General features: G+C 70.8%; 52 protein-coding genes and 1 tRNA gene (1 of these 53 running past the window's edge). 14 read left to right on the top strand and 39 right to left on the bottom strand.

The genetic code is table 11. From position 1 onward, the window contains the following. Positions 1-162: 162 nt before the first annotated feature. From ACZ32T_RS18865 to ACZ32T_RS18985, 25 genes are all read right to left on the bottom strand, one after another. The gene (locus ACZ32T_RS18865; protein ID WP_014154045.1) at positions 163-609 is read right to left on the bottom strand and encodes a DUF2550 domain-containing protein; all 447 of its coding nucleotides are present in this window, start codon (positions 607-609) and stop codon (positions 163-165) included. A 142-nt stretch (positions 610-751) separates the two neighbouring features. Further along, positions 752-1,126, bottom strand: a complete 375-nt coding sequence (locus ACZ32T_RS18870; RefSeq protein WP_104789137.1) for a F0F1 ATP synthase subunit epsilon — start codon at positions 1,124-1,126, stop codon at positions 752-754. Positions 1,127-1,235: 109 nt separating this feature from the next. Next, complete coding sequence (atpD, locus tag ACZ32T_RS18875; RefSeq protein WP_356711599.1) at positions 1,236-2,678, bottom strand: F0F1 ATP synthase subunit beta; 1,443 nt, start codon at positions 2,676-2,678, stop codon at positions 1,236-1,238. After that, a complete protein-coding gene (locus ACZ32T_RS18880) occupies positions 2,678-3,595 on the bottom strand; it encodes a F0F1 ATP synthase subunit gamma (RefSeq protein ID WP_467266054.1) in 918 nt (305 codons plus the stop codon). Before ACZ32T_RS18880 ends, atpD begins: the two co-directional genes overlap by 1 nt. A 3-nt stretch (positions 3,596-3,598) precedes the next feature. Further along, positions 3,599-5,170, bottom strand: a complete 1,572-nt coding sequence (atpA, locus tag ACZ32T_RS18885; protein ID WP_359472771.1) for a F0F1 ATP synthase subunit alpha — start codon at positions 5,168-5,170, stop codon at positions 3,599-3,601. A 143-nt stretch (positions 5,171-5,313) separates the two neighbouring features. Then, positions 5,314-6,129 carry a F0F1 ATP synthase subunit delta gene (locus tag ACZ32T_RS18890; RefSeq protein ID WP_467266057.1) on the bottom strand — a complete coding sequence of 272 codons (816 nt, stop codon included), beginning with the start codon at positions 6,127-6,129 and terminating at the stop codon, positions 5,314-5,316. Further along, positions 6,126-6,671 carry a F0F1 ATP synthase subunit B gene (locus ACZ32T_RS18895; protein WP_356711606.1) on the bottom strand — a complete coding sequence of 182 codons (546 nt, stop codon included), beginning with the start codon at positions 6,669-6,671 and terminating at the stop codon, positions 6,126-6,128. Before ACZ32T_RS18895 ends, ACZ32T_RS18890 begins: the two co-directional genes overlap by 4 nt. Positions 6,672-6,713: 42 nt before the next feature. Next, on the bottom strand, positions 6,714-6,959 hold the full coding sequence (gene atpE, locus ACZ32T_RS18900; protein ID WP_014048348.1) for an ATP synthase F0 subunit C: 246 nt from the start codon (positions 6,957-6,959) through the stop codon (positions 6,714-6,716). Between the two features lie 74 nt (positions 6,960-7,033). Beyond that, positions 7,034-7,849: a F0F1 ATP synthase subunit A gene (gene atpB, locus ACZ32T_RS18905; RefSeq protein WP_104789126.1), complete on the bottom strand. Its 816-nt coding sequence runs from the start codon at positions 7,847-7,849 to the stop codon at positions 7,034-7,036. Positions 7,850-8,071: 222 nt separating this feature from the next. Further along, entirely contained in the window at positions 8,072-8,509 is a 438-nt protein-coding gene (locus ACZ32T_RS18910; protein ID WP_467266060.1) for a hypothetical protein, read from the bottom strand. Between the two features lie 263 nt (positions 8,510-8,772). Next, positions 8,773-10,134, bottom strand: a complete 1,362-nt coding sequence (locus ACZ32T_RS18915) for an MraY family glycosyltransferase (RefSeq protein ID WP_467266255.1) — start codon at positions 10,132-10,134, stop codon at positions 8,773-8,775. Positions 10,135-10,228: 94 nt separating this feature from the next. Next, positions 10,229-11,509 (bottom strand): serine hydroxymethyltransferase, encoded by a 1,281-nt coding sequence (locus tag ACZ32T_RS18920; protein ID WP_467367861.1) that lies wholly within the window; start codon positions 11,507-11,509, stop codon positions 10,229-10,231. Between the two features lie 137 nt (positions 11,510-11,646). Then, positions 11,647-12,288, bottom strand: coding sequence for an arsenate reductase/protein-tyrosine-phosphatase family protein (locus tag ACZ32T_RS18925; protein ID WP_104789118.1), 642 nt, complete (start codon positions 12,286-12,288; stop codon positions 11,647-11,649). Next, positions 12,285-12,932: an L-threonylcarbamoyladenylate synthase gene (locus tag ACZ32T_RS18930; protein ID WP_467367863.1), complete on the bottom strand. Its 648-nt coding sequence runs from the start codon at positions 12,930-12,932 to the stop codon at positions 12,285-12,287. The genes ACZ32T_RS18925 and ACZ32T_RS18930 overlap by 4 nt, the downstream gene beginning before the upstream one ends. 67 nt (positions 12,933-12,999) lie before the next feature. Beyond that, positions 13,000-13,845, bottom strand: coding sequence for a peptide chain release factor N(5)-glutamine methyltransferase (gene prmC / locus ACZ32T_RS18935; protein WP_056794331.1), 846 nt, complete (start codon positions 13,843-13,845; stop codon positions 13,000-13,002). A 52-nt stretch (positions 13,846-13,897) separates the two neighbouring features. Beyond that, positions 13,898-14,974 carry a peptide chain release factor 1 gene (gene prfA / locus ACZ32T_RS18940; protein WP_467367865.1) on the bottom strand — a complete coding sequence of 359 codons (1,077 nt, stop codon included), beginning with the start codon at positions 14,972-14,974 and terminating at the stop codon, positions 13,898-13,900. A gap of 155 nt (positions 14,975-15,129) precedes the next feature. Then, positions 15,130-15,354 (bottom strand): 50S ribosomal protein L31, encoded by a 225-nt coding sequence (rpmE, locus tag ACZ32T_RS18945; RefSeq protein ID WP_099174467.1) that lies wholly within the window; start codon positions 15,352-15,354, stop codon positions 15,130-15,132. A 177-nt stretch (positions 15,355-15,531) separates the two neighbouring features. After that, a complete protein-coding gene (locus ACZ32T_RS18950) occupies positions 15,532-16,635 on the bottom strand; it encodes an LCP family protein (RefSeq protein ID WP_467367867.1) in 1,104 nt (367 codons plus the stop codon). 456 nt (positions 16,636-17,091) lie between these two features. Continuing rightward, positions 17,092-19,158, bottom strand: coding sequence for a transcription termination factor Rho (gene rho, locus ACZ32T_RS18955; protein ID WP_467367869.1), 2,067 nt, complete (start codon positions 19,156-19,158; stop codon positions 17,092-17,094). A 388-nt stretch (positions 19,159-19,546) separates the two neighbouring features. Continuing rightward, positions 19,547-20,464, bottom strand: coding sequence for a homoserine kinase (thrB, locus tag ACZ32T_RS18960; RefSeq protein WP_467266072.1), 918 nt, complete (start codon positions 20,462-20,464; stop codon positions 19,547-19,549). A gap of 264 nt (positions 20,465-20,728) precedes the next feature. After that, entirely contained in the window at positions 20,729-21,799 is a 1,071-nt protein-coding gene (gene thrC / locus ACZ32T_RS18965) for a threonine synthase (RefSeq protein ID WP_467266074.1), read from the bottom strand. Between the two features lie 6 nt (positions 21,800-21,805). Further along, positions 21,806-23,116, bottom strand: coding sequence for a homoserine dehydrogenase (locus ACZ32T_RS18970; protein ID WP_467266076.1), 1,311 nt, complete (start codon positions 23,114-23,116; stop codon positions 21,806-21,808). A gap of 95 nt (positions 23,117-23,211) precedes the next feature. Further along, complete coding sequence (gene lysA / locus ACZ32T_RS18975; RefSeq protein ID WP_467266078.1) at positions 23,212-24,603, bottom strand: diaminopimelate decarboxylase; 1,392 nt, start codon at positions 24,601-24,603, stop codon at positions 23,212-23,214. Between the two features lie 27 nt (positions 24,604-24,630). Beyond that, the gene (nrtL, locus tag ACZ32T_RS18980) at positions 24,631-25,692 is read right to left on the bottom strand and encodes an ArgS-related anticodon-binding protein NrtL (protein ID WP_467367871.1); all 1,062 of its coding nucleotides are present in this window, start codon (positions 25,690-25,692) and stop codon (positions 24,631-24,633) included. A gap of 79 nt (positions 25,693-25,771) precedes the next feature. Further along, positions 25,772-26,185, bottom strand: a complete 414-nt coding sequence (locus ACZ32T_RS18985; RefSeq protein WP_467266082.1) for a response regulator — start codon at positions 26,183-26,185, stop codon at positions 25,772-25,774. A 196-nt stretch (positions 26,186-26,381) separates the two neighbouring features. On the opposite strand from ACZ32T_RS18985, the gene ACZ32T_RS18990 reads away from it, so the two are divergent. Both ACZ32T_RS18990 and ACZ32T_RS18995 read left to right on the top strand, forming a co-directional pair. Next, positions 26,382-26,453: transfer RNA gene (locus ACZ32T_RS18990), tRNA-Arg, on the top strand. A gap of 500 nt (positions 26,454-26,953) precedes the next feature. Next, positions 26,954-28,762 carry an ABC transporter permease/substrate binding protein gene (locus tag ACZ32T_RS18995; protein ID WP_467367873.1) on the top strand — a complete coding sequence of 603 codons (1,809 nt, stop codon included), beginning with the start codon at positions 26,954-26,956 and terminating at the stop codon, positions 28,760-28,762. Between the two features lie 80 nt (positions 28,763-28,842). Here the strand turns inward: ACZ32T_RS18995 and ACZ32T_RS19000 are convergent, their stop codons facing one another. The 10 genes from ACZ32T_RS19000 to ACZ32T_RS19045 form a co-directional block, all read right to left on the bottom strand. Then, positions 28,843-29,718 carry a TauD/TfdA dioxygenase family protein gene (locus ACZ32T_RS19000; protein WP_467266257.1) on the bottom strand — a complete coding sequence of 292 codons (876 nt, stop codon included), beginning with the start codon at positions 29,716-29,718 and terminating at the stop codon, positions 28,843-28,845. Positions 29,719-30,072: 354 nt separating this feature from the next. Continuing rightward, on the bottom strand, positions 30,073-30,213 hold the full coding sequence (locus ACZ32T_RS19005; protein ID WP_467367875.1) for a hypothetical protein: 141 nt from the start codon (positions 30,211-30,213) through the stop codon (positions 30,073-30,075). Positions 30,214-30,668: 455 nt separating this feature from the next. Next, positions 30,669-32,525 carry a GmrSD restriction endonuclease domain-containing protein gene (locus ACZ32T_RS19010; protein WP_467266088.1) on the bottom strand — a complete coding sequence of 619 codons (1,857 nt, stop codon included), beginning with the start codon at positions 32,523-32,525 and terminating at the stop codon, positions 30,669-30,671. A gap of 202 nt (positions 32,526-32,727) precedes the next feature. After that, the gene (locus tag ACZ32T_RS19015; protein WP_467266090.1) at positions 32,728-33,150 is read right to left on the bottom strand and encodes a 3'-5' exonuclease; all 423 of its coding nucleotides are present in this window, start codon (positions 33,148-33,150) and stop codon (positions 32,728-32,730) included. A gap of 937 nt (positions 33,151-34,087) precedes the next feature. Then, positions 34,088-34,819 carry a DUF7873 family protein gene (locus ACZ32T_RS19020; protein ID WP_467367877.1) on the bottom strand — a complete coding sequence of 244 codons (732 nt, stop codon included), beginning with the start codon at positions 34,817-34,819 and terminating at the stop codon, positions 34,088-34,090. Between the two features lie 75 nt (positions 34,820-34,894). Beyond that, entirely contained in the window at positions 34,895-35,437 is a 543-nt protein-coding gene (locus ACZ32T_RS19025) for a DUF488 domain-containing protein (RefSeq protein WP_467367879.1), read from the bottom strand. Between the two features lie 53 nt (positions 35,438-35,490). Continuing rightward, complete coding sequence (locus ACZ32T_RS19030; RefSeq protein ID WP_467368047.1) at positions 35,491-36,138, bottom strand: formylglycine-generating enzyme family protein; 648 nt, start codon at positions 36,136-36,138, stop codon at positions 35,491-35,493. A gap of 51 nt (positions 36,139-36,189) precedes the next feature. After that, the gene (locus ACZ32T_RS19035) at positions 36,190-37,149 is read right to left on the bottom strand and encodes a D-2-hydroxyacid dehydrogenase family protein (protein ID WP_467367881.1); all 960 of its coding nucleotides are present in this window, start codon (positions 37,147-37,149) and stop codon (positions 36,190-36,192) included. Positions 37,150-37,223: 74 nt separating this feature from the next. Beyond that, positions 37,224-38,381 (bottom strand): nuclease-related domain-containing protein, encoded by a 1,158-nt coding sequence (locus tag ACZ32T_RS19040; RefSeq protein ID WP_467367884.1) that lies wholly within the window; start codon positions 38,379-38,381, stop codon positions 37,224-37,226. Between the two features lie 157 nt (positions 38,382-38,538). After that, on the bottom strand, positions 38,539-39,834 hold the full coding sequence (locus tag ACZ32T_RS19045) for a serine hydroxymethyltransferase (RefSeq protein WP_467367886.1): 1,296 nt from the start codon (positions 39,832-39,834) through the stop codon (positions 38,539-38,541). Positions 39,835-40,172: 338 nt separating this feature from the next. Between ACZ32T_RS19045 and ACZ32T_RS19050 the strand changes: the two genes are divergently transcribed. Then, the gene (locus ACZ32T_RS19050) at positions 40,173-41,813 is read left to right on the top strand and encodes a tetratricopeptide repeat protein (RefSeq protein ID WP_467367887.1); all 1,641 of its coding nucleotides are present in this window, start codon (positions 40,173-40,175) and stop codon (positions 41,811-41,813) included. A 32-nt stretch (positions 41,814-41,845) separates the two neighbouring features. Here ACZ32T_RS19050 and ku read toward each other — a convergent pair whose 3' ends face one another. Further along, entirely contained in the window at positions 41,846-42,898 is a 1,053-nt protein-coding gene (ku, locus tag ACZ32T_RS19055; protein ID WP_467367889.1) for a non-homologous end joining protein Ku, read from the bottom strand. Between the two features lie 59 nt (positions 42,899-42,957). Between ku and ligD the strand changes: the two genes are divergently transcribed. The 6 genes from ligD (at position 42,958) to ACZ32T_RS19085 (ending at position 50,450) form a co-directional block, all read left to right on the top strand. After that, a complete protein-coding gene (gene ligD / locus ACZ32T_RS19060) occupies positions 42,958-43,851 on the top strand; it encodes a non-homologous end-joining DNA ligase (RefSeq protein WP_467266106.1) in 894 nt (297 codons plus the stop codon). Between the two features lie 175 nt (positions 43,852-44,026). Further along, positions 44,027-46,147, top strand: a complete 2,121-nt coding sequence (locus ACZ32T_RS19065; RefSeq protein WP_467266108.1) for a PBS lyase — start codon at positions 44,027-44,029, stop codon at positions 46,145-46,147. Then, positions 46,144-46,464 carry a zinc ribbon domain-containing protein gene (locus tag ACZ32T_RS19070; RefSeq protein WP_467266110.1) on the top strand — a complete coding sequence of 107 codons (321 nt, stop codon included), beginning with the start codon at positions 46,144-46,146 and terminating at the stop codon, positions 46,462-46,464. Before ACZ32T_RS19065 ends, ACZ32T_RS19070 begins: the two co-directional genes overlap by 4 nt. Before the next feature lie 79 nt (positions 46,465-46,543). Beyond that, on the top strand, positions 46,544-47,908 hold the full coding sequence (locus tag ACZ32T_RS19075; RefSeq protein ID WP_467266112.1) for an FtsW/RodA/SpoVE family cell cycle protein: 1,365 nt from the start codon (positions 46,544-46,546) through the stop codon (positions 47,906-47,908). Continuing rightward, complete coding sequence (locus ACZ32T_RS19080) at positions 47,905-49,377, top strand: penicillin-binding transpeptidase domain-containing protein (RefSeq protein ID WP_467266114.1); 1,473 nt, start codon at positions 47,905-47,907, stop codon at positions 49,375-49,377. Before ACZ32T_RS19075 ends, ACZ32T_RS19080 begins: the two co-directional genes overlap by 4 nt. Further along, positions 49,374-50,450 (top strand): amidase family protein, encoded by a 1,077-nt coding sequence (locus ACZ32T_RS19085; RefSeq protein WP_467266116.1) that lies wholly within the window; start codon positions 49,374-49,376, stop codon positions 50,448-50,450. The genes ACZ32T_RS19080 and ACZ32T_RS19085 overlap by 4 nt, the downstream gene beginning before the upstream one ends. Before the next feature lie 4 nt (positions 50,451-50,454). On the opposite strand, the gene ACZ32T_RS19090 is transcribed toward ACZ32T_RS19085, so the two are convergent. Continuing rightward, positions 50,455-51,345, bottom strand: coding sequence for an ADP-ribosylglycohydrolase family protein (locus ACZ32T_RS19090; RefSeq protein WP_467367891.1), 891 nt, complete (start codon positions 51,343-51,345; stop codon positions 50,455-50,457). Between the two features lie 122 nt (positions 51,346-51,467). Here ACZ32T_RS19090 and ACZ32T_RS19095 point away from each other — a divergent pair, with 122 nt between their 5' ends. Next, a complete protein-coding gene (locus ACZ32T_RS19095; RefSeq protein ID WP_467266120.1) occupies positions 51,468-51,770 on the top strand; it encodes an SCO0607 family lipoprotein in 303 nt (100 codons plus the stop codon). A gap of 20 nt (positions 51,771-51,790) precedes the next feature. Here ACZ32T_RS19095 and ACZ32T_RS19100 read toward each other — a convergent pair whose 3' ends face one another. Continuing rightward, entirely contained in the window at positions 51,791-52,900 is a 1,110-nt protein-coding gene (locus ACZ32T_RS19100; protein ID WP_467266122.1) for a ferritin-like domain-containing protein, read from the bottom strand. A 189-nt stretch (positions 52,901-53,089) separates the two neighbouring features. On the opposite strand from ACZ32T_RS19100, the gene ACZ32T_RS19105 reads away from it, so the two are divergent. Genes ACZ32T_RS19105 through ACZ32T_RS19115 form a run of 3 tightly spaced genes read left to right on the top strand, consistent with a single transcriptional unit; the run spans position 53,090 to position 56,113 of the window. Beyond that, positions 53,090-54,025, top strand: a complete 936-nt coding sequence (locus ACZ32T_RS19105; RefSeq protein ID WP_467367893.1) for an AurF N-oxygenase family protein — start codon at positions 53,090-53,092, stop codon at positions 54,023-54,025. A 41-nt stretch (positions 54,026-54,066) separates the two neighbouring features. Further along, the gene (locus tag ACZ32T_RS19110; RefSeq protein WP_467266126.1) at positions 54,067-54,858 is read left to right on the top strand and encodes a TetR/AcrR family transcriptional regulator; all 792 of its coding nucleotides are present in this window, start codon (positions 54,067-54,069) and stop codon (positions 54,856-54,858) included. A gap of 43 nt (positions 54,859-54,901) precedes the next feature. Then, positions 54,902-56,113 carry a hypothetical protein gene (locus ACZ32T_RS19115; protein ID WP_467367896.1) on the top strand — a complete coding sequence of 404 codons (1,212 nt, stop codon included), beginning with the start codon at positions 54,902-54,904 and terminating at the stop codon, positions 56,111-56,113. A 34-nt stretch (positions 56,114-56,147) separates the two neighbouring features. Here the strand turns inward: ACZ32T_RS19115 and ACZ32T_RS19120 are convergent, their stop codons facing one another. Further along, entirely contained in the window at positions 56,148-57,176 is a 1,029-nt protein-coding gene (locus ACZ32T_RS19120) for a hypothetical protein (RefSeq protein ID WP_467367897.1), read from the bottom strand. A 114-nt stretch (positions 57,177-57,290) separates the two neighbouring features. Here ACZ32T_RS19120 and ACZ32T_RS19125 point away from each other — a divergent pair, with 114 nt between their 5' ends. Then, positions 57,291-57,529, top strand: partial view of a hypothetical protein gene (locus ACZ32T_RS19125; RefSeq protein WP_467266132.1) — the 5' portion only. Its footprint extends 37 nt past the window's final position; the window shows 239 of its 276 coding nt (coding positions 1-239); its start codon is at positions 57,291-57,293; its stop codon lies off the right edge, out of view.

The raw sequence follows: 57,529 nt of genomic DNA on the forward strand, positions 1-57,529 counted from the left end.
GGGGACCCCCAACCAGCGAGAGCCTTCTATCCAAGCCACATTGACTCTCCCCCAGACTCCGTCCGGGGGGACCCCCAACCAGCGAGAGCCTTCTATCCAAGCCACATTGACTCTCCCCCAGACTCCGTCCGGGGGGACCCCCAACCAGCGAGAGCCTTCTATCTAAGCCACATTGACTCGCTGGCCGGGCGGGGCCGCTTCCAGCCAGGCGAGGAAGCCCGTCAGGGCGTCCTCGCTCATCGCCAGCTCCAGGCGCGTCCCCCGGTGGAGACAGCCGAGCACGACGGAATCGGACAGGAGCGCCAGCTCCTCCTCGCCCTCGGGCAGCCGGCGCGCGACCACCTCGATGGCGGAGCGCTCAAGACCGCGGCGCGGACGGGGCGAGTAGGAGAAGACCCGGAACCAGTCGACACGGTCACCGCTGTAGCGGGCGACCCCGTACACCCAGCCCTTGCCGGACGGATCCGGCTCCTCGGACACGTCCCAGCGCAGGCTGCAGTCGAAGGTTCCGCCGGAGCGCTGGATCAGCCGCCTGCGGAGGCCGAAGACGAACAGACCCACCGCGACCAGTACGACGACCAGACCGCCAACCCACAGAGCGAGGACCATCTCCACCGACCTCCTCGCATCGTCGAGTAACGGATACCGAAACCGGCCGAACCGGACTGCACCTGCATCGCCTCAGCCGCGACACGGTCTGGATCTCTCCAGCTCGGGCCGCGGCTGAGTCAAAAACTCCTCGTGGGGACGCTCAGTGCGCCGCCACCGCACGCAGTCGCACGTCCGCGCGGCGCTCGGCACCGGCGTCCGTCTCCGACTTCGCGCGCTCCAGCGCACGCTCGGCGCGCTGGACGTCGATCTCGTCAGCAAGCTCGGCGATCTCCGCCAGCAACGAGAGCTTGTTGTCCGCGAACGAGATGAAACCGCCGTGCACAGCGGCGACCACAGTCGCGCCGTCGCTCGTACGGATCGTCACGGGGCCCGATTCCAGCACACCCAGGAGCGGCTGGTGACCGGGCATGACGCCGATGTCGCCGGACGTGGTACGTGCGACAACGAGGGTGGCCTCGCCGGACCAGACACTGCGGTCCGCGGCGACCAGCTCGACATGCAGCTCAGCAGCCAAGGGTGGCTCCTCGGGTCACCACCCGGCGGTCGTGCCGGGTGTCGGTTCAATTCTACGGGGCGTGGTGAGGGGGGCGGGACACACCCACCCCCCTCGGTGAGCCGGAGGCTCAGGAGACGCCGAGCTCCTTGGCGTTGGCCTTGAGGTCCTCGATGCCACCGCACATGAAGAACGCCTGCTCGGGGAAGTGGTCGTACTCCCCGTCACAGATCGCGTTGAACGCGGCGATCGACTCGTCGAGCGGCACGTCCGAACCGTCCAGGCCGGTGAACTGCTTGGCGGCGTGGGTGTTCTGCGACAGGAAGCGCTCGACGCGACGGGCACGGTGGACAACGAGCTTGTCCTCCTCGCCCAGCTCGTCGATACCGAGGATCGCGATGATGTCCTGGAGGTCCTTGTACTTCTGCAGGATCCCCTTGACGCGGCTGGCCGTGTCGTAGTGGTCCTGCGCGATGTAGCGCGGGTCCAGGATGCGGGACGTGGAGTCCAGCGGGTCCACGGCCGGGTAGATGCCCTTCTCGGAGATCGGACGGGAGAGAACCGTCGTCGCGTCGAGGTGGGCGAACGTGGTGGCCGGGGCCGGGTCGGTCAGGTCGTCCGCGGGGACGTAGATCGCCTGCATCGAGGTGATCGAGTGACCACGCGTCGAGGTGATGCGCTCCTGGAGCACACCCATCTCGTCGGCCAGGGTCGGCTGGTAACCCACCGCGGACGGCATGCGGCCGAGCAGCGTGGAGACCTCGGAGCCGGCCTGCGTGAAGCGGAAGATGTTGTCGATGAAGAGCAGCACGTCCTGCTTCTGCACATCGCGGAAGTACTCCGCCATGGTCAGGGCGGACAGCGCGACCCGCAGACGGGTGCCCGGCGGCTCGTCCATCTGGCCGAAGACCAGCGCGGTCTTCTCCAGGACGCCCGAGTCGGTCATCTCGTCGATGAGGTCGTTGCCCTCACGGGTGCGCTCGCCGACGCCGGCGAACACCGACACACCGTCGTGCAGCTTCGCCACACGCATGATCATTTCCTGGATGAGGACCGTCTTGCCGACGCCCGCACCACCGAACAGACCGATCTTGCCGCCCTTGACGTACGGGGTCAGCAGGTCGACGACCTTCAGGCCGGTCTCGAACATCTCGGTCTTGGACTCGAGCTGGTCGAAGGCCGGGGCCTTGCGGTGGATCGGCCAGCGCTCGGTGATCTGCGCCTCGGCCTCCGGCTCGTTCAGGATCTGACCGAGGGTGTTGAACACCTTGCCCTTGGTGATGTCACCGACGGGGACGGTGATGCCCTCGCCCGTGTCGGTCACCGGCGCCTGGCGGACCACACCGTCGGTGGGCTGCATCGAGATCGCGCGGACCATGCCGTCACCCAGGTGCTGGGCGACTTCCAGGGTCAGCGTCTTACGAGCGCCGGCCTCGGCCGGGTCGTCGACGTCGATGTGCAGGGCGTTGTAGATCTCCGGCATCGCGTCGACGGGGAACTCCACGTCGACGACCGGGCCGATGACCCGGGCGACGCGGCCCGTGGCAGCGGCCGTCTCAACTGTCGTCGTCATTACTTGTCACTCCCCGCGGACGCGTCGGCCAGCGCACCTGCACCGCCGACGATCTCGCTGATTTCCTGGGTGATTTCGGCCTGGCGGGCCGCGTTGGCAAGCCGGGAGAGGCTCTTGATCAGATCCCCGGCGTTGTCGGTCGCCGACTTCATCGCACGGCGTCGGGCGGCGTGCTCGGAAGCGGCGGCCTGCAGCAGTGCGTTGTAGATACGGCTCTCGACGTAGCGCGGCAGAAGGGCGTCGAGGACGTCCTCCGCCGACGGCTCGAAGTCGAACAGCGGCAGGATCTCGCCCTTACCGGTGCTCTCCTCCGCGACCTCGTCGAGCGAGAGCGGCAGCATCCGGCCGTCGACCGCGTTCTGCGTCATCATCGACACGAACTCCGTGAAGACGATGTGCAGCTCGTCGACGCCACCCTCGGCCGTGTCCTTGGTGATGGACTCGATGAGGGGCTCGGCGATCTTCTTGGCGTCCGAGTACTCGGGGCTGTCGGTGAAGCCGGTCCACGATTCCGCGACCTTGCGCTCACGGAAGCCGTAGTACGCGACACCCTTGCGGCCGACGATGTACGTGTCGACCTCCTTGCCCTCGGCCGCCAGCCGCTCCCGCAGCCGCTCCGCCGCCTTGATGGCGTTGGAGGAGTAGCCGCCGGCCAGACCGCGGTCGCTCGTCAGGAGCAGGACCGCCGCCCGGGCCGGAGCCTCGGCCTCGGTGGTGAGCGGATGGTTGGTGTTCGAGCCGGTCGCCACCGCGGTCACCGCACGGGTGAGCTCGGTCGCGTACGGCATCGACGCCGCCACCTTGCGCTGCGCCTTGACGATGCGCGAGGCGGCGATCATCTCCATCGCCTTGGTGATCTTCTTGGTCGCGGTGACGGCTTGGATGCGGCGCTTGTAAACGCGAAGCTGAGCGCCCATCGATCAGCCCTCGCCCAGGAGCTTGCCGTCCGAGGTCTCGAACTGCTGCTTGAAGGAGGCGATCGCGTCGGCGATCGACTGCAGCGTGTCGTCGGACATCTTGCCGCCCTCGGCGATGCTGGTCAGGAGGTCCTTGCGCTCGCGGCGCAGGAACTCCAGCAGCTCGCTCTCGAAACGGCGGATGTCCTCGACCGGGACGTCGTCCATCTTGCCCGTGGTGCCGGCCCAGACGGAGACGACCTGCTCCTCCATCGGGAACGGGGCGTACTGCGGCTGCTTCAGCAGCTCGACCATGCGCTTACCGCGCTCCAGCGACGCCTTGGAGGCCGCGTCCAGGTCGGAACCGAAGGCGGCGAACGCCTCCAGCTCACGGAACTGGGCGAGGTCCACACGAAGACGGCCGGAGACCTGCTTCATGGCCTTGTGCTGGGCGGAGCCACCGACTCGGGAGACCGAGATACCGACGTTGAGCGCCGGACGCTGACCCGCGTTGAACAGGTCGGACTCCAGGAAGCACTGGCCGTCGGTGATGGAGATGACGTTGGTCGGGATGAACGCCGACACGTCGTTCGCCTTGGTCTCGACGATCGGGAGACCCGTCATCGAACCGGCGCCCATGTCGTCGGAGAGCTTGGCGCAACGCTCCAGCAGACGCGAGTGCAGGTAGAAGACGTCGCCCGGGTAGGCCTCACGGCCCGGCGGACGGCGCAGCAGAAGCGACACGGCGCGGTAGGCGTCGGCCTGCTTCGACAGGTCGTCGAAGATGATGAGGACGTGCTTGCCGTCGTACATCCAGTGCTGGCCGATGGCCGAGCCGGTGTACGGCGCCAGGTACTTGAAGCCGGCCGGGTCGGACGCCGGGGCGGCGACGATGGTCGTGTACTCCAGGGCGCCGGCCTCTTCGAGGGCACCGCGCACGGAGGCGATGGTGGAGCCCTTCTGACCGATGGCGACGTAGATGCAGCGCACCTGCTTGTTCACGTCGCCCGAGCGCCAGTTGTCGCGCTGGTTGATGATCGTGTCGACGGCCAGAGCGGTCTTACCCGTCTGACGGTCGCCGATGATCAGCTGACGCTGGCCACGGCCGATCGGCACCATGGCGTCGACGGCCTTGTAGCCGGTCTGCATCGGCTCGTGCACCGACTTGCGGACCATGACGCCAGGGGCCTGCAGCTCGAGGGCGCGACGTCCTTCGGTCGCGATCTCGCCGAGACCGTCGATCGGGTTGCCGAGCGGGTCGACGACGCGGCCGAGGTAGCCCTCGCCGACGCCGACGGAGAGCACCTCACCGGTGCGCTGCACCGGCTGGCCCTCCTCGATTCCGCTGAACTCGCCGAGGACGATCGCACCGATCTCGCGCTCCTCGAGGTTGAGGGCGAGACCGAGGGTGCCGTCCTCGAACTTCAGCAGCTCGTTCGCCATGGCGGAGGGCAGGCCCTCCACCTTCGCGATGCCGTCGCCGGCAACGCTGACCGTCCCGACCTCCTCGCGCGAGGCCGCGTCCGGCTGGTACGACTGGACAAAGTTATCCAGTGCGTCCCGGATCTCCTCCGGCCGGATCGTAAGCTCCGCCATCTGGGGTTCCCTGCTCTCCTTGTTGGGCCCGAAGTTTCTCAAAGGGGTCTGGGGGCGACCCCCAGGAATCTTCTGCAATTTCTGCACGGCCCAACCGGGCCGCAATTCTTGCTCGTTCAGTTGGTGCGTGGCGCTGCGCGCTGTCAGCCGGCCATCCTGCGGGTGACCTCTTCGAGGCGCTCCGCGATCGTGCCGTTGATGACCTCGTCACCGACGCGCACCGAGATCCCGCCGAGGACCTCGGGGTCCACGTCCAGGTTCAGGTGCATCTGCCGGCCGTAGATCTTCGCCAGGGCGGCGCCGAGGCGCTGCTTCTGGCGATCGGACAGCGGCACCGCCGAGGTGACGACGGCGACCATGCGGTCCCGGCGCTCCGCGGCGAGCCTGGACAGGGACTCGAGTCCCGCTTCCAGGCTACGTCCTCGGGGCTGCGTCACGAGGCGCGTGATCACGCGCTCGGTGACGGGCTGGGCCTTGCCGCCGAGCAGGCTGCGGAGCAGCTCGCTCTTGGCGGAGGCCGTCGCCTTCCGGTCGGTCAGCGCGGAGCGCAGCGCGACGTCGGAGCCGACGATCCGGCCGAACCGGAAGAGCTCGTCCTCGACGTCGTCGAGCGCGCCGGCGCGCTGGGCCGCGGTGAGGTCCGCGGTGTTCGCCAGTTCCTCGACCGAGTCCACCAGGTCACGCGACTGCGACCAGCGGGAGCGGACCATGCCGGAGACCAGGTCCACGGCTTCGCCGCCCACCTGACCGCGCAGCAGTCGTCCGGCCAGCTCGGCCTTGGCCTCGCCGCCCTGCGACGGGTCGGTGAGGACCCGGCGCAGCGATACCTCGCGGTGGAGCAGCGCGGTGACGGCTGCCAGCTCCTCACCGAGCTTCGCCGCGTCGACCGACGTGGAGTCGGTCAGTGCGTCGAGACGCTCACGTGCGGAGGCCAGCGCCTCGCGGCTCGCTCCGTTCATCGGACGGCCTCGGCCTTCGCCTCGAGCTCGTCGAGGAAACGGTCGACGGTGCCGCTCTGCCGGGCGTGGTCCTCGAGGGACTCGCCGACGAGCTTGCCGGCCAGGGCGGTGGCGAGGGTGCCCACGTCCTGACGCAGCGCGGACGCCGCGGACTTGCGGTCGGCCTCGATCTGGGCGTGGCCGGCCGCGATGATCTCCTCGCGCTGCCGCTGACCCTCCGCCCTCATCTCCTGGATGATGACGGCACCCTGCTCCTGCGCCTCCTGGCGCAGACGGGCGGCCTCGTGGCGGGCCTCGGCGAGCTGAGCCTTGTACTGCTCAAGAACGCTCTGGGCCTCGGTCTGGGCCGCGTCGGCCTTCTCGATCCCGCCTTCGATCGCCTCGCGGCGCTCTTCCAGAACCTTCTCGATGTTCGGGAGGAGCTTCTTGGCGAGGAAACCGAAGACGATGACAAAGGCGATCAGGCCGATGACGATCTCGGGGATCGCCGGGAGCAGCGGGTTCTGGATCTCTTCCTCGGCCGCCAGCTGTAGGGCGTTCACATCAATGCCTTTCGTCGCATCGGGCAGTCGGAATGCCGCGACTTAGTCGACCGGGTAGACGAAGGGCATGACGAGACCGATCAGGGCGAGCGCCTCACAGAGGACGAAGCCGAGGATCTGGTTCGAACGGATCAGGCCGGCAGCTTCGGGCTGGCGGGCCAGCGCCTGGGTGCCGTTACCGAAGATGATGCCGACGCCGACGCCGGGGCCGATCGCGGCGAGGCCGTAGCCGATGGAACCGAGGTTGCCCGTGATGTTGACGGCGGCGAGGGTCTCAAGAGCGGACATGCCGTTTCTTCCTTCTCTTTCAGAACCGGTGGGGGTTGGCCACCGGACGACTATCGGGGGTGGTGCTGGACTGCTCAGTGCTCCTTGGCGAGAGCACCCTGAATGTAGTTGCAGGCCAGAAGGACGAACACGTAGGCCTGCAGCGCCTGGATGAACAGCTCGAAGGCGGTCATCAGGATGGTCATCACGAACGACACACCGGCGTAAGCGATGCCGATGCCGTTCAGCAGGTACCAGCTGGCGATGGTGAAGATCAGCAGCAGCACGTGGCCGGCGAACATGTTGGCGAACAGTCGCACCGCGTGCGTGAACGGCCGGATCAGCAGGTTCGACATGATCTCGATGAGCATGACGAAGGGAAGAGCCGGGCCGATCGACGGGTCGTAGCCGGAGATGTTCTTCCAGCCGCCGACGAAGCCGTGCCGCTTGAAGGTCAGGCTGACCCACAGGATGTAGACGATCGCGGCCAGCGCCACCGGGAACCCGATGACCGAGACCACCGGGAACTGGGCGAGGGGAATGATCGCCCAGAGGTTCATGATCCAGATGAAGAAGAACAGCGAGACCATGAGGGGCACGTACTTCTTGCCCTCGCGCTTGCCGAGCGTCTCGTACACCACACCGGTGCGGATGAAGTCGTAACCCGCCTCGGCGACCATCTGGAGCTTTCCGGGCACCAGCTTCGGCTTGTTGAAAGCCGCCCAGAAGAAGCCGACGACGACAACGGTGCTCAGGACCGCCAGCAGCATCGGCTTGTTGATCTCGATGCCGCCAACGGTGAACATCGGCTCGAAAACAAAGGAGTGCAGGCCAGGAGCCGGGAAGCCGCATCCGTCGAAGATGTGGCAGTCGGTCTCGAAGGCGAGCACCGTCGTCGGGTCAGCACTCACCGCGGGCTCCTTCAGCGTGGCGCATAGGTACGGCAACCTCGTTGTGTCGGCGCGGCAAGCAGCCGCTGGTCGGCACTGGACTGGTGTTACGGATGGGGGGCGGCTCAGGCATTACGCCTCGCGATGGAGCAGGCGCCGATTTTGATGCCCGCGCCCGCAGTGCCGCAGTTGGCACCGGACGATAGCAGGGTCTCGAACGCGCGCTTATCCCGGCCCTACCCCTCACGTCGAAGACCCCATGTTCTCGGGCGTCTTGCCCGCGGACGAGTCCGGCTCGACGTAAAGGATCTTGGTCTTCATGTGCACACGGATCTGCGCCGCGACCCACACGAGCGTCGCGGCCATCAGCGAGGCCGCGAAAGCCCTCGGGTTGAACAGCGTCGTGTTCTGGAAGGCGGCGACGAAGACGAAGAGCAGCAGCAGTTCGACCGTGTAGAGCACCAGCCCCATGGCCTGGAACAGATGCGGCATGGACTTCGCCGTGCGCTGCAGGACACCGAGTCCGATCCCCATGAAGAGGATCACCACCAGCGTCCCGACCGCAGCGCCGATCGCTCCCTTGCCGCCGGCGAGCACAGCGCTGACGGCGACGGCGACGACACCGGCGGCAGCAGTGGGCACGGCGGTGTGGAGGAGAGTCCGGGCGTCGTTGGACGGCATGGCGGTTACTCCGCGTTGCAGGGGGTGGTCAGTGGTCGTCAGGGACGAGCGTAGGCCCGGTCCGAGTCGATGCTTCGGGACGAAGGACCGTGCTACTCAGGTCCTTCGGCCTCCTCACCGGGCTTCGTGAACGGTATCACAAACTATTTGATGAGGTCTTTACTCAGAAAGTGTGCCAGCTGTCACACATGAGGGTTACTTCGCGCGTGTGTGCAGAACATCACGGCGCATTGTCTGGTATAGGGGTTTCTGCGTCGGCGGTGTCAACGCGGTGCGTCGGCTCGGTCCCGATCCGTGAAGCGCGAACGGGGGCCGATCGCGGTCGCTCCGTTGACGCCGGAGACACCCACGGACACCGAGGCCCGCTCCTGCTCCGGGGAGGCCATGTGTGAGCTCTCCGCCTCGTGTTGGGCACCGGGGGCGTCCTCGGCCTCGCCGTCGTGCCGGCGGCGCCGGTAGCGCGGCGGCACGAAGGATTCGGCCCAGTGCGGTGCGCGCGGGGTGAAGCGCGGCATGAGCAGCAGGACCAGGCCGACCGCGCTGAGGCCCACGATGACCAGGACGATCCAGAGAGAGGTGGAGTGCACGGAGTAGCCGACCGCGCCGAAGGCGATCAGCGCCGACCAGAAGTACATGATCAGCACGGACCGGCTGTGCGAGTGCCCGATCTCCAGCAGCCGGTGGTGCAGGTGGCCCCGGTCGGCCGCGAACGGCGACTGGCCGTTCCAGGTGCGGCGCACGATCGCGAGGATCAGGTCCGCCGCCGGGATCGCGATGATCGTGAGCGGCAGCAGCAGCGGGATGAAGACCGGCAGCATCGCGTGGGTCGCCTGCCGCTCGCTGCCCTCGAAGAGCTTCATCGCGTCGGGGTCGACCTGGCCGGTGACCGAGATCGCGCCGGAGGCCAGCACGAGTCCGATCAGCATCGATCCTGAGTCACCCATGAAGATCCGGGCGGGGTGCATGTTGTGCGGCAGGAAGCCGAGGCACATGCCCATGAGGATCGCGGCGAAGAGCGTCGCGGGGGCGGCCGCCTCGATCCCGTACCCGTACCAGAGGCGGTAGGTGTAGAGGAAGAACGCCGCGGACGCGATGCAGACCATGCCGGCCGCGAGGCCGTCCAGACCGTCGACGAAGTTGACCGCGTTGATCGTGATCACGACCAGGGCGACCGTGAGCAGGGTGCCCTGCCACTGGGTGAGCGCGACGGTGCCGACTCCGGGGATGGGCAGCCACAGGATCGTCAGACCCTGGATGACCATGACCGCGGCGGCGATCATCTGTCCGCCGAGCTTGATCAGTGCGTCGAGCTCGAACTTGTCGTCCAGGACGCCGATCAGCCAGATCAGGGCGGCTCCGGAGAGCAGCGCCCTGGGTTCGTTGGAGAGTTCGAAGACACCGTTCAGGTTGAACAGGTGGTCCGCGACGATCAGCCCCGCGCACAGTCCGCCGAACATGGCGATACCACCGAGCCGAGGTGTCGGTTCCCGGTGTACGTCACGCGCCCGGATCGCGGGCATCGCCCCGATCGCGATGGCGAACTTCCGCACCGGCCCGGTCAGCAGATAGGTAACCGCTGCCGTGACACAGAGCGTCAGCAGGTAATCACGCACGGGCTGCCCCAGAAAATTCGCCGGCCATCTCAGCCCCACACCCTAGTCTCCCGGGCAAGGACGCCGAGCCACGGGTTGTCGGTTGCACATACGTGGTTCACACCGCCTACCCCGGATACGGCGGATTGCGCTCGGCGAGCCCGCGGACCTCGGCCCGCAGCAGCCCCGGGTCGCTCTCCTCGCGCACGGCCGCGCCGAACAGCTCGGCGATCCGCGCCATGTCGTCCTCGTCCATGCCCTGGGTGGTGACGGCCGCGGTGCCGAGCCGGATCCCGCGTGCATCCCCGTACGGCAGGGCGCAGGTGTCCAGGACCATCCCGGCGGCCACGAGCCGCTCGCGGGCGGTGCGGCCGTCGACGCCCAGCGGGCCGGGGTCCGCGACGACGATGTGGGTGTCCGTGCCGCCCGTGGTGATCTCGAAGCCCTCGGACTCCAGGGCGGCCGCCAGGACGCGGGCGTGGGCGACGACCCGGTGGGCGTACACCGCGTACGCCGGGGTGGCCGCCTCTCCGAAGGCGACGGCCTTCGCCGCGACCGTGTGCATCTGGGCGCCGCCCTGGGTGAAGGGGAACACCGCGCGGTCGATCCGCTCCGAGAGCTCGACGCCGCACAGGATCATGCCGCCGCGCGGGCCGCGCAGCACCTTGTGCGTCGTCGCGCACACCACGTCCGCGTAGGGCACCGGGCTGGGCGCCGCTCCCCCGGCGATCAGTCCCATCGGGTGGGCGGCGTCCGCGATCAGGTAGGCGCCCACCTCGTCGGCGATGTCCCGGAACTGCTCGTAGTCGGGGTGCCGGGGGTAGGAGATCGACCCGCAGACGATCGCCTTGGGGCGCCGGGCCCGGGCGAGGGCCCGCACCTGCGCGTAGTCGATGAGCCCCGAGTCCGGGTCGACGCCGTAACCGGCGAACTCGAACCAGCGTCCGGAGAAGTTGCCCGGAGCGCCGTGGGTGAGATGGCCGCCGTACGGGAGGCCCATGGCCAGCACCGTGTCGCCGGGGCGCAGCAGCGCGGCGTAGGCGGCGAGGACGGCCGACGATCCGGAGTGCGGCTGGACGTTGGCGTGCTCGGCGCCGAACAGCTCCGTCGCCCGCCGGACGGCGACGCGTTCCGCGGCGTCGGCCTGCTCGCAGCCGCCGTGGTGACGGGCCCCGGGGTAGCCCTCGGCGTACTTGTTGGCGAGCGGGGAGCCGAGGGCGGCGAGGACCGCGGGCGAGGTGAAGTTCTCGGCGGCGATGAGCTGGAGGGTGCTCGCCTGCCGCCCCGCCTCGGCCAGCAGGACCGAGCCGATCTCCGGGTCCTGGCGGAGCAGGGCGCCGAAGTCCTGCGGCATGGCGGTGTCCGGCGAGGGCGCGGCCGCGCGTGCGGCGGGAGTGGTGACCGGCATCGGGGGCTCCGGGCCTGGAGGAGGGGGTGCGTGGCGTCAGATCCAATGTAGGCCCGCCCCGGGCCGCCTGCCCGCTGCCGGGCGCCCCTCTACGCCGGTCGGCGCACCCCGTGCGGGGCGCGCGGGCCGGCGGTGGGTCAGTGCGGGGCGCGCACCCCGGTGAGGGCGGTCATGACGGGGTCGAGGGCCTGGCTGATCTCGTCACCGATGGAACGGAAGAACGTGATGGGGGCGCCGTACGGGTCGTAGACCTCGTCGGCCTCCGCCGTGGGTGCCAGCAGCCAGCCACGCAGCGCCGCCGCGGCGCGCACCAGCGCGCGGGCGCGCTCGACGACGCCCTCCTCACGGGCGTCCGGCAGCGTCGCGGGGTCTATGGCCCGCACCAGCCGGGTGAACTCCTTGAGGGTGAAGGTCCGCAGGCCCGCCGAGTGGCCCATGGAGATCACCTGGGCGCGGTGGTCGCGGGTGGCGGTCAGCACCAGGTCGGCGCGGATCACGTGCTCGTCGAGGAGCTCGCGGCCGACGAAGCCGGTGGCGTCGGCGCCGAAGTCGGCGAGGACGACCTCGGCGTTGGCCTCCATGGGCGCGCCCTCGTGCCCCCAGGTGCCGGCGCTCTCCACGATGAGGCCGCCGCTGAGCGGGTCACCGAGGCGGTCCACGAGGGCATGCCGGGTCAGCCGCTCGGTGATGGGCGAGCGGCAGACGTTGCCGGTGCTGACGTGGAGGATGCGGAAGGTGTCGTGCCGCCCCGTTATGCCACGCCCCTCAGGGGCGGTCAATTGGCCACCTCGAGGTCGGGTACCACCTTGCGGAGTTCCTCGACCGAGAGCGCGCCGGCCCGCAGCAGCACGGGGATCTTGCCGGTGACGTCGACGATCGAGGACGGGGCGATCCCGGGGGTGGGGCCGCCGTCGAGGTACACGGAGACGCTGTCGCCGAGCATCCCCTGGGCTGCGTCGCAGTCCTCGGGCGAGGGGTGTCCGGTGAGGTTGGCGCTGGAGACGGCCATCGGGCCGACCTCCGTGAGGAGCTCGATGGCGACCGGGTGCAGGGGCATCCGGACGGCGACGGTGCCGCGGGTGTCGCCGAGGTCCCACTGGAGGGACGGCTGGTGCTTGGCGACGAGGGTGAGGGCGCCGGGCCAGAACGCGTCGACGAGCTCCCACGCCTGCTCGGAGAAGTCGGTGACCAGGCCGTGCAGGGTGTTCGGGGAGCCGATCAGGACAGGGGTCGGCATGTTGCGGCCGCGGCCCTTGGCGTCGAGCAGGTCGGCGACGCCCTCCGAGCTGAAGGCGTCCGCACCGATCCCGTACACGGTGTCGGTGGGCAGCACGACCAGTTCGCCGCGGCGGACGGCGGACGCGGCCTCACGCAGGCCGGTCGTACGGTCGGTCGCGTCGTTGCAGTCGTATCGCCGTGCCATCAGCCGGCCTCCTCGGACATGTACGGGTCTGTCGGTTGGGGTTCGTGCGGTGCCGGTGTCCCGGTGGTCACGGCATGGCCTTGCGGGCCGTGGCGAACCGGGGCCGGTTGTTCAGGTCGGGGTGGTCGGCCGCGTCGGCCCAGCCCCGCTCCTCGGTGAAGATCCACGGCACCTGGCCGCCCTGGGTGTCGGCGTGCTCGATGACGACGAGCCCGCCGGGGCGGAGCAGCCGGTGCGCGGTGCGCTCGATGCCGCGGATGGTGTCGAGGCCGTCCTCGCCGGAGAACAGCGCCATCTGCGGGTCGTGGTCGCGGGCCTCCGGTGCCACGTACTCCCACTCGGTGAGCGGGATGTACGGAGGGTTGGAGATGACCAGGTCGACCTGTCCGTCGAGCTCGGGAAGGGCGCTCAGGGCGTCTCCCCGGTGGACGGTGACCCTGGACCCCTCGGCGTTCTTCCGGGTCCACCTCAGGGCGTCCTCGGACAGCTCCACACCGTGCACCCGCGAGCGCGGCACCTCCTGCGCCATGGCGAGCGCGATCGCGCCCGATCCGGTGCAGAGGTCGACGATCAGCGGTTCGACGACGTCCATCGCGCGGACCGCGTCTATCGCCCAGCCGACCACCGACTCGGTCTCCGGGCGCGGGACGAAGACTCCGGGGCCGACCTGGAGTTCCAGGTAGCGGAAGAAGGCGCGGCCGGTGATGTGCTGGAGGGGCTCGCGGGCCTCGCGGCGGGCGATCGTCTCCCAGTAGCGGGCGTCGAAGTCGGCGTCCGGCACATGGTGCAGCTCGCCCCGCTTGACGCCGTGCACGAACGCGGCGAGTTCCTCGGCGTCGAATCGCGGTGAGGGGACACCGGCGTCGGCCAGCCGCTGGGTGGCCTGGGCCACCTCGGCGAGCAGCAGGTTCATCGCGGTTCTCCGTACGGGTTCACGAGCGGGGCGGGGCGGTGGTGCTCACTGCCTACGCGGCGGCGAGCTTGGCGGCGGAGTCGGCGTCGACGCACGCCTGGACGACCGCGTCGAGGTCGCCGTCGAGCACCTGGTCCAAGTTGTACGCCTTGAAGCCGACGCGGTGGTCCGAGATCCGGTTTTCCGGGAAGTTGTACGTCCGGATCTTCTCCGAGCGGTCCACGGTGCGCACCTGGCTGCGGCGTACGTCGGAGGCTTCCTGCTCGGCGGCCTCCTGGGCGGCGGCCAGCAGCCGGGACCGCAGGATGCGCATGGCCTGCTCCTTGTTCTGGAGCTGGCTCTTCTCGTTCTGGCAGGAGGCGACGACACCGGTGGGCAGGTGCGTGATGCGGACGGCGGAGTCCGTGGTGTTGACGGACTGGCCGCCGGGGCCCGAGGAGCGGTAGACGTCGATGCGGAGGTCGTTGGCGTGGATCTCGACGTCGACCTCCTCCGCCTCGGGCGTGACGAGCACGCCGGCGGCGGAGGTGTGGATGCGGCCCTGGGACTCGGTCGAGGGCACGCGCTGCACGCGGTGCACGCCGCCCTCGTACTTCATCCGGGCCCAGACGCCCTGGCCGGGCTCGGTGGCGCCGTTGCCGCCCTTGGTCTTCACGGCGACCTGGACGTCCTTGTAGCCGCCGAGTTCGGACTCGGTGGAGTCGATGATCTCGGTCTTCCAGCCGATGCGCTCGGCGTAGCGCAGGTACATGCGCAGCAGATCGCCGGCGAAGAGGGCGGACTCGTCGCCGCCCGCGCCCGCCTTGATCTCCAGGAGCACGTCCTTGTCGTCGCTGGGGTCGCGCGGGACCAGGAGGAGGCGGAGCTTCTCGGTGATCTCCTCGCGCTGCTTCTCCAGGACCTTGACCTCGGCGGCGAAGTCGGGGTCGTCGGCGGCGAATTCGCGGGCGGTCTCGATGTCGTCGCCGGTCTGCTTCCAGGACCGGTACGTGGAGACGATCGGGGTCAGCTCCGCGTAGCGCTTGCTGAGCTTGCGCGCGTTGGCCTGGTCGGCGTGGACCGACGGGTCGGCGAGCTTCTTCTCGAGATCGGCGTGCTCGCCGATCAGTTCCTCGACCGCCTCGAACATCTTCGGGCTCCTGGTTTCTGCGTCATACGTCTGCTGCCTGCTGGACGGTGTGCCGCCGGGGAGCGCGCCCGGGAGGCACGCCCGGCCGCACAGCCGGAAAAAACGCCGGTCCCGGCGCCCTGGTGGAGGGCGTCGGGAACCGGCGCAGTGGCTCGCTACTTGCTGGCGGAGCCGGCAGCCTTGCCGAAGCGGGCCTCGAAGCGGGCCACGCGGCCGCCGGTGTCGAGGATCTTCTGCTTGCCCGTGTAGAACGGGTGGCACTCGGAGCAGACGTCGGCACGGATCGCGCCGCCCTCAAGGGTGCTCCGGGTGGTGAACGACGCACCGCAGGTGCAGCTGACCTGCGTCTCGACGTACTCGGGGTGAATGTCGCGCTTCAAGGTGTCTCCTAGATTCGGGAGGGCTCCGGGTCGTTCGCGCGGATTGCGCGTCCGTGAACCGGGGCCGACGTACCAGTCTGCCAGGACCGGCCGTATCTCCCAAAACGAGGGTACGGCCGTGTGTATTCCCGTGCGTACGGGGAACATTCCGCGACCGGATGGTGACGGAAGGTGCCGTTACCGTACGACTTTCCCGGCCCCGCCCTTGTCGCCGGCGGACGTCGCCGTGGCGGACGCGGGGATCGGCTCGTCCTGCTTGAGGGCCGCCCACACCTGCCGGTCGGCCTTCTCCTGGGGCAGCACCCGGTTCGGGTCCTCGGGGTCGTACTCCACGGGCAGGGTGACCATGTCGATGTTCTTCGAGCCGAGGCCCTTGAGCCCGTTCGCGAAGCCGGTGAGCTTCTTGACGGAGGCGAGCTGGGAGTCGGTGGTGACGGCCTTGGTCGCGGTGTCGGCGAGCCCGAAGAGCGTCTTCGGGTTCGAGAACACCCCGACGCTCTTCGCCTGGTCCATCAGCGCCTTGACGAAGGCCTGCTGGAGCTGGATGCGGCCCAGGTCGCTGCCGTCACCGACGCTGTGGCGCGTACGGACGAGGCCGAGCGACTGCTCGCCGCTCAGGGTGTGGCGGCCGGGCTTCAGCGAGAGGTGGCTGTCGGGGTCGTCGATCGCCTGCGAGGTGGTGATGTCGACGCCGCCCAGCTCGTCGACGAGCTTCTTGAACCCGGTGAAGTCGACCTCGACGTAGTGGTCCATACGGATGCCCGACATCGACTCGACGGTCTTCACCGCGCAGGCGGGTCCGCCGACCTGGTAGGCGGAGTTGAACATCGTCCCGTGCTCCGCGCCGACCTGTTCCCCGGTCGTGTCGCTCGTGCAGGCGGGACGGTCGACGATGGTGTCCCGCGGGACCGAGACCACGCTCGCGGAGGTGTGCCCCTCGTTGACGTGGACGATCATCGCGGTGTCCGCGCGCGCGGAGCCCTCGTCGGCGCCGTATTCGGCATTGGCGCCCGAGCGGGAGTCCGATCCCAGCACCAGGATGTCCTGCGACCCGTTGTCCACGTCGTCGGGACGCTCGGCCCCCAGGGCGGCGTCGATGTCGACGCCCTTCAGATTCCCGTTGAGCGTGTAGTAGGCGTAACCGAGTCCGGATCCTCCGACGACCACCAGGGCGGCGACGCCCCACAGCGCGACCCTCTTCACCCGGCGGCCCGGGGACGGCTTCCTCCGGCGGCTGCCGGTGCCGCGTATTCGGCCGGCGCTCCTGCTCTGCTCGCTCATGCGGGTCCCTCTTTCGCTGCTCGCTCTTACCCCCTGCCGTGGTGCACGGGCGTGGTCCGGCGTCGCTCGGTGGGACGACGGAGCAGCCAGCAGCCTCGCACAGCGAGCTGAGGCCCCCGTCGGGCGACGGGGGCCTCGGAGGAAGCGGGTGCGCGGACCTGGAACCCGGCGCTCACCTGGGATTTCGGCCGAACGGGGCACGGCCGCTCCAGCCGGTGACGAACCCGGCGCATGTGGCGAAGATCGCACCCTGGCGTCCCGTCGCCATGACGGCCGCCGACGCGGTGCGGGGTGGCACGCGCCCGCTCGCGTGGCGGTGGACGCCGAGCGCGGCGGGGGCCGCGCTCCCCCCTCGGCCCGCACGGCGGAATCCGTCAACCGGCGGGTGCGGAAACGCAACAGATGCCCCGTCACGAGGTGACGGGGCATCTGTTGCGGAGCTGCGGCGCGGCGACGTCAGTCGTTGCTGTTGCCGTTGCCCGGTGTCGTCTTCTGGATCTGGAGCAGGAACTCCGCGTTGGACTGCGTCTTCTTCATGCGGTCCAGCAGAAGCTCGATCGCCTGCTGCTGGTCGAGCGCGTGAAGCACCCGGCGCAGCTTCCAGACGACGGCCAGCTCATCGGTGCCGAGCAGGATCTCTTCCTTACGGGTGCTGGACGCGTCGACGTCCACCGCCGGGAAGATGCGCTTGTCCGAAAGCTTCCGGTCGAGCTTGAGCTCCATGTTGCCGGTGCCCTTGAACTCCTCGAAGATCACCTCGTCCATGCGCGAGCCGGTCTCGACGAGCGCGGTGGCCAGGATGGTCAGCGAGCCGCCGTCCTCGATGTTGCGCGCGGCACCGAAGAAGCGCTTCGGCGGGTAGAGCGCGGTCGAGTCGACACCACCGGAGAGGATGCGGCCGGAGGCCGGTGCCGCCAGGTTGTACGCACGGCCCAGACGGGTGATCGAGTCCAGCAGGACCACCACGTCGTGGCCGAGCTCCACGAGGCGCTTCGCACGCTCGATGGCGAGCTCGGCGACCGTGGTGTGGTCCTCGGCGGGGCGGTCGAAGGTCGAGGAGATGACCTCGCCCTTCACCGACCGCTGCATGTCGGTGACCTCTTCCGGACGCTCGTCGACCAGGACGACCATCAGGTGGCACTCGGGGCTGTTGACCGTGATCGCGTTGGCGATGGCCTGGAGGATCATGGTCTTACCGGTCTTCGGCGGGGCCACGATCAGGCCTCGCTGGCCCTTGCCGATCGGGGCGACCAGGTCGATGATCCGGGTGGTCAGGACGTTGGAGTCGGTCTCCAGGCGGAGCCGGTCCTGCGGGTACAGCGGGGTCAGCTTCTGGAACTCCGGACGGCCGCGGCCGCTCTCGGGCGCCATGCCGTTGACGGAGTCCAGACGGACCAGCGCGTTGAACTTCTCGCGGCGCTCGCCGTCCTTGGGCTGGCGCACCGCACCGGTGACGTGGTCACCCTTGCGCAGGCCGTTCTTGCGGACCTGGGCGAGTGAGACGTACACGTCGTTCGGTCCCGGCAGGTAGCCGGAGGTCCGGATGAACGCGTAGTTGTCGAGGATGTCGAGGATGCCCGCGACGGGGATCAGGACGTCGTCGTCGGCGACCTGCACGTCGGTCGCGAAGTCGTCGCGGCCACGACGGCCACGGCGGTCGCGGTAGCGGCCCCGGCGGCCGCGCCGGCCGCCCTCGTCGTCGTAACCGTCGTCCTGCTGGCCGCCGCCGCCCTGCTGCTGCTGGCCCTGGTTCTGGCCGCCGCCCTGCTGGCCCTGACGGCGTCCGCCGCCCTGCTGGCCCTGGTCGTCGCCCTTGCCCCGGCGGTCGCGCTGGCGGTCGCGGCGGTCACCGCGGTCCTGGCGGTCGCCGCGGTCACGCCGGCCGTCCTGGCGGTCGCCGCGACGGCCCTCGGCCGTGTCGGCGGCGGACTCGGCCTTGGCCTCGCCCTTCGCCTCGGCGCGCTCGTCGCCGCGGTCCTGGCGGCTCTCGGCCTTCGGCTCGGCCTGGGCCTTGGACTCGGCCCTCGGCTCCGCCTTGGACTCGGTCTTGGTGTCGGGGCTGCCCGCCTGCGCGGTCGCCCGGCGACGGCGGCGCTCGCCGGCCGGCGGTTCGTCGTTGGCCGGCTGGCCCGGGATGTCGATCTGCTGCTGGGCGTCGGCCTTGTCGGCGGCCGGGGCGGCAGCGTTCTCGTCACCGGTGCGGGTCTTGGACGTGGCACGCCGCTTCGGCTTGCTCCCGGCGTCCGTACCGGCGGACGCGGCGGCCTTGGGGGCGGGCGCGGAGGATCCTCCGGCCTGCGCCTCCTTGATGACCTCGATCAGCTGGCTCTTACGCATCCGCGCAGTTCCCCTGATGCCGAGGCCGGACGCGACCTGCTGCAGCTCGGCCAGGACCATGCCCTCGAGGCCGGTGCCGGAGCGGCGGCGCCGTGCGGTGGTGCCAGTGGCAGCACCTTCGGCGGGCACGGAGCTGTCGACGCTCTTGTCGGCAGTCACGCCCATCAGATCGGTGGTGTCGCTCACGAAGGGTCCTTCCCTGGAGCGGACGTCGGCCTTCTGGCTCGGCGACCGGTTGTGCTGTCCGACTGCGGTCTGTTGATCGTGTCGATCGCGGACCTTGCCGGGGCGGTGGTCCGCCGGGTACGGCGGAGAGATGAATGTGCGGGGTTCCGGCGCGAGATCCCCCTGCTCGGCCCACTCCTGGACGAGCAAGAGGGTGTCGTGCCGGTTCCGGAGCGTGCTCGAAAGCTCAGGCGGGCTGCTCAGGCAGTCGGGGAGGCTCCCGGAAGAGTGGTGGTCCCGGAGGGGGACACGAAGCAACGCGCCACGAAGACGTCGATTGCTGACTTGAGGTTAACACTACCGGCTCCAACAAACATTCCCCCTCTCATGCACCGGCAATCACATGCGGTTACGCGGCGAGCGGCAGGACGCTCGCACCCGTGGCGTCGAGAGCGAGCCGGTTCGCGGCCCATCCCTCGCCCGCCAGCCGGGCGACCTTGTCGGCGGAACCCTCGTCCGCCAGCGCGAGCACCGTGGGTCCCGCGCCGGAGATGACGGCGGGGACGCCGTCGGCACGCAGCCGGTTCACCAGGTCGACGGTCTGCGGCATCGCGGGGCCCCGGTACTCCTGGTGGATCCGGTCCTCCGTCGCCGCGAGGAGCAGTTCGGGGCGCCTGGTCAGGGCCTCGACGAGCAGGGCCGCGCGACCGGCGTTGGCCGCGGCGTCCACATGGGGGACGGTGCGCGGCAGCAGACCACGGGCGGTCTCGGTGAGCACCGGAGTGGCCGGCACGAAGACCACCGGTACGACGGCGGCGGAGGGGTCCATCCGGATCGCCCTGGCGGCTCCGCCGTCCATCCAGGCGAGCGTGAAGCCGCCGAGGAGACAGGCCGCGACGTTGTCGGGGTGCCCCTCGATCTCGGTGGCCAGCTCCAGCAGCGCGGCGTCGTCGAGACGGGCTTCGCCGCCCGTCGTCACGGCGCGGGCGGCGACGATCCCGGCGCAGATGGCGGCGGACGAGGAACCGAGTCCGCGGCCGTGCGGGATGCGGTTGGCGCAGACGATCTCCAGGCCGCGGGGCTGTCCGCCGAGCAGGTCGAAGGCCGTCCGCAGGGAGCGTACGAGCAGGTGGCTCTCGTCACGGGGGAGCGTCTCGGCGCCCTCGCCCGCGATGTCGATGTGCAGCCCGGAATCGGCGACCCGGACGACGACGTCGTCGTAGAGCCCCAGCGAGAGGCCGAGGGCGTCGAAACCCGGGCCCAGATTGGCGCTGGTTGCGGGGACGCGCACCCGGACGGCGGCGGCTCGGAACGCGGGACCGGCCATCGGTTGGACGACTCTTCCTGTACGGCGGCGGGGATGTTGAGCAGGGTACTTCGACGTGCGTGGGGTGCCGTTGCGCGGGGTGACGGGGGGCCCGGCAGTCACGACGGCTGCTGCACCGCGGCGGCTGCGGCGGGGCGGGGACAGCTTATCGAAGGAAGGTTCTGCGGCGACATAGGGCGCACAGGAGGCGCACGATGCGTGTCGCACACCTCCTATGCGCTCTCGGCCCCCCTGGGAGGGCGGTTGAGCTGCGGCGAGGGCCGGTTACGCGAGGCCCAGCTTCTCGGCCGCGGCCACGGCGTCGACCGGGACGGTGACGGGCTGCGGAGCGCCCGCGACGGCCCAGTCGGGGTCCTTGAGGCCGTTGCCGGTGACGGTGCAGACGATCTTCTGGCCGGGGTCGACCTTGCCCTCCTCGGCGGCCTTGAGCAGACCGGCCACGGACGCCGCCGAGGCGGGCTCGACGAAGACACCCTCCTGGGAGGCCAGCAGGCGGTAGGCCGACAGGATCTGACGGTCGGTCACCTCGTCGATGAAGCCGCCCGACTCGTCCCGCGCGTCCAGCGCGAACTGCCAGGACGCCGGGTTGCCGATGCGGATCGCGGTGGCGATGGTCGCCGGGTCCTTGACGATCTCGCCGCGCACGATCGGCGCGGAACCGGACGCCTGGAAGCCCCACATGCGCGGGGTGCGCGTGGAGACGGCGTCCCCCGCGTACTCCTTGTAGCCCTTCCAGTAGGCCGTGATGTTGCCCGCGTTGCCCACCGGCAGGACGTGGATGTCGGGAGCGTCGCCGAGCGCGTCGACGATCTCGAACGCGGCGGTCTTCTGGCCCTCGATCCGGACCGGGTTGACCGAATTGACCAGTGCCACCGGGTAGTTGTCGGAGAGGCTGCGGGCCAGGGTCAGACAGTCGTCGAAGTTGCCGTCGACCTGGAGGATCTTCGCTCCGTGGACGAGCGCCTGCCCCATCTTGCCGAGCGCGATCTTGCCCTGCGGCACGAGGACGGCGCAGACCATGCCCGCGCGCACCGCGTAGGCGGCGGCGGAGGCGGAGGTGTTGCCGGTGGAGGCGCAGATGACGGCCTGCGCGCCCTCCTCCTTGGCCCGGGTGATCGCCATGGTCATACCGCGGTCCTTGAACGACCCGGTGGGGTTGGCGCCCTCGACCTTGAGGTGCACCTCGCAGCCCGTGCGCTCGGAGAGGACCTGCGCCGGAACGAGGGGCGTACCGCCCTCACGGAGCGTGACGACCGGCGTCGAGCTCGTGACCGGGAGCCGGTCCCGGTACTCCTCGATGATGCCGCGCCACTGGTGGGTGCCCTTGCTGGTCATGGGTCCTTACTCCCCTTCAACACGCATGATGCTGGCGACACCGCGCACGGTGTCCAGCTTGCGCAGCGCTTCGACGGTCCCGGAGAGGGCGGCGTCGGGCGCGCGGTGGGTGACGACGACGAGGGAGGCCTCGCCGCCGGTTTCCTGACTGTCCGGCCGGCTCTGCTGGCGGACCGTATCGATGGATACGCCCTGTTCGGCGAAGACCGTCGCGACCTGGGCGAGTACGCCAGGCTTGTCGGCCACGTCGAGACTGATGTGGTAACGCGTGACGACGTCGCCCATGGGGCTGACCGGCAGACGCGTGTACGCGGACTCACCGGGACCGGTGGTCTCCCCGATGATGTTGCGGCAGACGGCGACGAGGTCGCCCAGGACCGCGGACGCGGTCGGGGCGCCGCCGGCGCCGGGGCCGTAGAACATCAGCTGTCCGGCCGCCTCGGCCTCGACGAAGACCGCGTTGTACGCCTCGCGGACGGAGGCCAGCGGGTGGCTGAGCGGGATCATCGCGGGGTGCACGCGGGCGGTGACGGAATTGCCGTCGGCGGCGCGCTCGCAGATGGCGAGGAGCTTGACGGTGCAGCCCATGCGCCGGGCGGAGGCGATGTCGGCGGCGGTCACCTCGGTGATGCCCTCGCGGTGCACCTCGCCGATCCGCACCCGGGTGTGGAAGGCGATCCCTGCGAGGATCGCGGCCTTCGCGGCGGCGTCGAAGCCCTCCACGTCGGCGGTCGGGTCGGCCTCGGCGTACCCGAGTGCGGTGGCCTCGTCGAGCGCCTCGGAGTAACCGGCGCCGCTCGTGTCCATCCGGTCGAGGATGAAGTTGGTCGTGCCGTTGACGATGCCGAGCACCCGGTTGACCTTGTCCCCCGCGAGGGACTCCCGCAGCGGCCGTACGAGCGGGATGGCGCCGGCCACGGCCGCCTCGTAGTAGAGGTCCCGGCCGTTCTTCTCGGCGGCCGCGTGGAGCGCCGAGCCGTCCTCGGCGAGCAGCGCCTTGTTGGCGGAGACGACGCCCGCGCCGTGCTCGAAGGCGGTCGTGATGAGCGTACGGGCGGGCTCGATGCCCCCGATGACCTCGATGACGACGTCGATGTCGCCCCGTTTGACCAGGGCGGTCGCATCGGTGGTGATCAGCGCGGGGTCGATGCCCTCCCGCACCTTGGAGGGCCGGCGGACGGCGACGCCGGCGAGCTCGACCGGCGCGCCGATGCGCGCGGCGAGGTCGTCGGCGTGCGTCGTCATGATGCGCGCCACCTCTGAGCCGACCACTCCACAGCCCAGCAGCGCCACCTTCAGCGGACGCGTACGCATCATCCGACCTCGTTTCTCATACTTCAGATGTGTTGACCAGTCTCACTCACCGGACGGGGGATTCTGCCACCCGTCCGGATTTTGAGATGTGAATTTCATCAGCCGACATCGAGACGCAGAAGATCTTCCTCCGTCTCGCGCCGGACGACGACCCTGGCCTGTCCGTCGCGCACGGCGACGACGGGCGGGCGCAGGGCGTGGTTGTAGTTGCTCGCCATGGAGCGGCAGTACGCCCCGGTGGCCGGCACCGCGATGAGGTCACCCGGGGCCAGGTCGGACGGCAGGAAGGCGTCCTTGACCACGATGTCACCACTCTCGCAGTGCTTGCCGACGACGCGTACGAGCATGGGTTCGGCCTCGGAGCTGCGGGACACCAGCGCGACGCTGTACTCGGCGTCGTACAGCGCGGTGCGGATGTTGTCCGACATCCCGCCGTCGACGCTCACGTACGTCCGCAGGCCTTCCAGGGGCTTGATGGTGCCGACCTCGTACAGGGTGAACGCGGTGGGGCCGACGATCGCGCGGCCCGGCTCGACGGAGATGCGCGGGGTCCGCAGACCCGCGGACTCGCACTCCCGGGTCACGATGTCGCTGAGCGACTTGGCGATCTCGTGCGGCTCACGGGGATCGTCCTCGGAGGTGTACGCGATCCCGAGGCCGCCGCCGAGGTCGATCTCGGGGAGCTCGACACCGTGCTCGTCGCGGATCTCGGCGAGCAGCTGCACGACGCGCCGCGCGGAGACCTCGAAGCCTGCCATGTCGAAGATCTGCGAACCGATGTGCGAGTGGATGCCGATGAGCTCCAGGCCGTCCAGGGTGAGCGCCCTGCGGACCGCCTCGGCCGCCTGTCCGCCGGCCAGCGCGATGCCGAACTTCTGGTCCTCGTGCGCGGTGGCGATGAACTCGTGGGTGTGGGCCTCGACGCCGACCGTGACGCGGATCTGGACGCGCTGGCGGACGCCGAGCCGCTGGGCGATGTGCGAGACGCGGACGATCTCCTGGAAGGAGTCGAGCACGATCCGTCCGACGCCCGCCTCGACGGCCCGCTCGATCTCGGTGACGGTCTTGTTGTTGCCGTGGAAGGCGATGCGCTCGGCGGGCATCCCGGCGTCCAGCGCGGTGGCCAGCTCGCCGCCGGAGCACACGTCGAGGTTCAGCCCTTCCTCCTGGAGCCACCGCACCACGGCGCGCGAGAGGAAGGCCTTGCCGGCGTAGAAGACGTCGGCGTCCGCCCCGAAGGCGTCGGCCCAGGCGCGGCAGCGCGCCCGGAAGTCGGACTCGTCCAGGAAGTACGCGGGCGTGCCGAACTCCTCGGCGAGCCGGGCGACCTCGATCCCGCCGACGGTGAGCGCACCGTCCGCGTCACGGGTGACGGTGCGGGACCAGACCTTCGGGTCCAGCTCGTTGAGGTCGGTGGCCGGGGCGGTGTAGTGGCCTTCGGGGAGGACGTCGGCGTGACGGGGCCCGGCGGGGTGTGCGGATCGGCTCATCGTTCTGCTCTGCTCTCTCAGGTCTCTTCAGAGGTGTCGGGGCGCACTGATGCCGAGCACGAACAGGCCGCCTGCGAGCACCGTCCCGGCGGCTTCGGCAAGGGCCAGCCGGGAGCGGTGGGCGGCCGAGGGTTTCTCGTCGCCGACGGGGAGCGTCGGGCAGGCGTCGTGGAAGTCGAAGAAGGCGTGCGCCACCGTTTCGAGGTGCCGGGCGACCCGGTCCGGCGCCTGGTGGCGCGCGGCCGAGGCGAGCACGCCGGGGTGGTCGGCGAGCGCGGCGTGCAGCGCGGGCGCGTCGACGTCGTCCTCGTACCCGGCGGTGAAACCGAGCCGCTCCGCCTCGCGGGTGAGCGCGCGGGAGCGGGCGTGGGCGTAACGCACCAGGAACAGCGGATTGGCCTCCCCCTGGACGAGGAGATCGTCACCCAGGGGTGCGTGGTCGTGGGCGGCGGGCCGCTGGAGCCCCCAGAGCGCGGCCTCGCGTCCGAGCCGGTCCAGCAGCGCCCCGGCGGTGGCGGAGGCGGGGACGGGGCGGATCTCGGTGCTCTCCTCGGCCCCGTACCGCGGGCCGGCCGTGACTCCCAGTTCCTCCCAGCGGGGGTCGGGCTCACCGGTGCAGCCGACGATCACCTGACCTCCCTGGGTGCGCAGGAGGCGAGCCACGCTCCGGGCTACGACGGCGGCCCTGACCTCGCGGGGGTGGTGGAGCCGGTGGAGGCGGCCGGCCTGCGTGGTGACCCGCCCGTACCGGCGGCCCAGCTCGCGGACCTCGACGACGCGGGCGGCGCGGGCCTCGGCGCCGGTGGCGGCGTCGAGCGTGAAGTTCAGGAAGCCGGGCCCGGTGATATCCACCCGTCCGATCCCGGGGGCGCCGGCGACCCGGTCCCGCAGCAGCGCGGCGACCTCCCGCGCCGGGAGCGCGGCGGGTCCGGCCAGCTGGAGGGCGACGGCACAGGCGTAGTCGCCGCTGCCGCCGGGCCGTGTCCGCTCCACCCGCACACGCGCGGGCACCGGCGCGCGCAGGGCGTCCTCGTCGACCGCGCGGCGCACAGCGTGCAGCACGGTCCGGGAGAGATCTGCGGGGGTCACGGGACAAGCGTATGGGAGGAAGGGGGGCACTCCGCCAACCGGTTTCGCCATACGGGCAGCCACCTTGCGGGGCACACCCTCAGCCGGCCGCGCTCCCGGCCGTCCCGGCGCCCCGCCTGCCGTCGAACGGCGCAGGTTCCTGCCGGCTCACGAGCCGTCGCACCATGCGCACCAGCTCGCTCGGCTCGAAGGGCTTCGCCAGGAACGCGTCGACCCCGGCGGCCACCCCCGAGTCCACCTCGTAGGGCGTGCAGGCGCTGATGACGGCGAGGGGCAGGTGCCCGGTCCGCGGGTCGGCGCGCAGCCGGGCCGCGGTCTGGATTCCGTCGAGCCGGGGCATCACCACGTCCAGGGTGATCACGTCCGGGCAGACCTCGTGCACCAGGTCCAGGCACTCGGCGCCATCGGCCGCGGTCACGACCTCGAAGCCCTCCAGCTCGAGATTGACCCTGATCAGCTGCCGGATGACCTTGTTGTCGTCCACAACAAGCACGCGGCCGTACGCCCCTGACACCCTTCGAGGGTAGGTCGGGCGGAGGAGCTGCGTCCGGGTTTTGCCCACTTCCGCCCTCGCGGGGGGCCGGGGCGCCCGCCTTGCGCGGGTGGCGCCGACGCGTGAACAACCCGTTCCCGGACACCCCGCCGGAGCTGGTAGGGTTTCACTCGTCGCCGCCAAGCGCAGCGACATCGCCCCCGTAGCTCAGGGGATAGAGCATCGGCCTCCGGAGCCGGGTGCGCAGGTTCGAATCCTGCCGGGGGCACTTTCCGGAAGACCTTCTGATCAGTGGAGACGCTGAACAGGGGGTCTTTTTCATGTCCGCTCCTGCGAGCAAGGCGCCGTAGATCCCTGGATGCGTGTGGGACGGGTCCCGGCTGCCGACGAAAGCTTCGCCGATCGGTTTGTCTTCCTGATCATGGGGTAGCCGCTGCCCGAATCACCCTGTCCGGGCGCGGACGCCCTTCAGGCAGCCGGCGCGGACGGCACGGCAGCATGCCAGGACCCGGCTGCCAGGACACATGACCGCCCGGCCGAGGCGCCGTCACGGCCACGCGCCGCGCGCATCCGAACGTCCCACACCGCCGAGGGGCTGGGCGGCGCCATGTCTCTTTCGCCGGGGCCCAGGCCGACGCGAAAGGCACACGTGACCACGCTGACAACAGAGCCCCCGGGCAGGTACGGGGCATTCGGTGGAGGAGCCGGGCGGACCGTACACGGGCCCGGCCCTGCCGGAGCTGACCGGCGCGACGAAGGCGGACAGCCGTGATCAGGCTCGAGATAGGCGGCGGCGTCAACAGCACCGTCGAGTTCCTGGAAGCCCGGCTGCCCTGGCTCTTCGACTCCCTGCACTCCGTCGGCCAAGGCTTGTACAACGGCGTGTACTTCGTCATGTCGGGCCCCGACGCGCTGGTGATGGGGGCGATGCTCGCGCTGATCGCCTGGTGGCTGCGGGGCGTGGTGCCGGCCCTCCTCGCGTCCGCGGGCTTCTTCCTGATCAACTCGATCGAGTTGTGGGAAAAGGCGATGCAGACGCTGTCGCTTCTCGTCGTGGCGGCGGCGATCACCATGGTGATCGCCGTCCCTCTCGGCATCTGGGCGGCCCGGAACAAGTCGGTGAGTTCGGCCCTCCGGCCGGTGCTCGACTTCATGCAGACGATGCCGGCCTTCGTCTACCTGGTCCCCGGCATCACCTTCTTCGGGGTGGGCGTGGTGCCCGGCATCGTCGCCACCATCATCTTCGCGATGCCGCCGGGCATCCGGATGACGGAGCTCGGCGTCCGGCAGGTGGACGAGGAGCTGGTGGAGGCCGCGGAAGCGTTCGGAGCCCCTCCGCGTGCCATTCTGCTGCGCGTCCAGCTGCCGCTGGCCCTGCCGACCATCATGGCCGGCATCAACCAGATCATCATGCTCTCCCTGTCCATGGTCGTCATCGCGGGCATGGTCGGTGCCGACGGTCTGGGTACCGTCGTCTTCCAGGCCATCAGCTCGGTGGACATCGGCCTCGGCTTCGAGGCGGGTCTCGCGGTGGTCATCCTCGCCATGTATCTCGACCGCATGACCGGTGCGCTGAACCAGCGCATCTCACCTCTCGGCCGCCGCGCACTGGCCAGGGCGGCCTCTCTCCGGGCGGGGAAGGTCCTGCGGTGGAGGCCCAACACGGCGTTCGCGGGTATAGGTGTGCTGGTCCTCGCGCTGCTCGCCGGTGGCCTGCAGTTCGTCTCCGGTCCGGACGACGACGGCCGGGACGTGGACGAGAAGAACCTGGGGAAGGAGGCAGGCGCGGCTCCCAGCATCGGCTACTTCCCGTGGGACGAGGACGTGGCCGTCACCTACCTGTGGAAGAACGTTCTGGAGCGGCGCGGATACGAGCCCAGCATCCACCAGTACGACGTCGGGTCGATGTTCACCGCGATGGCCGGCGGACAGGTCGATGTGGAGTTCGACGCCTGGCTCCCCAACGCTCAGAAGCAGTACTGGGACAAGTACAAGGACGACCTGGTCGACATCGGCCCGTGGTACGACGAGACCACGCTGGAGGTGTCGGTGCCCAGCTATGTCAAGGGCATCGACTCGATGGCGGACCTCAAGGGCAGGTCGGAGGAGTTCGGCGGCAGGATCATCGGCATCGAGCCCGGAACCGGCCAGATGAACCTGCTCAAGAACGAGGTGCTGCCCGGCTACGGGCTCGACAAGGAGTACAAGGTCACCGACGGCAGCTCCCCCAGCATGATCCTGGAGCTGCAGCGTTCGCTGCGCAAGCGCGAACCGGTGGCGGTCGTCCTGTGGTCGCCGCACTGGGCGTACAGCAAGTACGAGTTGACCAAGCTCAAGGACCCCAAGAAGTTGTGGGGCGACGTGAACGAGATCCGCTCGCTCGGCCACAAGTCGTTCCCGGGGAAGTTCCCCGAGTTCCACGGCTGGCTCAAGGACTGGCACATGTCGGAGGAGCGGCTCGGGGACCTGGAGGCGGCCATCCAGGACGAGGGCACCGGCCATGAGGAAGCGGCCGTGGAGAAGTGGATCGCCGAGAACCCGGGCGTGGTCGACGAGATGGCGCCGCTCTCCCCCTGACCGGGACGTACGGTGACGACCCGGCGGGCGCGGAGACGCGCCCGCCGTCCGGCGGCCGCCGGTCTCCGCCCGCCGGTCGCTCAGAAGGGGCGGTCCCCCGCGATGGCGACGCGCTCGGCGACCCGCGGGTGCGGGCCGTAGTCGTTCACGGCGTAGTGCTGGGTCGCCCGGTTGTCCCAGAAGGCGATGTCGCCCTGCTGCCAGCGGAATCGCACCTGGTACTCGGGTACGTGCGCCTGCTGGAAAAGGAAGCGCAGCAGGCGGTCGCTCTCCGCCCGGTCGATACCGACGATCCGGGTCGTGAACGAGGTGTTGACGAACAGCATCCGCCGCCCCGACTCAGGGTGCGTGCGTACGACCGGATGCTCGACCGGCGGGAACGCCTCCTGGTGGGGGGCGAGTTCCTCGGGCCGGTGGAAGCGTGCGAAACCGGGGACGAAGTCGTGGACGGCGCTCGCCCCGTCGATGCGGTCCTTCACCTCCTGGGGCAGGTTGTCGTACGCGGCAGCCATGTCCGCCCACATGGTGTCGCCTCCCAGCGGTGGCACTTCGCGCAGTTGCAGGACGGCGCCGAGAGCCGGACGCTCGCGGAAGGTGACGTCCGTGTGCCATACGTTCTCGAACGTCTTCGGCGCCCCGGCCGACTTGTCGAAGCGGACGACGTCCTCGCTGTCTCCCCTGGCCAGCAACGGGTTCACCTCCAACTCGCCCCAGTGGCGGGCGAAGTCGCGCTGGGCGGCCGAGGTGAGGTTCTGCCCCCGGAAGAAGAGCACCTTCCACTCCAGCAGAGCACGGTTCAGCTCTTCGCGCAGGACCGGCTCCAACGGCCGGGAGAGGTCGAGGCCGTGGATCTCCGCGCCGATCGTGCGGCCCTGGGGGACGACGCCGAAGAGGGTGTACGGGCTCGCCGTCGCATCGGCCGGCAGCCGTTCCAGGACGCGGTGCCCTTCGTACATGCCGTCCTGCGGTATGCGTGCCTCACGCAGGACGGGTGGGGTGGAGGAGGGCTGGTCGCCGTTCGTGGCGGTCGCGTTCGGGGAAGCAATCGTGGTCATACGGTTCCTCCTTGGCGGAGAGCGAGCCGCCGTGGGCTCCGGTGGGCGGGGCGGGCGCCCGAAGGGACGGGTGGGGCCCGCGACAGCGGCCGAGGCCTCCGGCGGTGCGATGAGGTGGCCGTTCACGCCCGCGCCGCGCGCCTGCCGGGCAGGTGCGGGACACGGTGGGACCGTGAAGGGCCTGGGAGGGACAACACCGGTGTTACCGGGTATTCGGCTTCGTCGCGCGAGGCGGACGGGCGGAATGACGTCCGGTCAGCGCGCGTGGACGCCGATGCGCACGGGCGGCGAGCCGATACGGCCGCGGCGGCGCAGACAGGTGGTGGACCGTGGAGCACACTCGCCGCGAGGCCCCGTCATCGGCAGGGCGACGGAGGTCAGCGAGTAGGGGGTCATGTCCCGCATTGTGTGCCGCCCCCGCCGACCCGGTCAACCCCGCCCTGAGGTACCGGCATTCCTCCTCCGGGTACCCGGCGGCAGCTGGCACGCACTTCTTGATCTGGCCCGGACGTGGCGGAGCCCGGGAGCCGTATCCAGCTCCCGGGCCCCTGGCCCCCCGGGGGTGCCGCCCAATTGCGCTTGCCGACCCCGTCCAAGAGCGCGGATCAGTCGTCATACCGTCGCGTTCCGGCTTCGACGAAAGCAACGTGGGCGGGACAGCCGCAACAGCGGCTCGCTAGGCCTCGGCCGGTCGACGACCGGTATGCACTAGGGATGGACCGGAAGCCCGGCGGCACTCCGAACTCCATGACCGCCGGTGGTCAAACGGGTCCATGCCTGGGCTGAGCAGGGCGCATCCGGTGATGACGGACGGCCGCCCCATCCTTGGCGTCAGGCCACGTATCGGGGAGTCACGACTCCACGGGAACCGGGACGTCGGCGTGAAACCCGTTTTCCGCAGCCTGGATGGCCTCACCGGGCCGCTGCCCCGGAATGTGATCGTCGACCACAGGCTTGCCCATCGCCGTGGCGATGTGTTCCTGGAGAACCTTCCGCCGCTCCTCGAAGAAGGCGTCGAAATCGTCGGCCCGCATCAGCCCGGGGTCCGCGAGGTGTGTCCTGATACGCCGCTCCACGCTCTCCGGGCTGGTCTCGGCCGCCTTGGCGAGCCGCTGCAGATAGTCGGACGGTGCGTGGCCGCCGATGACCCGGTTGGTCCGTGCCGTCAGGGGAGCCTTGTTGACGATGGAGTTGTAGACGGAGCGCTCGTGTCCGTTCTTCTGGCACCACGCCTGCGGGAAGATGTGGTGGATGTCCATCGCCTCGTCGAAGTAGACGCTCACCTCCGCCTTCTCCCCCGTACGCCAGTCCGCGGCACCCGCCTTGAGCAGGAGCGCGTAAATGCCCTTGTAGGCGGCGCTCTGCCTGGTCCGCAGGGTCAGCAGCCGGCTCGCCGCGAACTGCGCCTGGGTGACCGTACGAGGTTCTTGCGTCGATCCGCGGATCCAGTCGACGACATCGGGGAGATCGAGGTTGAACCGGGTCTCGGTCGTGCCGCCGTACAGCTCGCCGAACACCCCGCACCAGTACCAGCGGGCCAGCTTCTCCTGTGCACCCGCGGTCTCCGCGTCCTTGCCGGCGAGGGCGAAGATCGCGGCGAGGGGGATGAGCTGCGTGCCGTACGGCAGGAATCGGGTATCGAAGACGAACTGCTGGCGCAGGAATTTGGCGGCGGCCTTGAAGCCGGCGACGACATCGGGGGCGTACCGCCTGTAGTCCTCCAGGCTCAGCACGAGCATCTCCTTGCGCTTGCACCCGATGCGCGGCAGCCGCTCCTCGTCCGTGCCCGCCTCTTCCTCCCGGCGCCGCCGCTCGGCAGTGGCGAGGAGAGTGACCGCCTGGAGGAAGTCGGTGTTGGAGACGTCCTTCAGGAGGGCGTATTCGGACGCTTCCCAGGCGGAACGGCACTCGTGCCAGTGCCGCCGCAGATCGAACTCGTCGGCGGCGTACGTCGCCGTCAGCAACTCGAAGACGGTGAGGGTGACTCCTCCCGTGTTGACCTTCTCGAAGACCTGGCAGACCGCCTGACGTGGGGTGCCCATGCCGAGTTCGATGACCGGGAAGTGGTAGAGGTCGAATGACTTGATGAAGCTGTCCCGGAAGCGGTACCAGAGCTCCATCGCATCCGGTGCGAAACTGCAGTGGCGGGCGAAGCCGTCGCCCCATGAGTTGTCGAAGAGACTCTGCAGCGGGAAGACGCGGTGCTGGTACTCCAACTCCTTTGTCGAGTAGTCCTCCAGGACCTCGCCCCGGAAGTTGATCACCTTGCGCGCGGGCGGGATGAAGCGGATCGCCTCCTCCCGGTCCTCGTTCTCGTCGATCGCCTTGACCATGTCGACGTAGAACCAGCCGCTCACCCGGCGTTTGCGCTCGTCCTGGGTCTCCACCGGGCTGTTCATCGCGAGCGACTGGAACAGCGAGGTGAGCCGCTGCTGGCCATCCAGAATCAGCGACTCCGGTTGCACCTGCCCACTCGGGGCCGCTCCCTCGATCGGCCTGTACTTGAACCGGACATCCCCACCGCCCTTGAGCAGCATCACGGTCCCGATCGGGTAGTTGAGGGACACCGAGGCCAGCAGACTCGCGATGTTGGGCCAAGGCCAGACCCAGCCACGCTGGAACTCGGGCAACTGGATCTTCCCCGCCTCGACCTGACCCAACAGATCCCGCAAGGGCCGCTTGTCGATGCTGAAAGTCTCTGTCGCCACATCTTCTCCTTGTGCAGCACAACACGTGCGTCGGCGCTCGCTCGTCGGGGGCGGGGGCGGCGCGCTCGAGATTCGCCCGGCTTCGGCCCCGTCGGCCACCGGCTTATGACTTACATCTCCCACCCTGCCTGAGCCTCAGCGCTTCGGCCTCCTTCTTGGTCATTTTGCACCTGGAGCCGTGACTGTCCTGGGAGTGCAGGACTCAGCGTCCAGGAAGCAGCGGTGCCAGGAAGCGGCTCGGCTCACCGTGCCAGGTGATGGCGAGTGCGTCACGGGCCCGGGTGGCAGCGACGAAGAGCAACGACCGCGCCCGGTGCAGTTCACGCCGGTGGCGGCTCGGATCAGTGCGTTCCCATGCGTTCACGGAGGTGCGGGGGACGAGCCCCTCGGCCACTCCGGCGATGACCAGGCAGCGGTACTCCAGCCCCTTGAACCGGTCCATCGTGCCGATGTGAACGCCTTGGTCGTTCCGCGGCCCGTCCTGCGTGATCTCGGTCGGGGTGATGCCGCGGCGGGCGAGCCGGTCCGCGAGCTGAGTGACCATGTCGTTCGTAGGAACACAGATCGCCGTCGACTCGCGGGGGACGTCGTGCCGGGCACGTAGTTGGTCGACGACGAGGTCCATCTCTTCGTCCCAGCTGCGTGCGCCCTGCAGGGAGGGGCTCGAACCCTGAAGGACCGAGCGGTAGCCCGCGATCGTTTCGGCGCCGCCGTCGAGGTCGTCGTACTCCCCCTCGTCCAGGACCGGCGACGAACGGCCCGTACACGGTGCGCATGCTGTCCACCTCGGAGCGGAACCGCGCCCGGGTGTCCTCGTCGAGCACGGAGACCTTGATGACCTTCACGGCCGCCTGATGACCGGCTGCGGACTCACCGAGATACACCTGGCCCATGCCACCGGCCCCGATCCGGCACACCAGGGCGTACCCGCCGACCGTCTTCGGGTCGTCGTCCCGCAACGGCTCCACGCGCCGCACCTCCCCCACGTGACCGGTGTGCGCCGCCCTGATACGCGTGCGCCCCGGACTCGCCGAGTTTAGGCGACGGCCGGTGCGAAGGGCCCGCTCAGGGGCATGCCACTCGCGTCCCACCGCCGGCCGCCCCCGGACGCGGCGGAGCCCGGGAGTCGTATCCAGCTCCCGGGCCCCTGGGGTTGCCACCCAATTGCGCTTGCCAGCGCCGTTTAAGAGTGCGGATCAGTCGTCATACCGTTGCGTTCTGCCTTTGAACTACCGCGCCGCGTAGAGGCGCAGGCCGGATTCGAACCAGCATTCAACGGTGTTCGTCCGTACTCGGTCGATCTGGCAATCGGCGGCGATACTGAAGCTGGAGCGAGAGTCTGAGATTGATCGCGGCTGCCTCTGCCATGTTGGGCCACCCCGGCAGGTGGTGCCGGGGGGAGGACTCGAACCTCCACCGTTACCGCGTCTTCAGGCTGAACGTTCAGTTTCAGCTTGCGCTCGTCACACGGGGCGGACCTCAATTCCGCCTCGTGCAGGGTGCGCAGCCCCCACGGCATTGGCGCGGGGGCGTTCTTGGGGTGTGCCGCCTGGTGTGCGAAGTCAGCCGAACAGGTAGCCGAACACCGCGTCCCCGACCCTCCGGTCGGTGACCTCGGCGCCGTTGGCCTCCTCGCGCGCGAACTTCACCGCGTGCTGGAGCTTCTCCACGCGGTCCAGCAGCTCGTTCACCCGTCGCGCCGGAAGCGCTCCGGAGAACTTCACGGTCGTCCAGTACCCGATCGGCACGTCCTCGTAGTACACGTCGACCTGCGCCGGGTGCTTGTCGGTCGCCTCGGCCTTGACGTGGTTGCGCGGGACCTTCTTCGTCCGGATCGTGCGGACGGGGTCCGTCTTCCACAGGTCGGTCGAGGGGTCCTGCGACCAGGACTCGGCGGCGTCCAGGACCGGAAGCTTCTTCACGAAGGTGTGGAGGTCGGTGAGCTGCTTCTCCAGGAAGAGCAGGTAGCTGACCGGCACTTCACTGACGACCGTACGCCCGTCCACGGTGACGTCCGCGCGGGCCGAGCAGTTGGCCCAGTCCTTAGTCGCGGTCACGTCGAACAGCCGGGTCAGCGACGCGGACATCTCACGCAGCGCCTCCTCGGCCTTGATCTGCACCCGCGCGGACTCGGGCGGAAGCTGCTCGCCCTCTTCGTCCTTCGGCTGGTACGTGCGCGAGATGCCTGCCAGCAGCGCCGGTTTCTGCACCTTGTGGTGGGCCGCGGTGATGTCCTGGAGCGACTTGCTCTTGACACCCTTCTCCACGGCGATGATCTGGTTGAGCTTGGTCACTTCGCCCCCTTCGAGTGACAGAAACGTACCGCACCTGAACTCGATCACCCGTACGGTTTCTCGGCGGGGCAGGGTCTACCTCGCCGGGTACGTCACCCGGCCGCGCCCGTCGACCCGTGGCTCCGCGCCCCAGGCACCCAGCTCGTGGACGCGGGGCTCGCCGGAGCCGGCGCCCATGATGTGCCGGACCGTCCAGCCGCGGGCGGTGAGCGTGTTCGCGATCAGCAGGCGGTGGCAGCGCCACGGCACCGGCTCTCCGCACATCACGGCGACACGTCCGTGCTCCGCGAGAGCGGTCAGCCGGGTGATGCCGTCCTCGTACGCCGGCAGGAGCGTGTAGTCGGCGTAGTTCTTGAAGCTCGGGTTGTGCCAGCCCGCGTTGACGGCGGGGTCCACGTCCTGCTTGCGCCGCCGGCCACCGAGCTCGTCCAGATACACGTAGTCGATCCCGGCCCGCTCCAGCCACTCGCGCATCACGTCGCGGGAGAACTGCGGACTCCGGCGCGAACCGGGGTGCGCCCGGACGTCGGCCAGCACGTCGATGCGCTGGGCTTCCAGCAGGCTGGTGAATGTCTCCTGGGAGCACGTCCAGTGCCCGATCGTCCAGATCTCATCCACGCGGACATGATGCACCGGGCGCTCCCGACGGCCGGGGCGACATGCGGAGGACGTCAGCGCACGCTGCGGGCCAGCCGGAGGCCGAGGTCGTCGATCGCGAACGTGGGGTGGCTGCGGCGGCGCACCGTGGCGCCGCAGCCGCGCTCCGGTTCGGCCCAGCCTCCGCCCCGGAAGGTGCGGTACTCGCCGTAGACCTCCTCGTCGTAGAGGTCCCAGCACCACTCCCAGACGTTGCCCAGCATGTCGTGCAGGCCCCAGGGGTTCGCGGACCTGCCGCCGACGTCATGCGCCCGGTCGCCGGAGTTGCCGTCGTACCAGGCGATGGCGTCGATGTCGCCGTAGCGGTATCCCGGGGTCCCCGCCTTGCAGGCGTACTGCCACTCCGCCTCGGTGGGCAGGCGGTAGCCGTCGGAGGCCGGGTCTCGGGTCACCTCGCCGGTGCGGGCGTCCCGGGAGTAGACCGGGTCCAGTCCGGCCCGGGCCGAGAACCTGTTGCACACGTCGATCGCGTCGAGCCAGCTGACGTTCGTCACGGGCCGGGCGCCGGGCGTGCCGGGATCGTGGCCCGTACCCGTGACGGCACGGTACTGCTCGACGGTGACGGGGTGGCGGCCGAGCAGAAACGGCTCGATCTCCTCCTGCCAGCGCGCGCCGCGGCGGTCGTCTCGGAGATCCACGGTGCCGGCCGGTATGCGGACCATGCCGGGGAAGCTTTCGTCGGCGGTGGGCGTGTGCACGCGGTGGGACTCCCGTCAGGCGAGGATGCGCACGGGCGCACCGTCGAGGTAGGCGCGGATGTCCTCGACCGCGTCCCCGTAGTATGCCGCGTAGTTGGCCTGTGACACATAGCCAAGGTGTGGTGTCGCCAGGAGGCGCGGTGCGCTGCGCATCGGGTGGTCCGCCGGGAGCGGCTCGACGTCGAACACGTCTACGCCCGCGCCCGCGACGGCCCCCCGGCGCAGTACGTCGAGCAGCGCGTCCTGGTCGACGATCGCCGCCCGCGAGGTGTTGACCAGGAAGCTCCCGGGCCGCATCAGCCCCAGCTCCTTCGCTCCCAGCAGCCCACGTGTGCGCTCGCTCAGCACCAGGTGGACAGTAACGAAGTCGCTGGTCTCCAGCAGCTCCTCCTTGGATGCCGCGAGAACGGCCCCGGCCTCCTCGGCCCGCTCCGCGGTCAGGTTCTCGCTCCAGGCCACCACCTCCATGCCGAAGGCGCGGCCGACGGCGGCGACCCGGCTGCCGATCTTGCCGAGTCCGAGGACGCCGAGCCTGCGCCCGTGCAGATCGGTTCCTACGGTGGACTGCCAGGGGCCTCCGTCACGCAGGGAGTTGGCCTCGGTCACGAGGCCGCGCGCAAGGCCGAGCAGCAGCGCCCAGGTCAGCTCGACGGGCGGGGTCGCCGTGCTGGCGGTGCCGCAGACGGTGACGCCGTGGCGTTCGGCCGCGGCGTGGTCGATGGAGGTGTTGCGCATGCCGGAGGCGACGATCAGGCGGAGCCGGGGCAGCCGCTCGATCAGCGTCGCGGGGAAAGGAACACGCTCCCGAAGGGTGACGACCATGTCGAAGTCGGCCAGGCGGGCGGCGAGTTCGTCCTCCGTCGCGCAGTGCTCGGCGAAGCTGACCACGTCGATGTCGTCGGCGACGGGTGACCAGTCGGTGGCGGTGGCCGCCACCGACTGGTAGTCGTCGAGCACGGCACAGCGGAGCTTCATGGCGGCTTCCCCTTCGGCGCTACGGGTACTGGCACTACGGCAGCACCGGGGAATCTACCGGCCGCGTCCCGGGCTCACGCGTCCGGCCAGGCCTCCCTGTTCCGCGCGACGTCGTAGACCCTCTCCACCTGGGTGGGGGTGAACACGCCCGTCAGCGGGGCGAGGACGGACAGCTGGCGCTCCCGGCAGACGCGGACGCCGGCCGGCGTGGAGGCCACCTCCAGCGCCGTGACGCCGGTGAACACCAGCACGGTGTGCACGGGCACGTCGAAGGCGCAGTACGCCTCCAGCGCGGCCCGTGCCCGCCGGGCGCCGGGCCGGCCGTCGAGCTCGTACGGCTGCGGGGTGCCGTCGCCGATGCGCAGGGTGCCCTCTCCGATCCGCACCGATGCCCCGGGACGGTGATCGGTGCTCACGGCGAACACACCGCCGGGCCCGATGAGCAGGTGCCCGATCTCCGTGCCGTCCGGCAGCGGTACGGAGTGCAGGACCCTCCAGCCGTGCCGGGTCAGCCGCTTGAGCTCCGCCCCGACCCGCCGCTCCCCGGCGAGTGCACCGCGCCGCGGGTCCCCGTCCTTGTGCCGCCGCAGAGCCCCGGTGGCGGCACGCACGAGCGCGCCGGTCCCGGATTCACCGAGCTGCTCGCGGAGTCGGGCGCCCGGCCGGCGCGACGCCAGGTCGGTCGCGGGTGTCAGCGCGGGAAGGACGGCCGGCCTCCGGCGCCGCTCCTGCGCAGGCACCACCTCCGGCACAGGCACCGCTTCCGGCACAGGCACCGCTTGCGACACAGGCACCGCATCGGGCACAGCCGCCACGTCCGGCACAGGCGCCACGTCCGGCACAGGCGCCACGTCCGGCACAGGCGCCGCCTCCGGCGCGGGCGCCGCCTCCGGCGCGGGCGCCACGTCCACCGCGGGCGCCGGTCCCCGCACGGGCGGCGCCTCCTGCGCGGCCCCCCGCTTCCGCATCCCCCGCATCGGCGGGATCCGCGGGACCGGAGGCGGCGCGGGACGGGTCCGGGGCCCGGCCGGGACCTCCTCGCCGACGAGCGCCGGCAGGTCCGGGACCTGGCGTGCGAGCGCGTCTGTCACGGCGTCGCGGTAGCGCGGGTGCAGGACGGTGATCGTGCCGCTGCCCCGGTCCGCCCACCCGATCGCGGTGCCGTCCGGCAGGTTCACATAGAGCCGGTCGTGCCCGAAGAGCTGCCATGACGTGACCTTGAGATCCTGCATCGTGCCCCCTCTGTTCACTCCGCCGACGTCCTTGCCTCCCCAGCCTGTACGGCGGGCCGGCCCCCGCACAGGGCGCAGAGCGGGCGCGCGGAGTCGGGAGCACGGCGTTCCGGAGCAGTCGGGGCCCTGTGTGCCCCGGACTGCTCCGGCGCCCCGGTCAGGCCGGAGGGAGACCCGGTGCCGGATAGGCCTCCATCATGGTCCGCACTTCGTCCCTGACCTTGGAAACGGTCGTTTCGTCACCTGTACGAGCGGCATCGACCACAAGATCGATCCACTGTGCGACCGCCCCCATCTCGGAGGCCGGAATCCCCCGGGACGTCAGGGCGGGCGTGCCGATCCGGATGCCGGACGGGTCGAAGGGCTTACGGGGGTCGTACGGAACGGTGTTGTAGTTGACGACGATCCCGGCCCGGTCGAGCGCCTTGGCCGCGATCTTCCCGGAGACGCCCTTGCCCGTGAGGTCGGCCAGCAGCAGATGGTTGTCCGTACCGCCGGAGACGAGGTCGAAGCCGCGTGCCGCGAGTTCCTCGCCCAGCGCACGGGCGTTGGCGACGACCTGGTGGGCGTAGGCCGCGAAGTCCGCCCCGGCCGCCTCCTTCAGCGCGACGGCGATGGCGGCGGTCGTCTGGTTGTGCGGGCCGCCCTGGAGGCCGGGGAAGACGGCACGGTCGACGGCCTTGGCGTGCTCGGCCCGGGTCAGCAGCATCGCCCCGCGCGGCCCGCGCAGGGTCTTGTGGGTGGTCGTCGAGACCACGTCGGCGTACGGGGCGGGCGAGGGGTGCGCACCTCCGGCGATCAGTCCCGCGATATGGGCGACGTCGGCCACCAGCACCGCGCCGACCTCGCGGGCGATCTCCGCGAAGCCGGCGAAGTCGATCACGCGGGGCACGGCGGTGCCGCCGCAGAAGATCAGCTTGGGCCGCTCGGCACGCGCCAGGTCGCGTACCTCGTCCAGGTCGACGCGTCCGGTGTCGCGCCGCACGCCGTAGCGCACACCCCGGAACCACGTGCCGGTGGCCGAGACGCCCCAGCCATGGGTGAGGTGGCCGCCCATCGGCAGCGACATCCCGAGGACGGTGTCGCCGGGCTCCAGGAACGCCAGGTAGACGGCGAGGTTGGCCGGGGAGCCGGAGTAGGGCTGGACGTTGGCGTGGTCCATCCCGAACAGCGCCTTGGCCCGCTCCACGGCGAGGGTCTCCACCTGGTCGATGACCTGCTGGCCCTCGTAGTAGCGCTTACCGGGGTAGCCCTCGGAGTACTTGTTCTGCAGGACGGTGCCGGAGGCCTCCAGCACGGCGGCGGACACGTAGTTCTCGCTGGGGATCAGGCGCAGGGTGTCCGCCTGGAGCCGTTCCTCGGCGTCCACCAGGGCGGCGAGTTCCGGGTCGGCCACCGCCAGGGCGGGGCGTGTCGGAGCGGGGCGGCGGGCATCGGACGGCTGTACGGCCACGGGTTTCCTCCCGGGTCGGTCGCACGGGGCGACGCGGACCCGGACTGCCCAGGCGGACGGCCTCCGGCGATGACTCCCCGGGACATGCCCGGGGTGTGCCGCTCCCTCGTGGTCGATTCCACGGAGCACCCTTCCGGGTACGCGCCAGTCGCGGCACTCGGCACCTTACTGCGCGGCGGTGCGTTCCGACAGCGTGCGCGCCGGTCGCGGCATCCCGGACCATACCGGCGCCAACATCCGCAAGAACGCGTGAACGGGCACGAAACTGGGCAGCTTCCCGGGGACCTGACGGGGTTCGGCGGTGGGGGGCCGTGATGGAGTCACGTGATCAGTCGGACATGTCCGAGCCAAGACCCGGGGCCGGGCCGGAGCCGGGACCGGAGCAGACGTGGGGTGCCGGCCGGCCTCCACCGCCTCCCGCCCGGCCTCCGGCAGCCGGCCCACCGCTCCCGGGGGCGGCGCTGCGGTCCGTCGCCGCCGGACTGCTCAGCCTCTCCGGCCTGGGACTCGGCCACGTCCTGCTGCGCCGCTGGGGCCGGGCGGCGGTGAGCTGGGCCGCGACGGGCGTCCTGCTGCTCGTCGCGCTGCCCGCGGACCCGGGCGGGGTGCCCGCCGCCCTCGTCGCCGCCTATCTCGTGCTGCTCGTCCTCGCCGGAGCCGACGCGGCCCGCATCGCCCAGCGCGCGGACTTCGGCCGGTGGCCCCGGCCCGCCCTGGCAGCGGTGCTCGGGCTGCTCCTGCTGGCCGTCCCGCTCACCGGAACGGTGGCCTACGGCTCCGCGCGGGACGAGGCCGTGGAGCAGGAGCTGCTGGACCGTCTGGAGGAAGGCGACGATCTGGTCGCGAAGGCGGCGAAGAGCTCGTTCGTCCTCTCCGGGCCCGACTACCGCTACGCGCTCACGCTCTACCGGGAACTGGTCGAGGACCACCCCGGATCGCGCGCCGCCGCCCGCGTACCCGGGCGCCTGAGGAGCTATTACGAGGCCGTCGCCACGCCGTACCGCGCGAAGAAGCACTGCGAGGCGGTCGAGGCGCTGACCTATCTGCGCACACTCCCCGACACGGTGGACCGGAAGCTGCTCGGCGGTCTCGCCGGCTGGCCCGACACCCCCCTCGCGGAGTCGCTGTACGGATGCGGCGTCTCCCGCCTGGCGGACACGGGGCCTGATTCCGGCAGCAAGGAGCTGGGCACACTGCTGCGCACGTTCCCCGAGTCCTCGCAGGCCGGACAGGTGGGCCCGGCGGTCAGCCGGACGATACGACAGCAGCTCTCCGGCTTGAAGGGCTCCGAGCCCTGCGCCGTGACCGATCAGCTGCGGCGGACGAGCGCCCTGGTCGCGGAGCTCCCCGAGACCTCCGTGCCCTCCCTGGGACGGCAGGCCGACGCGGGCGTACGGGACGGGGTGTACTCCTGCGGCGTGGACGAGTTCAAGGACAAGAGGTTCGCCGAGGCCCGGCAGACCCTGACGGACTTCGCGGACACCTACGAGGAGGACGGGCGCGGGCGGCACGCCCGGGACATCGCCACGGCGGCCGAGATAGCCGAGGTCCGGCCCTCGGCCGGCAGAAGACTGCCCGGAAGCGGCAAGCCGGGTGGCGTCCGCATGGAACTCGTCATCAGCAACGGCGCCCCCAACGACGTCGAGGTGCTTTACACGGGGCCGGTCACCGGCACGCTGAAGCTGAAGGCCTGCGACGACTGCGAGCGGTTCAGCAGCGAGGCCACCGGCGCCGCAGGCGCCTGCGGGGCGAGCGGCACGTCGTACCCCAAGTCGCGACTGCGGCTCCCGGCGGGCGACTACCACTTCCTGTACAAGCACGGCTCGGGGGCGACGGCGGCCGCCGACAGTTACGCCTCCGGATCCACCGTCACGCCAGGATATTCGTATACCAGCTGCACCTACGTGATCGAGAGGGACCCGTACGGACTGGACCTGCCCACGCTGCCGGATTCACTGAAGCCGGCGTCCGCGCGCTGAGGACAGCGCACCTCGGTCGGCACGGTGACGCGTCAGGCCGAGGAGCGCTTCCGCGTGCCGGGGGATGTCTTCTTCGTTGCGGACTTCTTCGCCGCCGACTTCTTGGCGGTCGGCTTCTCTGCGGTCGGCTTCTCTGCGGTCTTCTTCTCTGCGGTCTTCTTCCCTGCGGTCTTCTTCGGGGCCGCCTTCTTCGGTGCCGCCTTCTTGGAAGAGGAGGCCCCCTTCGAGGACGTCCCGGCCCTCTTCGCGCCGCCGCCCCGGCCGGAGCCGATGTGGTGGACGTCGGCGTCCTTGCTGTCGCCGTCCTCCCCGTGCGACTCCTTCGCCGCCCGCACGCTGTTCTCCAGCGCCGCCATCAGGTCGATCACCTTGCCCTCGGGCTTCTCCGCAGCCTCCTCCGCCACGGGCTCGCCGGCCGCCTTCGCCGCGACCAGTTCCTCGACCGCCTCGCGGTAGTCGTCGTGGAGCGTGTCCATGTCGGCGTCGCCGAGGGTGTTCATCAGCGCGTCCGCCAGGTCCAGTTCCGCGTCGCGCACCTTGACGCCGGTCTCCGGGGCCACGCCTTCCGGCGCGCGGATCTCGTCCGGCCACAGGAGGCCGTGCATCGCGATCACGTCGCCGGAGACCCGCAGCATGCCGAGCCGCTCCCGCCCCCGCAGGGCGTACTTCGCGACGGCGACCTTGCCGCTGCGCCTGAGGGCCTCGCGCAGCAGGGCGTACGGCTTGGCGGCGGGCACACCGTTGGCCGAGAGGTAGTAGGCCGAGTCCAGCTGGAGGGGGTCGACGGCCGAGGACGGCACGAATCCCTCGATCTCGATCGTCTTGGCGGTGGGGAGCGGCAGCGAGGCCAGGTCCTCGTCGGTCACGGGGATCACCGTGCCGTCGGCGTCCTCGTACGCCTTGACGGTCTCGGAGGCCGGCACCTCCTCCTCGTCCAGCTCGCAGACCTTGCGGTAGCGGATCCGGCCGCCGTCCTCGACGTGGATCTGCCGGAAGGAGATCGCGTGGTTCTCCGTGGCGTTCATGAGCTTGACCGGGATGCTGACCAGACCGAACGAGATGGAGCCGTTCCAGATGGACCTCACCGTTCACCCCTTACGCCCGCCACGACCGCATTCATGCGATTTCATGTGATTCTTATCGTATGACGCCGATCACAGAGGTGGAGGGGCGGCGCCTGGCGCTCAGCAATCTCGACAAGGTGCTGTACCCGGCCACCGGTACGACCAAGGGCGAGGTGCTGCACTACTACGCGGCCACGGCGGCGGACGCGATGCTGCCGCACCTGCGCGACCGCCCGCTGTCCTTCCTGCGGTATCCGGACGGGCCGGAGGGGCTGCGCTTCTTCACCAAGAATCCGCCGCCCGGTACGCCCGACTGGGTGCGTACGGCCCCGGTCCCCCGCAGCGACGACCCCGGTGCCCGGCAGGTGCTCGCCCAGGACCTTCCTTCGCTGATGTGGGCGGCCAACCTGGTGGTGGAGTTCCACACCCATCAGTGGCGGCAGGACGCCCCGGCCGTGGCCGACCGGATGGTGTTCGACCTGGACCCAGGACCGCCCGCGGGCGTCGTCGAGTGCTGCGCGGTCGCCCTCTGGCTGCGGGAGCGGCTGGCGGAGGACGGGCTGTCCTCGTACGGGAAGACCTCGGGCTCGAAGGGACTGCATCTGCTCGTCCCTCTGGAACCCACCCCCTCCGAGGAGGTGACGGCGTACGCGAGGAGACTGGCGGTGGAGGCGCAGGGGGCGCTGCCCGACCTGGCCGTGCACCGGATGACGCGCGCGCTGCGGCCGGGGAAGGTGTTCGTGGATTTCAGCCAGAACGCCGCCGCGAAGACCACCGCGGCGCCGTACACCCTGCGGGCGAAGGGCAGCCCGACCGTCTCCGCACCCGTCACCTGGGACGAGATCGAGGCCTGCGGGGCGCCGGGCGATCTCCTCTTCCTCGCCGGCGACATGACCGAGCGGCTGGAGAGGCACGGGGATCTGCTCGCTCCGCTGACCGATCCCGGGCAGGCCCGGCCCCTGCCGGAGGACTGAGGGCAGCGGAGGGTACAGGCCGCGCACAGCGCTCTCACAGCCCGGGGCGGGCGAGCCAAGGAAAGGCCGCAAGTGGAGGGTGGATCGGCCTGGGCGTGGTGCACACTCGGCGCAGACGCTGCTGTGCGGGCACGGCTCCGCCGCGTCCGGGACCAAGAAACGGGGAGGGTGTGGCGTGTTCACGGGGATCGACGAGGTCGACTGGGCCTCGATGGAGCATGCCTACGGCCCGGCCGACGATGTGCCGGGGCTCTTGTACGGACTCGCGTCCGCCGACCCGGCGGAGCGGGAGAACGCGCTCGACGGCATGTACGGCGCGGTGCACCACCAGGGCGATGTGTACGCCTGCACGCTCGCGTGCATCCCGTTCCTCTTCGAGCTGGCCGTGGACCCCGGGACACGGGACCGGGGCGGCATAGTCGAGCTGCTCACCAGCATCGGCGGCATCGACCTGGACGAGGACGACGAGAGCGAGCTGGACGAGGACGAGATCGAGGGCGTGGCGAACTACGCGATGGCCGCGGCCGCCGTGTCCGCCGGTTCCGCGGTGTTCTTCGAGCTGGTGGCCGACGAGGACCCGGGCGTGCGGCTCGCCGCGCCGCTCGCCCTGGCCACCCTGCACGGCCGGCCGGGCAGGGTGCTCGCGCTGCTGCGGGAGCGGCTGCCGGTGGAGGCGGACGACGAGGTGCGGCTCGCGCTCGTCGAGGCCGCGGGCCGGATCGCGCTGCGCCACCGGCCGCTCGCGGGGCAGGCGGCCGACTGGCTGAGCAGGCTCGCCGCCGAGGCGTATCCGCCCGGGCTGCGGCTCGCGGCCCTCGCCCAGCTGGCCCGGTGCGCCCCGGACGCGCTGCCCGGTGATGTCGTACGGGTGGTGTCGGGTCTGCTGCGGGAGCTGCGCACGCGGCCTCCGCGGCCGGAACCGCCGGCCGCGAGGGCGCCGGGCGGTGACGACGCCGGGGCGGACCGGGCCGCCTCACCGACGCTGGTGGGCCGGCTGCGGGAGCTGTCGGCCGAGGAGTCCGCCGGCCGCAGCACCCCGTGGGCCGCCGACCTGCTGCGGACGCTCCACGTCGGCCTGGACGACCGTGTCGAGGACCGTACGGCACTGCTGGCGGACCAGCTGTGCAGCCCGGACCCCTGGCAGCGCCTCGACGCCGTACGGATGAGCGGCGGGCTGATCCGGGCCTGGCGCGGTTCGTACGAGGGCCTGGTGCGGCTCGTCGGCGTACAGCTCACGGATCCCGAGCCGCGGCTCGCCGAGGCCGCCTCGCACGTGCTGGAGGAGCTGTTCGGGCTGGCGGCGCCCGCGGCCGACGCCCTGGCCGCGCGGGTGGCGGCGGACCCGGGTGCGTGGGTCAGGGAGTGGGCGAGCGGGCCGCCGGGCCTGGGCTCGGCGGTGAAGGCGCTGGCCCGGCTGGGTGACGCCCGGGTGCTGCCCGCGCTCGCGGCGGCCCTGGAGCGGCCGGAGGTGCCGCACGACGTGGGATTCGCGATCCGGTGCCTGGGGGACACGGCGGCCCCTCTCGCGGAGGCGCTGCGGCGCAGGCTCGGCGAGGTCGGCCTGGACGAGGGGGCGTACGACCGGGCGAGCCCGCTGCTCGCCGGGCTGACGGCGCTGCGCGCGGGTGAGGCCGCTCCGGAGGTGCTGCGGGTGCTGCGGGGGGCGCCCGAGTACCGGGGCGAGTGGCTGCGTACGGCGGCTCTGCGGGCGCTGAGGTCGTTCGGGCCGGCGGCCCACTGTGCCGTTCCGGAGCTGCGGCGGCTGATCCGGCGGCCCGGGACCGCGACGGCGACGGAGGCGGCGGAGGCCCTGTGGGCGGTCACGGGCGACGCGGGCATGGTCCTGCCGGTACTGGCCGAGGGGCTGCGGGCGGAGCAGGTGCGCGACTGCCGGGCGGCGGTGAGCGCGCTGGGCGGACTGGGGAGCCGGGCCGAGGCGGTGGCTCCGAGGCTGCGGGGCCTGCTGGCGCACGAGGAGCTGTGGCTCCGGGTCGACGCCGCGATCGCGCTCCGGGAGGTCTCGGGGCGCGCGGACGAATCCGTTCCGGTGCTTCTGTCGGCATGGGAGAAGAACCGTCACGTCAGGGTCAGGGTCGCTGAATGTCTGGCGCGGATGGGCCCGGCCGGTGCAGGGTCGGACGCGGCACAGGTGCTGCGTGCCGAGCTCCTCTCCGTACGCCGTCACAACGCGATGGACGGCGGCTACGGCAGTCACGACACTTATGAGGACGAGAGGCTGCTGGCGCTCTGCCGGCGGGCCCTCCTGGGAGACACGGGGAAAGGAACCACATCATGATCATTTTCGGTACCAAGGGCTACCTCTACCAACTGGCGGTCCTGACGATGGTGTGCGGCTGGTGCGGCAACCCCGCGGCGCACACGCTGCGCAAGCGGGTCACCAAGTTCACGCTGTTCTTCGTGCCGCTGTTCCCGTTCTCCACGAAGTACGCGACGCAGTGCACCTTCTGCGGCGGCGAGCGGCAGATACCGAAGGAGCAGGCCGACCAGCTGCTGGCACAGGCCCAGGGCGGCCAGGACGGCAATCCGCACGGCACCGCGCAGCAGCAGCCCGGCTACGCGCCCCCCGGCGGCCAGAACCCGTACCAGCGCTGAAGTGCGGCGGGAGCGGCCGAGAAGTGCCACGGGGCTGACATAAGGGAAATAACACCTGCCTCTTGCTACGTTGCGGGGCATGACCGCACCGACGGCGGAGGCACGCCCGCCCGAGCTACGCCTGCCCAAGCGGCGCGGGGTCGAGCTCTCGCTCCTGATCGGGGCCGTGATCGTCTCCGTCTACGGCTACGCCGCCGTCGGCCTCGCCCGGAACGACGCCGTGCCTCCCGATGTCGCCGGGTACGGCGCCGGTCTCGGCCTCCTCGCCCTGCTCGCCCATCTCGCGGTCCGCTTCCGCGCCCCGTTCGCCGATCCGCTGCTGCTGCCCATCGCCGTGCTGCTCAACGGGCTGGGCCTGGTGCTGATCTACCGGCTGGACCTGGAGACCCCGAGCGACCGGGCGGCGACGACACAGCTGATCTGGTCCACGCTCGGGGTCGCGTTCTTCATCGCGGTGGTGGTGTTCCTGCGCGACCACCGGGTGCTCCAGCGGTACGCCTATCTGTCGGTCGCCGCCGCCCTCGTCCTGATGATCGTGCCGATCTTCTTCCCGGCGGTGAACGGGGCGAAGATCTGGATCAGGGTCGGCGGATTCTCCTTCCAGCCCGGCGAGTTCGCGAAGATCCTGCTCGCCGTCTTCTTCGCCGCCTACCTCGCGGCGAACCGCAACGCGCTCGCCTACACCGGCCGCAGGATCTGGAAGCTCCAGTTCCCCACCGGCCGGGTGCTGGGCCCGATCGTCGCGATCTGGCTGCTCAGCGTCGGTGTCCTCGTCCTCGAACGCGATCTGGGCACCTCGCTGCTCTTCTTCGGCCTCTTCGTGATCCTGCTCTACGTGGCCACCGGCAGGACCGGCTGGATCGCGGTGGGGCTGCTCCTCGCGGCGGCCGGCGCCTTCGCCGTCGGCTCGCTCGAACCTCATGTGCACAGCAGGGTGGAGGACTGGCTGGACCCCTACGCCACGATCAACGCGGGCCAGGGGCCCAGCCAGCTCGCGCAGTCCCTCTTCGCGTTCGCGGCGGGCGGCATGCTCGGCACCGGCCTCGGGCTCGGCCACTCCATCCTCATCGGCTTCGCCGCCAAGTCCGACTTCATCCTGGCCACCGCGGGCGAGGAGCTCGGCCTGGCCGGACTCACCGCGATCTTCCTGCTGTACGCCCTGCTCGTCGCCCGCGGTTTCCGTGCGGGCCTGGCCCTGCGGGACCCCTTCGGGCGGCTCCTGTCGGTCGGCCTCGCCTCGATCCTGGCGCTCCAGGTCTTCGTGATCGCGGGCGGGGTCATGGGGCTGATCCCGCTGACCGGGATGGCGATGCCCTTCCTGGCCCAGGGCGGATCGTCCGTGGTCACCAACTGGATCATCGTGGCGCTGCTCATCCGGGTCAGCGATGTGGCCCGCACGCCCGATCCCGCCACGGAGACCGCGCCGGCCGGGGAGGGACCGTGATCCGCCACATCCGGCACGCGGCCGGGTTCTGCCTGCTCCTGCTCCTCGCCCTGCTGGCGAACGCCGCGCGTGTCCAGCTCTTCGAGGCCGACGAGCTCACCACCAACCCCGCCAACCGCCGGACCACCATCGACCGTTACGACCAGCCGCGCGGCGACATCGTGGTCGGTGACGAGCCCGTCACCGGGTCGGAGGACACCGGCGAACAGCTCGCGTACGAGCGCACCTACCGCCACGGGCCGCTGTACGCGCCGGTGACGGGCTACGCCTCCCAGACGTACGGCACCACGCTGCTGGAGAACGCCGAGGACGGCGTCCTCTCCGGCACCGACCCGGTCCTGGCCCCGCTCCCGCTGTGGGGGGACATCACCCGCGGCCGGCAGCCCGGCGGCGATGTCGTCACCACCGTCGAGGACTCGGTGCAACGCGCGGCGTACGAGGGCCTGGACGGCCGGCGCGGCGCGGTCGCCGCCCTGGACCCCGCCACCGGCCGGATCCTGGCGCTGGTCTCCTCCCCCTCGTACGACCCGGAGGTCCTCTCCGGCACCGGCTCCGCCGTCACGGACGCCTGGGCGCGGCTCAACCGCGCGCAGAGCCGGCCGATGCTCAACCGGGCCATCCGGCAGACCTATCCGCCCGGCTCGGCCTTCAAGATCGTGACGGCGGCGGCGGCACTGGACGCGGAGGTGGTCACCGACCCGGACGCGGAGACCGACACCCCGTCCCCGTACGTCCTGCCCGGCACCTCGACCGTGCTGCCCAACGAGGCGCGCGGATGCGAGAAGGCGTCCCTGGCGGAGGCGATCCGGGTCTCCTGCAACACGGTGATGGCACACCTCGGCGTCGAGGTGGGACTGGACGGGATGCTGGAGGCGGTGGACAGGTTCGGCTTCAACGACGACGGCCTGAAGATCCCCTCCCGGGTCGCCCGCAGCAATTTCGACTCGGACATGAGCGACGACCAGCTGGCCCAGTCCTCGATCGGCCAGTTCGACACGACGGCGACCCCGCTCCAGATGGCCATGGTGGCCTCGGCGGTCGCGAACGGCGGCGACCTCAGGCGCCCCCACCTGGTGGAGAGGGTGACCACCGACGACGGCGACACGGTCCGGCAGCAGGGCTCGGACTCGTACCACCAGGCGATGAGCCCGACGACTGCCCGGCAGCTCCAGCGGATGATGGTCGACGTCGTGGAGAACGGCACCGGCACCAACGCGGCGATCGGCGGGGTGACGGTCGGCGGCAAGACGGGCACGGCGCAGCACGGGGTCGACAACTCCGGTACGCCGTACGCCTGGTTCATCGCCTGGGCACAGGCACCGGACTCCGGCCGTCCGGCGGTCGCCGTGGCGGTGGTGGTGGAGGACGCGGCGGCCGACCGGGCCGATGTCAGCGGGGGCGGCAACGCGGCTCCGATCGCCCGTGCGGTGATGGAGGCGGCGCTGGAGGCAGGGGACCGAGCCCCATGACATCAGCGGTGGCGGCGGCGCTGGCCCGGATCGGCGCACTGGATCCGGAGCTGCACGCGTTCACGGAGGTACGGCACGAGGAGGCCCTCGCCGAGGAGCGGGCCGCCCGCGGTCTCCCGCTCGCCGGGCTGCCGTTCGCGGTGAAGGGCCGCAGGGGCCTCGGCTCGTACGCGGCCCGCCGCCTGTCGGCCGCCGGCGGCGTCCCGGTCGGCACCACGTCCGTCCCGGGGCCGGGTACCCCGTGGCAGACGTGGGGGCAGGGCGCTCACGGCCGTACGGTCAACCCGTGGCGGCCCGACCGCACTCCGGGAGGCTCCTCGGCGGGCTCGGCGGTGGCCGTCGCGGCCGGCATGGTGGAGCTGGCGACGGGCAGCGACGGGGCAGGCTCGGTGCGCGTCCCGGCGGCGTGGTGCGGGGTGTTCGGCCTGAAGACGACGAACGGCGCGCTGCCCTCCCCCGACCGCACGGGCCTCGCCTCCCCCGGTGTGCTGGCCGGCTCGGCGGCACGGGCGGAGACCTACCTGCGCCATGTGCTGGACGGCTACGTGCCCCGGCCGGCGCTGCTTCCGGTCCCTGCCGCCTACAGCCCGGACCTGGGCTTCGCGTCCGTGGAGCCGGAGGTGGCCGGGGTGACGCGGGCGGCGGTGGAGCGGCTGGCGGAGGCCGGGGTGATCCGCCTGGTCAAGGACCCCGTCACGCTGCTCGACCCGGCAAAGACGTGGGCGGCGGTGCGTGGGGAGTCGCCGACCCCCGCCACCCGGGCGCTGCGGGCCGCCAACGACCGCGCCCTCGACGTCTTCTTCGCCCGTACGCCGCTGCTCCTCACCCCGGTGACGCCCAACCCGCCGCACGGCCACGAGGGCCCGGGCGACGTCTACTCCACGGCGCTCACCTGGGCGTTCAACCTCAGCGGCCATCCGGCGGCGAGCGTGCCGGCCGGTTTCACCCCGGACGGCTGCCCGGCCGGTCTCCAGCTGGTGACCGGCCGGGGGACGGACGCGGCACTGCTCGGCATCGCGTGCGCGGTGGAACGCGTCCTGCCGGCGCCGGGACCGCCGCGCCGGCTCGGCTGACCCGTCAGTTCAGGGGCTCCCGTCGCAGGCGCCACTCGGCGGGGACGCCCTCCACCCCGGTGGCCGCCCCGACGACGCCCCCGGTGATGGCACAGGTGGTGTCCACGTCCCCGAAGCCCTCCGCCGTCGACCACAGGGCGGCCTCCAGGTCGCCCGGGTGCCGCGCGGCGGTCCACAGGGCGAACGGCACGGTGTCGTCGGCCCTGATCCGGCTCCCGTTGCCCAGGAGGTCGGCGGCCTTCCACGGTTCGGTGGCGAACGGCACCTCCGCCGCACGGAGCACCCCGTCGCGCACCGGCCCTTCCGGGGTGTGACCGGCGACCGCCTCCAGCGTGAACTCCCCACGCACCGACAGTGCCGCGGCGACCGCGACCGCCACCGCTCCGGCGACGCCCTCCGGGTGGGCGTGGGTGACGACCGCCGAGAGCACGGCCTGTTCCGCGGCGTGTCCGAGGTCCGCGTGGAAGCGGGCTCCGAGGGGCGCGACCCGCATCGCCGCCCCGTTGCCCAGGCTGCCGCCCTCGAAGAGCCCCGGAGCGAGGGTGCGCCAGTCGGCCGGCGAGGCCAGCAGCTCCGGCAGCAGCATGTGCATGCCGTGGCCGTAACCACGGGCCTGGTCCGCGTCGAAGGCCAGGGCGTAGTACAGCGCGAGCCGGTCCTGCTCGACCTGCCCGTACTCGTCCAGGACCCGCTGCAGGGCCAGTGCCAGCGCGGTGTCGTCCGTCCAGTGCCAGACGGGCTCGTGCGGGGTACGGCGTGCCCGGACCTCGGCGTAGGCCTGCCGGGGCGGCCGGAAGAGCGGGAACCACCGCTCCCCGAAGGCGTCACCGAGGGCGAGTGCTTCGAGGCTGCGGCGGGCCGCTTCGGCGTCACCGGGGCCGGGAGGGGAGTTCATGCCCGCCATCCTCCGCCCGCGCACCCGGTACGTACACCGGATATGAGTACGGATGCTCACGCCCCTCCCCTCCGGCCCCGGCAGGCTGGGCACAGTCAGCCACACACCAGAGGGAGCCCCCCATGCGCACGGCCATCCGAATCCGCTCCACGCTCGGGCTCGCCCTCGCCGGCGTCACGGTCGCGCTGTTCACCAGCGCCTGTTCCTTGCAGGACGCCGTGTGCGGGGGCGGCGAGTACCCGGTCCTGCACGTGGGCAGCGCCGGCAGCGCTTGCGTGTCCGACGACGAGGAACCGCCCAAGGGTTACGCCCGCTACCCGGAGGGCAAGGTGCCCGAGCGCGTGGACGACAAGTGGGACACGTACTGGAGCACCCGGACCCTCGACGAGAACGGCCGGACCATCGAGATCCCCGAGGAGGGCTGAGGCTGTTTCCAGGGCCTCCGTCAGCCGTCCTTCCCGCCCTCCGCGATCGCCTCCGCGACCTCCGCGACCCGCTCCTGCTCCTCCGCCTCGAAGCGCTCACGGTCGAGCTGCTCCGCCATCTCCTCGTCCTGGGCCATCAGGAGGTCGAGATTCGAGTCACCCAGCTCGAAGACACCCATGTCGACGTAGGCCTTCTGGAGCCGTTCGCCCCAGAGGCCGATGTCCTTCACACAGGGGACGATCCTGCTGAAGAGCAGCTTGCGGAAGAGCTGGAGATATTCCGAGTGCTCGGAGAGGTCCTTGGCCTCCTGCTTGCCGATGCCGAAGTTCTCCAGGACCTCGACGCCGCTGAGCCGGTCGCGCATGAGGTAGCAGCCCTCGATGACGAACTCCTCGCGCTCGCGCAGTTCGGCGTCGCTCAGCTGCTTGTAGTAGTCGCGCAGCGCCATCCGCCCGAAGGCCACGTGCCGGGCCTCGTCCTGCATGACGTAGGTGAGGATCTGCTTGGGCAGCGGCCTGGTCGTGGTGTCGCGGATCATGCCGAACGCGGCGAGCGCGAGCCCTTCGATGAGGACCTGCATGCCGAGGTAGGGCATGTCCCAGCGGGAGTCGCGCAGGGTGTCGCCGAGCAGCCCCTGGAGGCTGTCGTTGACCGGGTAGAGCATCCCGACCTTCTCGTGCAGGAAGCGGCCGTAGATCTCCGCGTGCCGTGCCTCGTCCATGGTCTGGGTCGCGGAGTAGAACTTCGCGTCGAGGTCGGGGACCGCCTCCACGATCCGCGCGGCACAGACCATGGCACCCTGCTCACCGTGGAGGAACTGGCTGAACTGCCAGGAGGTGTAGTGCTTGCGGAGTTCGCCGCGGTCCCGCTCGGTCATCTTCGCCCAGTGCGGGGTGCCGTAAAGCGTCAGGGCCTCGTCCGGGGTGCCGAGCGGGTCGGCGGGGTCGACCTCCAGGCTCCAGTCGATGCGCTTGTTGCCGTCCCACTGCTTGTCCTTGCCCTTCTGGTAGAGGGCGAGGAGGCGTTCGCGGCCGTCGTCGTAGTCCCAGCTGAACCGGGCCGCGCCCGTGGCGGGCACCTGCCAAGTCGGCGCGGTGGGTGGGGTGGTGTAGAGGTCGTGTGTCGACACGGACAGCTCCTTCGCCCGGCGAGGATCGTGCATTCCGTGGTGCTGACGTCAGTTGGCAGGTTCACACGTTGGTAGACGCGCGGTCAACAAGTCGCGCACGAGGGATTGACTCCCTTGCTGACAGGCAGTCTCATAATTCATGAGCCGAAACTTGACCGCCGGTAACCCCTCTGCGAGGTGCCTTCAGCCGTGACGACAGTGACCGACGAGGACATTCAGGTGCTGCGCGATGCGCTCGGCCCCCTCAAGGACCGCGAACAGGTGGCGGCCCGCCTGCTCGAGGCCTCGGCCAAGCACTCCTTCGACCCGGACACCGAGCTCGACTGGGCTTCTGCCGTCGAGGACGGCAAGTGGTTCTGGCCGCCCGAGCTGGTCTCCCTCTACGACACCCCGCTGTGGCGGAGGATGTCCGAGGAACAGCGGATGGAGCTGGCCCGCCACGAGGCGGCGTCGCTGGCCTCGCTCGGGATCTGGTTCGAGATCATCCTGATGCAACTGCTCGTCCGGCACATCTACGACAAGTCCGTGACCAGCAAGCACGTCCGCTACGCCCTCACGGAGATAGCCGACGAGTGCCGGCACTCCATGATGTTCGCCCGCATGATCGAGTGGGGTGGCGCGCCCGCCTACCCGGTCCCCCGGCGCTATCACAACCTGGCGCGGGTGCTGAAGACCGTCTCCACCACCCCCGGTTCGTTCGCCGCGACCCTGCTCGGCGAGGAGATCCTGGACTGGATGCAGCGGCTGACCTTCCCCGACGAGCGCGTCCAGTCGCTCGTACGCGGAGTGACCCGCATCCACGTGGTCGAGGAGGCGCGGCACGTGCGTTACGCCCGCGAGGAGCTGCGGCGCCAGATGGTGACCGCTCCTCCCTGGCAGCGCAGGCTCACCCGGCTCAACTGCGGTGAGGCGGCCCGGGTGTTCTCCGTCTGCTTCGTGAACCCGCAGGTGTACGAGAACGTCGGCCTGGACCGCCACGAGGCCGTCGCGCAGGTGAAGGCGAGCGGCCACCGGGCGGAGGTCATGCAGACGGGAGCGAAGCGGCTCACGGACTTCTTCGACGACATCGGCGTGCTCAACGGCGTGGGACGCAGGCTGTGGAAGAGCTCGGGTCTGCTGGCCTGAGGCCGGCTCCCGTGCTGGAGGTAGCGCTTAGGCTTCGGAGTATGACCTCCGCACCCGCAGCACCGCCGGCCCGCGCATACCGACGGCTCGGTGTCGAGGAACGCCGCGCCCAACTGCTGGCCGCGGCACTCACGCTCTTCGCCCACCGGGCGCCGGACGACGTGTCGATCGACGAGGTGGCGGCGGCGGCCGGGGTCTCCCGTCCGCTCGTCTACCGCTACTTCCCCGGCGGCAGGCAGCAGTTGTACGAGGCGGCCCTCGGGTCGGCCGCCGAGCAGCTGACGCTCTGCTTCGCGGAACCCGCGGTCGGCCCGCCCACCGAGCGCGTCAGCCGGGTCCTCGACCGCTACCTCGGCTTCGTCGACCAGCACGACGCCGGCTTCAGCGCCTTGCTGCGCGGGGGCAGCGTCGCCGAGACCTCCCGCACGTCCACGATCGTGGACGGTGTGCGCAGGTCGGCGGCCGAGCAGATCCTGTTCCACCTCGGCCGGGGCCGTGGCCCGGGGCAGGAACCGGCCGGGCCGCGCCTGCGGATGATGGTGCGCACCTGGATCGCCGCCGTGGAGGCCGCGTCCCTGATCTGGCTGGACGAGGAGAAGCAGCCGGCCGCCTCGGACCTGCGGGGCTGGCTGGTCGACCATCTGATGGCCCTCCTCGCGGCCACCGCGGCCTCGGACGAGGAGACGGAGGCCGTGGTGGCGGACCTGCTGAGCAAGGAGACCGCCGACGGCCCCGCCGGGCGGCTCGCGACGCTGATCATCCCGGTGGCGGGCCGGGCCGCGCACCTGCTGACCCCCGAGGACGCGGCGCCCGGGAGCGGGCCGGCGGACTGATCCCGGCGAATCCCCGCACGCCGGCGGTCGCTAGTCTGCCCGGATGCGTGATGGGGGAAGCAACGAGGACGGTGACGGCGTGCCCGACGCGGCAGCCGAGGGAACGGGAACCGGCGGCCGACCGCGCCGGTTGAGGGAACACCGGACAGCCGTCTTCGCAGCGGCGCTCGTGGTCCTGGCGGCCGGGGTGACGGTTCCCCTGGCCTTTTCCAGCTCCGGTGACTCCTCCGAACAAGCCTGCCACCACCTGCCCGCCTCGGCCCGCGCCCTCGCGGACGACCCCGGGGCAGCCACGAAGTCCCTCGATCCGGGGGACGACCTCGCCGGCATCGGATCGGCGAGAAAACTCCTGAGGCACAAGAGCGTGTGCGGTGACGGCGCGCAGGTGCTCGGGCGCATCGTGGACGGCGCCACGCGCGCCACGGGCCCCGGAAGGCCGCACACCATGGCACAGGCCCGCGCGGCCTACGCGGTGGCGACCGCCGTGAAGGACATCGAACTCCCCGAAGGGCTGGCGCCGGGCCTGGCGCGCATGGTGTCCGAGTACGTGGTGGACGCCGGACGCGACCACACATGGGGCGGGCGCAAGGCCCGCGGCCCGGCCGCCGGGCCGGAGGAGGCACGGCCCGATGCCGACGGCTACGCGAAGCTCGGCCGCTTCCTCGCCCCGGGCGAGGCGCACGCCGTCTTCGAGTACGCCGACAGCGGCGTGGACGCGAACCCGGACATCGAGGACCTGGTCGGAGAACTCAGCAAGGACCCGGAGGCGTTCGCGATTCTCTACGACGCCGAGCGGGCCGATTTCGCGCACTACCTGGAGCGGCTCACCGACGACGGCGGTGACCCGGACTTCCGTCCCCCGTCGCGACCGGACAGCTCCACCCCGACGGACTGGCCCGACAGCGATCTCCAGGCCGTCGCCGACCGCATAGGCACGCTCATGAAGTACCGGACCGAGTACGCCAGGGATCGCACCCTCCCCGATCTCGCCGCCTTCGACCGGTCCGTACGCCGGCACACCCGCGGCACCTTCCGCCCCGCCGCGGAGCAGCTGGACTCGCGTCCGGCGATGGGCGACATCGCCGGCCGGCCGGTGGCCGGGCCGGTGGATGGTGACCTCACGGACGGCCGGCATCAGCTGTTCACCGTGCTGGACGACTGGGCGAAGGACCGCGGCGTGCCGGTGCGGCGTGCCGCGGCCATGAAGCAGCTGATGGACAACTCCTATGTCCGGGCACTGTGGCTGCGGAAGTGAGCCCGCTCCGCGCTCCCGCCGGGCCGGCGGGCCGTCAGAAGTGGAAGCGGAGGCCCGAGCAACCGCGCCGCCGCACCTCGTCCTCGGCGAACAGCGTCAGCAGCCGCTGTCTGTCTGCCGCCCCGACCCCCGGGATGTCCTCGGACCCCACGAGCGCGTAGTTGGCGGCCTCGCCCTGGCACCGCGCGGTGGCGGTCATGGGCGAGGGCACCCCCTTGTGCTCATGGGTGACTACGCGGTTGCTCCAGTCGCCGTACCAGGAGGCGAGAAGGATTCTTGAGGGGTCCTGCGTACTCTCGTCGGCCTCGGCGGAGGAAAGATCACAACGTCCGGCCGGGGCCGCGTCGTTGGTCCCTGCGGCGATCTGCCAGCCACCGTCCGCGGGCAGCCCCGCCCTGGTCGCCCAGCCGCAGGCCGTCCCCTCGGCCCGCGTCACCGGCACCCGCTTCCGGTCGTCCTCCGGGTCGGCCAGCGGTGCCGTCGGCTCCGGAACCTTCAAGGGCTTCGCACCGCAGCCGAGTCGGTCCGAGGCCGCGCCCGTGAGCGCCGCGGCCGTCCGGTGGGCGGCTCCGGGGATTCCGGTGAGCACGTCCCGTCCCATGCTGACGCGGACCAGAAGCTTGCGCTTCCTGCCGTCGTCGTCCGCGGGCAGGTCCGGGCAGGGCACCAGGAGGACGACGGCCCCGAAGTGGTCGACGAACCCCGGCATCCCGTCCGGCAGCGGTGCCTGCCGTTCGAATCCGTCCTCGAAGGCGTACCTGAACTCCCGGTCCTGGTCGTCACGCCGGGTGTAGGCGGCCACCGAGACGAACCGGTCACCGTCCGACTCCCCGCCGGCGAGGGTGACCTCGCAGGTGTAGGAACCGAGTTCCGCTGTGCTCGTCGACTCCTCGGAATCCAGGAAGGAGTCCTCCGGCGTCAACTGCTTCGCGGCGTCCCGGGGAAGCCCCCCGGCGCAGGCGTCGCCGATCAACGCCCACTCCTTCGCGTGGGGCTGTGCCACATGACCGCCCACGCCGAGGACCACAGCCGCCGCCACCGACACCTTCACCCAGCGCCGCATCCGTCCCCGCCCCCGTCGTGCCGATCGGACTCCGGCCCCTGCCGGGGCCGTGCGTACTGGCCGCACCCTACGGGCCGAGGAGCCGCGCCCCGCCGCCTGGGTCAGACTGGCAGCGTGAAAAGCGAGAACACGCACTTCCGCGGCGGGCCCCTGGACGGCCGGGTACTGCCCGTCCTGCTCGGACCCACCGGACATCCGCCCAAGTGGTACGAGGTCCCGGTGCCGGACGCCGACGGCGGGCCCGCCACCGTGTACGCATACCGGCGCACTCCGGCGGGTTATTCGAAGCGCCTCGGACTGCAGCGCGGCTGGGTGTACGAATTCGCCCCCGAGGGCCGTGAGCGCTTCGCCCC

It is taken from the genome of Streptomyces sp. NPDC023573 (genome assembly GCF_055559735.1).

Coding starts and splice junctions, on each gene's coding strand:
- ACZ32T_RS18920 (WP_467367861.1), bottom strand. CDS start 11,509: ATGCCGGTCACCACTCCCGCCGCACGCGCGGCCGCGCCCTCGCCGGAC.
- ACZ32T_RS19090 (WP_467367891.1), bottom strand. CDS start 51,345: ATGAACTCCCCTCCCGGCCCCGGTGACGCCGAAGCGGCCCGCCGCAGC.
- ACZ32T_RS19000 (WP_467266257.1), bottom strand. CDS start 29,718: ATGTACGAAGGGCACCGCGTCCTGGAACGGCTGCCGGCCGATGCGACG.
- ACZ32T_RS18880 (WP_467266054.1), bottom strand. CDS start 3,595: ATGGGCGCTCAGCTTCGCGTTTACAAGCGCCGCATCCAAGCCGTCACC.
- ACZ32T_RS18950 (WP_467367867.1), bottom strand. CDS start 16,635: ATGAGCGAGCAGAGCAGGAGCGCCGGCCGAATACGCGGCACCGGCAGC.
- ACZ32T_RS18890 (WP_467266057.1), bottom strand. CDS start 6,129: ATGAACGGAGCGAGCCGCGAGGCGCTGGCCTCCGCACGTGAGCGTCTC.
- ligD (WP_467266106.1), top strand. CDS start 42,958: ATGACGCCGATCACAGAGGTGGAGGGGCGGCGCCTGGCGCTCAGCAAT.
- ACZ32T_RS19050 (WP_467367887.1), top strand. CDS start 40,173: ATGTCCGAGCCAAGACCCGGGGCCGGGCCGGAGCCGGGACCGGAGCAG.
- ACZ32T_RS19115 (WP_467367896.1), top strand. CDS start 54,902: ATGCGTGATGGGGGAAGCAACGAGGACGGTGACGGCGTGCCCGACGCG.
- atpD (WP_356711599.1), bottom strand. CDS start 2,678: ATGACGACGACAGTTGAGACGGCCGCTGCCACGGGCCGCGTCGCCCGG.
- ACZ32T_RS19035 (WP_467367881.1), bottom strand. CDS start 37,149: ATGAAGCTCCGCTGTGCCGTGCTCGACGACTACCAGTCGGTGGCGGCC.
- atpA (WP_359472771.1), bottom strand. CDS start 5,170: ATGGCGGAGCTTACGATCCGGCCGGAGGAGATCCGGGACGCACTGGAT.
- ACZ32T_RS18910 (WP_467266060.1), bottom strand. CDS start 8,509: ATGCCGTCCAACGACGCCCGGACTCTCCTCCACACCGCCGTGCCCACT.
- ACZ32T_RS19095 (WP_467266120.1), top strand. CDS start 51,468: ATGCGCACGGCCATCCGAATCCGCTCCACGCTCGGGCTCGCCCTCGCC.
- ACZ32T_RS19075 (WP_467266112.1), top strand. CDS start 46,544: ATGACCGCACCGACGGCGGAGGCACGCCCGCCCGAGCTACGCCTGCCC.
- thrB (WP_467266072.1), bottom strand. CDS start 20,464: ATGGCCGGTCCCGCGTTCCGAGCCGCCGCCGTCCGGGTGCGCGTCCCC.
- ACZ32T_RS18865 (WP_014154045.1), bottom strand. CDS start 609: ATGGTCCTCGCTCTGTGGGTTGGCGGTCTGGTCGTCGTACTGGTCGCG.
- ACZ32T_RS18970 (WP_467266076.1), bottom strand. CDS start 23,116: ATGATGCGTACGCGTCCGCTGAAGGTGGCGCTGCTGGGCTGTGGAGTG.
- ACZ32T_RS18930 (WP_467367863.1), bottom strand. CDS start 12,932: ATGGCACGGCGATACGACTGCAACGACGCGACCGACCGTACGACCGGC.
- ACZ32T_RS19070 (WP_467266110.1), top strand. CDS start 46,144: ATGATCATTTTCGGTACCAAGGGCTACCTCTACCAACTGGCGGTCCTG.
- prmC (WP_056794331.1), bottom strand. CDS start 13,845: ATGAACCTGCTGCTCGCCGAGGTGGCCCAGGCCACCCAGCGGCTGGCC.
- lysA (WP_467266078.1), bottom strand. CDS start 24,603: ATGAGCCGATCCGCACACCCCGCCGGGCCCCGTCACGCCGACGTCCTC.
- thrC (WP_467266074.1), bottom strand. CDS start 21,799: ATGACCAGCAAGGGCACCCACCAGTGGCGCGGCATCATCGAGGAGTAC.
- ACZ32T_RS19110 (WP_467266126.1), top strand. CDS start 54,067: ATGACCTCCGCACCCGCAGCACCGCCGGCCCGCGCATACCGACGGCTC.
- ACZ32T_RS19120 (WP_467367897.1), bottom strand. CDS start 57,176: ATGCGGCGCTGGGTGAAGGTGTCGGTGGCGGCGGCTGTGGTCCTCGGC.
- atpE (WP_014048348.1), bottom strand. CDS start 6,959: ATGTCCGCTCTTGAGACCCTCGCCGCCGTCAACATCACGGGCAACCTC.
- ACZ32T_RS19085 (WP_467266116.1), top strand. CDS start 49,374: ATGACATCAGCGGTGGCGGCGGCGCTGGCCCGGATCGGCGCACTGGAT.
- ACZ32T_RS19030 (WP_467368047.1), bottom strand. CDS start 36,138: ATGGTCCGCATACCGGCCGGCACCGTGGATCTCCGAGACGACCGCCGC.
- ACZ32T_RS19005 (WP_467367875.1), bottom strand. CDS start 30,213: ATGACCCCCTACTCGCTGACCTCCGTCGCCCTGCCGATGACGGGGCCT.
- ACZ32T_RS19015 (WP_467266090.1), bottom strand. CDS start 33,150: ATGGACCTCGTCGTCGACCAACTACGTGCCCGGCACGACGTCCCCCGC.
- ACZ32T_RS19040 (WP_467367884.1), bottom strand. CDS start 38,381: ATGCAGGATCTCAAGGTCACGTCATGGCAGCTCTTCGGGCACGACCGG.
- prfA (WP_467367865.1), bottom strand. CDS start 14,974: ATGTTCGAGGCGGTCGAGGAACTGATCGGCGAGCACGCCGATCTCGAG.